Source organism: Neobacillus sp. NPDC058068, from assembly GCF_042885335.1.
Classification (GTDB): Bacteria; Bacillota; Bacilli; order Bacillales; family Cytobacillaceae; genus Neobacillus.
The window spans coordinates 1-57,671 of the sequence record NZ_JBHVSI010000003.1; the positions used below are offsets into that span (position 1 = coordinate 1).

The window sequence follows — 57,671 nt, forward strand, 5'->3', positions numbered from 1 at the left end:
AACGACTAAACGGCCTTAGCCCTATGGAATATAGAGCTAAAGCCGCTTAGATCATTTTTATTATTTCCACTGTCTACTTGACGGGGTGCAGTTCAATTCAGCTGGCTGTGCCTTTTTTTAATCTGTCATAAATTTATATTCCAAAACCGCAGCAAGTCCTGCGCTATGGGTAAAATCCCTCCAAATAAAATAAAGACAGTATAGCTAGTTTTAAAAGCTTCACTAGTTATACCGTCTATACGAAGAAACTATTCTACCGCATGGAAGCTAACATCGTTCATTCCGTCAAATTTGACGGAAATGTAGTCGCCTGCGTTAAAACGGACCGCTTCGGTAAGGGAACCTGCTAGGATAATTTCACCGGCTTTCAGTGATTTTCCTTTCCGGCTGAGCATAGCTGCGAGCATCGAGATAGACAGTGCAGGGTGCCCTAATATAGCACAACTGGTTCCGAAGGCTTTCGCTTCGCCGTTAATGAAAATGGTTGCACCGACTAAATCGGATTGGAAATCCTCAGGTTTACGTAAGCTGTCCCCGAGAACCACTCTTGAAGCGGACGTATTGTCGGCAATTACGTCGGGAAGAGTGAATATGAAGTTTTCATACCGACTGTCGATGATTTCTAAGGCAGGGAAAATGTACTCGGTTGCATCTAAGACGTCTTCAACCGATAAATTTTCTCCTTCTAAGTCTTTCTTTAAAACAAAGGCCAGCTCCGCCTCTACTTTCGGATGAATCAATTGGCTGACAGAGATACTGCCGCCGTTTTGAACTTTCATATAATTAAACACATACCCGAAGATCGGTTCTGTAACGTTCATTTGGGTCATTTTTGCTTCACTTGTCAGACCCATTTTTGGGCCAAAAATGCTATGGCCTGCTTCCAGTTTGATTTTGATGATTTCATCTTGGATTTTATATGCATCCTCTACCGTCAGCTCAGGATTTTCTGCAGTAATTCTAGTTACTTCTCTTTTATCCAGTTCTGCTTGATGAAGAAATTCAGCAAGGGAATGTATTTTTGTTGCTTCCACCGTTTTCACCTCATTAATAGTTTTTCATGATCCGAACACGTCTTAACTAAAGCTCACCGATACCTCTCCTAACCCTGCGAATCGGGCTGTGAATTGGTCTCCAGGGTTGACGGCGACTGCTGCGGATAGGGCACCTGAAAGGATGATTTCCCCAGCCTTTAATGGAATATCATATTCTGCTAGTTTTGTAGCAAGCCATGCAACACAATTAGCAGGATGTCCAAGGACTGCTGCACCGACACCAGTATTCACCAATTTACCGTTTTTATATAAGCCCATCCCTAATTGGGCGAGGTCTACCTCTGAAACTGCAAATTTTTGATCTCCAAGGACATATAAGCCGGAAGAGGCATTATCGGCAACGGTGTCCTCAATGGTAATCTTCCAGTCTTGGACACGACTATCGACAATTTCAAAAGCAGGGACAATATATTCTGTTGCCAGGAGCACATCAAAGGACGTGATATTAGGGCCTGTTAAATCCTTTTTCAGCTTAAAGGCAATTTCTGCCTCGATTTTAGGCTGACAAAGGATATTTGCTGGAATAATAGAATCATTTTTATATTCCATGCCATTTAGAAGGTGACCATAATCAGGCTGGTTTACCCCAAGCAAATCCTGCATGGCCTTTGAGGTAAGACCGATCTTTTTCCCCGTAATGACTTGCCCTTGATTCAGCTTTTCCTGAATGTTGATCAGCTGGATTTGATAAGCTTCATCAATGGTTAAATCAGGATTGTCAGCTGACAAGGGGGATATTCCTTCTCTATTTTGCTCTGCAATGCGGAGAAGAAGAGCAAATTCTTCCGTTTTTTTACTAGATTGAACAGTCACTTGAACTCTCTCCTTTTTATCTTTCGCTTTTTAGTTTGGTGCCGATGGCAAAACGATTTGCCGGAACCTCATTTACAATCACACGAACAGATTCGATGGGTGCATTTAAACTTTCCGAAACCGTTCGGGCCACATTTTTTATACAAGTTTCAATCACTTCATTATCTCGTCCTTGCACGAGTGTAATTTGAACAACTGGCATTTATTTCACCTCAAATCATGAAGAGGAATAGAAAAACATTCCTCTGTTCGATAATATCGAACGTCGTTCTTAAATATTGATACTTCTATTATAAATTAAACACAATAGGTAAAGTCAACCTATTTTTAGTCAATTTTGAAAATTAACTGATTTCTATTCATAAAGGTTCCCTTGCTTATGAAAAGGGAGTTCCTTATAATAAATTTAATATAATTCTAACTATTTTGTTATTAATGCTATCATTTTATGATTTTTTTTGAAGGGGCGAATCTACTATGATTGAGTCCGTGAAAAAGGCATGCCAAATTATCAGTTGTTTTTCTAATGAAGAACCTGTATTAGGGATTGGCATAATCGCTGAAAAATTAGGGCTACATGTTAGTACGGCACACCATATCGTCACGACATTGTGTGATGAAGGTGTATTGATGAAAGATCAAAAGAAAAAATATCGACTTGGCTGGAGAGTCCTTGAATGGAATAATCATGTGATGTTTCAGCAGGATGTGTATGAAAAGGCAATGCCGATAGTAAAAGAATTGATTCTTAGATTTAAAGGAACTGTCCATATTGCGATGTTTGACAAAGGGACGGTTGTTTTTGTATTAAGGGTGTCTTCAGAGGAATCTACACCAATTCAAACCTATATCGGATCTAGGAAGCCGGCTTATGCGACCAGCTCTGGAAAAGTCCTGTTGGCTTATAATTCTGTTTATTTACAGGAGACGATAAACAGGGGCTTGTCACATGAGGGGCCAAATACGATAACAGATATTAACCAATTGAAAAAGGAGCTTTCGGAAATCCGTAAAAAAGGCTATTCGATCAGCAATAGTGAAAATTCGGATGACATGTATGGAGTGGCCGCACCGATCTTCTCCTATTCAGGCGAAATTATCGCAGCCGTTAATTTAGTCGGTCCTCCGTCCTATATGCAGGGCAGCAATCGTGATATGATTATCCGCAGTTTGAAAAGCACCGCACACTCTATTTCAAAAGAGCTGGGGTATATTGAAATTTAGGCAAATAGTCGTGTTAGAGGCAAATACCTTTTTTTTGCCGAATTTAAACCATGGCAGTTGTAAACCCATTCTTTGGGTATAGCTACAGTTATGGTTTTTTTATTTTTCCTCTGTTTCTGAATATATATAATTTTCAAAAAAATAAATCATCATTATGTTAATTAGTTTACAATGAGCTGCTGGATTTGCATTTACAATCATGAACGAAGGGTTGACCTCTATCAACTTTCGAGGAGAGTGATAAAAATTAGAGAGAAGCTTTAGGTAATGTATCTTTTCAATATTGTGCTGTTAAGGCTCATGGAAGGCTAATCAATTCGTACATGTATGTAAAAGGTGTTATAAGAAAGGAGATCGTAAGATGGATTTATCTTCACAATCCGTAAGTCCCATTCCTTCAGGAAGCGAACCTAATTTACCGAAAAAAAGTTTAGAAGGACGTACCATCCCTAAGGTTACATTTCTTGTTGTGGCCATATGTTGGTTTGCAATGTTTTCCGAAGGATATGATTTGGCGATTTATGGTGCTGTTCTTCCTGCCATATTGGATGATCCTGCATGGAAGCTATCGCCCGCTATGGCCGGATCTATTGCGAGCTATGCCCTTTTTGGAATGTTGATAGGGGCCGTTATTTCAGGTACGATTACGGATATTTTTGGCCGCAAAAAAGTGATGGCACTCTGTATCACCATTTTTTCCATTTCCATGATCTTTGCGGCATTAGCACCTACTCCTCAACTGTTTGGAATCATTCGCTTTATTGGAGGTTTAGCATTAGGCGGTGTTATTCCGACAGCATCAGCCTTAACCATTGAGTATTCTCCTATTAAACGGAGGTCCTTGATGTATGCGATCATGTATACAGGCTATGCAATGGGCGGTGTATTTTCGGCTTTCTTTTCCATCCTATTCTTGGCAGATCATTCATGGCGGGTCATGTTTTGGATTGGCGCGCTGCCGATTTTAGCAGTTCCTTTTATTCTCAAATTTTTGCCTGAATCGCTAGAATTTCTTGTCGTGAAAAATAGAGTTGCAGATGCAGAACGGATTGCCAACAAATATAATATTTCCATTGAAAACATAAAGGAAGCTGCGAAGAAAGAAAAAAAGAAAGCAAAAAGTAAGACCAACAATGCGGTTGCAGAGCTCTTTAGCAGACAAAACATTCGACCAACCATCTTTTTTTGGATTACCTTTTTTATGGGCTTATTCACGATTTACGGTTTAACTACATGGCTGCCGCAAATGATGAGAAGTGCGGGCTATCCACTCGGTTCAAGTATTGGATTTCTGTTGATGCTGAATTTTTCAGCGGCTGTTGGGGCTATTTTAGCCGGTGTTGCGGCAGATAAATGGGGATCTAAAAAGGTTATTATTATTTCGTATTTACTAGCGGGTATTTCCATTGCTTTACTAAGTGTCAAATCATCAATGTTGGTTGTTTATGGTCTGGTTGGAGTTGCTGGATTCGGAACAATTGGAACAACCTTAATCTTAAATGCCTATATTTCCAAATATTTCAGTACGAAAATTCGCGGAACTGCTTTTGGGTGGGCCCTTGGATTTGGACGGATTGGGGCCATTTTAGGACCTATTTTAGCCGGCTTGATCATTAGCTGGAATTTTAACCTTACGATGAATTTCTATGTTTTTGCCCTTGCCGGGACTATTGCGGCGATAGCCGTCATATTTATTCCAAAAGGCATACATGGGGAAGTTTAATAAAATATAAATAATCCACAGATGGTAACGAATTAGGGGCAAGTAATGAACTGTCCCTTTTTTTACTTTTTTATTAAGAAACCTAGAAAGGATGGTGGAGATGGAACAACTGATTAAGAGATTAAAAGAAAATGGATTACTTGAAATCCAAACACCTGTAGAAAAGGCTGCGTTTGTTTTACGCCAGTTTGCAGAATGGTTCCCGTTTGAGAATACAGATGTCATGAATGGAATTGAAACAGACATCTCCCCTGAATATTTAATCCAAAAGATGGTCCTGCAGAAACGTGGAGGGCTCTGCTATGAAATTAATCCGCTATTATTACTTGTTTTACAGGAGATTGGATTTGATGCCAAGCTTGGTGCAGGTACAATTGTGAATAACGGAAAATGGGCGCTTGATCAAACCCATGCACTTGTTCTTTTGCAGTTAGATGGAAAAAAATATATTGCTGACAGTGGGTTTGGCAGTCATCTCGCGCTTTCTCCTTTGAAGTTAGACGCAGAAGCAGTTACTTCTCCTGCTGGGACCTTTAGATTACGAACTCATCAAACCGAGAAAGGGAGTATGGTGTTGGAATGCCTAAATGAACAAAACGAATGGTATATACGCTATGCGTTCGATTGGGAACCCGTTCCTTGGAGACTGTTATCGGATATGAAACGAGCTATTCATAAAAACCCTCTCTCTCCTTTTAACAAGGAATTATTAATTGCACGGGTTTTACAGGATGGCACCGAATCCATTAACGAAAAACGGCAGCATCGAAAGTGGACCGACGGCCGAGAAGAAACAATTATGTTTGAAAACGAAGATAAACTGATTGAAACAGTGCGGCGTAACTTTCCCTCGGATTTGATAAAACAGGTCCAAAATCATTTGCTTTTCCACGATTAGGAAGATAGAATATTCTTTAAATTCTAAAGTAATTGGAGGGCGGAATCGAATGTTAACTCTTCAATCCAATCAAAGCAATTGGGATGATTATCTGAAGTATGGTGAAAGACTGTTTTTTAAGAGGAAATCAACGATCTTTAAAGAAGGTACAATAGGAAAAGAAGGATTTTACTTTTTGCAAAAAGGGGTGGTAAAGGTCTACACGACAACCTTTACCGGAAAAGAAAGAACGATTGATATTATGTTCAGCGGCCAAGTGTTTGGTGAGCAGACGGTTGATCGCCAGCCCTATTTTTCTACTGCACGGGCTTTTGAGGATTCTGTAGTCTATTTTCTTCCATACTGGAAATTACATGACTTAATGAAAGAAGATCATGCCTTAAGACTATTAATTTGTGATGCTCTTAGAACCAAATTAGACCTTCTCTTAAATAATCTCCTTATACAGTCATTACCAGCTGAACAATTAATGGCTGTTTATCTGTTAAGAATCAGCATGCAATACAACAATCATATTCCCTTGACACAGCAAGAAATTTCCAAATATACAGGATTAACAAGGATAACCATCTATAAGATTTTTAAAAAGTGGGAGAGTAATCAGCTTATTTTAGTAGGAAATAAGAATATAACGATTAACGATTTACAGCGCATAGAGGAAATTGCAGCAATCCCTGACAAGAAATAGGGCGATAAAAAGAGACTCCCTGTGCAAAAGGAAGTCTGGTGGTTCAACCGAAAAAATGCTCTAATTTTCGGGTTATCTTTTGGATATCGTTAATAAAAATAGTTCGGTCTTTTATTAGGATGATATTTTCCATTTTCCACTGGTTTAATATTTTCCATATGGTTACCCGAGAGGTTCCTAAAAAATTGGAAAGGGTGGTCTGATTTAGAGAAATTTTCGTGTTTTTTGTTTTTTCGTATAATCGATAAAATAAATAGGCTAGTTGAATTTCAACAGAGGCGTTTAAAATTGATTTTATGTTAACCAACAAACGAATTTTAGTGGCTAAGGATCGATTGATTTCATTAACTGCTTCGGGAACCTCTAAACATAAATCCTGGAAGTTCTTTGAAGGGAAATAATATAATGTTGAGTCTTTTATCGCTTCAGCCGTTGTTATATAAGGAGAATGGTGGATACCATGTTCACCTAGTATTTCCCCGGTGAAGACAATGTCAATAATCCGTTCGTCCCCGTTATAACCAACGATACTAATTTTAATTTCTCCGTCTTTTAAGTAATAGAATCCTGTACCTTGATACCCTTGCCGAAATAGCACTGAATTTCCGGGAAGAAAGAGTGGTTGTCCATAATGGACGAGGCAGTCCCAATCTACTAAATTGTTAATCATTTATTTTATCTCCTTCTTTCTAAATTAATAGTACGGTAATTAATGTGCTTATAATCCTATCATATATGTAAGCGTTAACAATTGCTTGCATTTCATCATTTTAAATTTTTATTGGAAATATGTTAATTCATTAACTAAAGGGGAGACATCAAGGTTTTAAAATATAGATATAAAGGTTAATAGCCCGAAAGGAAGTTTATTTTAGAAGGAGGATTTGCTGTGTATACAACTAGTACCGCATTTTTAGAAGCTCTCCAAGAAGCTGGTGTATCCTATATTTTTGCTAATTTAGGAAGCGATCACCCGGCTATCATTGAAAGTTTGGCAAGGGCAATGAAAGATAATAAGAAATTACCAACTGTTATCACCTGCCCTCATGAATTTGTTGCTCTAAGTGCAGCGCACGGGTTTGCTCAAGCAACTGGTGACCCTCAGGCTGTGTTGGTTCATGTAGAGTGTGGGACGCAAAACATGGGTGGAGCCATCCATAATGCTTCCAGGAGCAGGGTTCCTGTTTTAATTTTTGCGGGCGCTTCTCCCTATACACAAGAAAACGAGTTAGTTGGAAGCCGGAATGAATTTATTCATTGGATTCAAGACGTGTCTGACCAACGCGGAATCATGCGTGGATATACCAAGTATGATAATGAAATCCGCACAGGGGCTAATGTAAAACAGTTAGTGTTCCGTGCTCTGCAAATTGCCAGAAGTGAACCAATGGGACCCGTTTATTTGATGGGGCCGCGTGAAGCCATGGAAGCAGAGACTGAGCCGGTTACCCTTAACAAAGAACTTTGGGAGCCGATTGCACCTGGAGCCATTTCGCCGCAACATGTTATTGAATTAACGAAGGATTTGCTGCAAGCAAAAAATCCGGTTATCGTCACATCTTATCTGGGGAGAAATACGAAGGCGGTAGAGGAACTTGTCCGTTTAAGTGAACAATTAGCCATTCCTGTCATCGAGTCAATCCCTCATCAAATGAATTTCCCGGCACATCATCCCATGAATTGCGGTTCTTATTGGAATGATCCAGGCCAGAATGAAGTACTCGCTGAAGCTGATTTAGTTCTTGTTTTAGACAGTGATGTTCCATGGATCCAAACGAAAAATAAGCCGTCTGAAAACGCAACGGTTTATTATCTAGACATTGATCCCCTAAAGGAAGAAATGCCTTTATGGTATATCCCTTCCAAACGATTTTTTAAAGCGGATTCTTATACAGCCCTGCAGCAAATCAATCAATATTTGAAGGAAAAATGTACAACTGACCAGGAGGCGGTATCTAAGCGCTGGAAAAAGTTCTCTGCCGTTCATGATCGACAGATGGAGGCAAAGCGCCGGATTGAGGAAACAGAAACGGATGTGATCACCCCAGAATACCTTACTGCTTGTGTAAGAGAGGTAATGGATGAAAATACCATTGTATTGAATGAGGCGATCTCCAATTATGGCGTCGTTTCTAATCATATCGAAGTCAATACACCAGGCTCTTATTATGGCAGCGGTGCCGGTTCCTTAGGCTGGAATGGCGGTGCTGCAATTGGAATGAAATTAGCCAAGCCTGATAAAACCATTATTAGTTTGACTGGAGATGGCTCCTATTTCTTCAGTATTCCATCTACTGTCCATTGGATGGCCAGACGATATAACACGCCATTCTTGCAGGTGATTTTTAACAACTCAGGATGGAAAGCACCAAAACTTTCAACCCTTGGTGTTCACCCACATGGTGTAGCCAATGAAATGGAACAGTTTTGGGTGAATTTTGATCCGCATGCAGATTTGGCTAAAATCGCAGAAGCTGCTGGTGGTGCTCTTGCGATCAAAGTACAGGAGCGTTCCGACTTGAAAGCTGCCCTAGAAGAAGGAATCAAGCAGGTGAAGGAAGGGCGTTCTGTTGTAGTAGATGTCAGCATTCCACATGTTTATTCAAAAGAGGGAAATGTGAAAATGGAGGTCGAAATATGAGTATAAAAACGAATATTTTAGGTGAGATCGTAAGTGGAATTGTGAACGACCGGATCGAAATTATTGATCTTTCCCAGCTGTTAAATGAAAGCACACCTGTGATCAGTCTCCCTGAACCATTTGCGAACACTGGCGGTTTTAAGTTTTTACCTATTTCAAAATATGATGAAAAGGGACCTAATTTTTACTGGAATGATTTTATCGCCGGGGAACATTGCGGCACCCACTTCGACGCACCAATCCATTGGATTTCAGGCAGAGACCATGACGGAGTAGATACGATGCCAATGAAAAATATGGTAGGTGAAGCATGTGTCATCAATATCACAAAGGAAGTCGATGAAAACCCTGATTATTGTTTGACGGTAGAGGATATTAAGCGCTTTGAAGAAGAACATGGTGAAATAACTAAGCATTCATGGGTATTGGTTTATACCGGATGGTCAAAGTATATGGGCAATCACGAAAAGTATTTTAATGTCGGCGAGGACGGACAGCCGCATACGCCGGGCATTTCCAAAGAAGCCTCCCTATTTCTATCAATAGAGCGGGATATTTTGGGAGTAGGAGTGGAAACAGTCGGAACAGACGCCGGAATCGCAGGCACATTTGAACCGCCATTTCCGAATCACCACTATATGCATAAAGCCAATAAATACGGTCTTGCCCAATTAACCAATTTAGAAAAACTCCCACCACGAGGAGCTGTCTTAATTATAAATCCATTAAAAATAGAAAATGGAAGCGGAAGCCCAATCCGAGCGATCGCCCTAGTTGAAAAAGAATAGAGCTTTTGCTATGGGGTTTTTATAAAAATTAGAAAGAAAATTGGAGGTAGGTTGTATATGGTAACAGCTAAAACGGTTGTAGATCTTAAGCTTGAAGAAAAGTATGGTCTGTTCATTAATGGTGAATTCTTAGAACCAACAAACGGTCACATCGATGCCATTAACGCAGCAAACGGAAAAGTCCTTTCAAGAATTGCCAGGGGAGGCAAAGTAGAGATTGATCTCGCTGTAAAAGCGGCCAACAATGCATTTAAAGAATGGTCTAACACACCAATTGAAGAACGATCCGCCTTGCTTCATAAGGTGGCAGATGTCCTAGAAGCTAACCAAGAACGCCTAAAAATGATCGAATGTATGGACACCGGCCGCCCTATTCACGAATTTGATTTGGACTATAAGCTGGCGATTTATCAATTCCGCTACTTTGCTTCCGCTATTTTAACGTTCGAAGGAATTTCAAGACCTATTCAGAACGGCCATCTCATCGTGAAGAAAGAAGCTCTAGGTGTTTGTGCGCAAATCATCCCATGGAATGTACCGATGATTATGGTTTCCTTTAAATTGGCCCCGGCCCTTGCCGCAGGTAACACAGTCGTATTAAAGCCAGCTGAAGATGCCAGTCTTTCTACGATTGAGTTTGCTAAATTACTGAAAGATGTTCTGCCAAAAGGAGTTTTGAATATTGTAACAGGTTACGGTACTGAAGCAGGACAGGCACTCATCGATCACCCTGATATTCACAAACTTGCTTTCACCGGAAGCGTTGGAGTTGGCCGTTTGGTCGGTAAAACAGCAGGAGAAAGACTACTGCCGGTCACATTAGAGCTTGGAGGAAAAGCTCCGCATATCGTATTCCCAGACGTAGATATTGATCGTGCAGTGGAAAATGCAACATTGGGATACACCTTCTTTAATGGACAAAGCTGTGTCCTTGGAACACGTCTTTTCGTTCATGAAGATATTTATGATGAGTTTGTTGAAAAATTAATTGCCAGAGCAAAAGAAGTGAAAATTGGGGATCCTACTGATCCATCCACCAGATTAAGCTCGCTCATCAATGAGAAACAAGGCAAGCGTGTTCTCGGCTATTTCGATATTGCTAGAGAAGAAGGAGCAAAAATCCTTTACGGCGGAAATCGTGTAACGGTTCCGGGCAATGAGCATGGCTATTTTATAGAGCCGACCATCATTGAAGCTGAGAGTGACATGAGGATTGCTCAGGAGGAAATTTTCGGTCCTGCATGTACTGTAACTCGTTGGAGTGATATTGATGAGGTTATTGAAATGGCTAATAATGTTCAATACGGGCTAGCTGCCGGAATTATGACGGAAAACCTTGAAAATGCCCTAAACACAGCAAATAAGCTGGAGGCAGGAAGCGTTTGGATTAACCAATACTTTAACTTCCAATCTGGTGCTCCATTCGGAGGTTTTAAAGATAGCGGTGTGGGAAGAGAATACAGCAAAGAAGCTTTAGACCACTATACACAATCCAAAACCATTGTCGTTGCCTACCAAATGCCGCCGGCAGGATTTTTTAAATAACTGTGCGATTGATGGTCTTTCGCCAAAGACAAACCATAGCTGTTATGAACTATTCTTTAGGGAATAGTTTATACAGTTGTGGTTTTTTTGTTGTCTTTTAAAAATTGTAAGAGGAAATTATCTTTTAAAAAAATTCAATTAATTTCACAATATGAAAAAATTCGATTTTTATGAAAGCGTTTTTACACTATATTGGTAATAGAAACCTAGTAAATTGTAAGGGTGATAAATTCTCTTGAGCCTTTACTAAGAAAAATAAATTGAAAATTGGGGGAATTGTAAAGATGGCTACGATGACAAAATTAAATGCGTTTAATCTCGTGAAATGGATTGAAGAAAATAAGGATCAACTGAAGCCGCCAGTGAATAATAAGGTGCTTTGGGAAGACTCCGAATTTATTTGTATGATTCTTGGCGGCCCGAACAGACGCCGCGACTTCCATGTCGATCCATCCGATGAATTCTTCTACCAAATTAAAGGCGATTGCTATGTTGAAGTTATTAATGACGGAAAGCGTGAAGTCGTAACTGTAAAGGAAGGAGAAGTATTTATGCTTCCTGCAAACGTGCCGCATTCTCCGCACCGTGTTGCGGACACTTACGGCCTTGTTATTGAACGCAAGCGTGGAAAAGGAGAACTAGAGGATTTCGTTTGGTTCTGTGATAACTGTGATCGTGAAATGCATCGTAAAACAGTTCAATTAACAAATATTGAAACCCAAGTAAAAGGAGCAATTCAAGAATTCAACAGCAGCAAGGATCTTCGTACTTGTGAAAGCTGCGGCCACGTGATGTCAGAAGAAGTAAACGAATGGAATCCTAAAAATAATCAATAAGAAATATTTTTAAAGCGGAGGAGAAAGCATGAGAGTAGATTTTCATACACACATCATTCCAGAAGACATTCCCAACTTCGCAGAAAAATTTGGCGGCGAACGCTGGCCGACGCTCGAGAAAACATGTTCCTGCGGTGCAAATATTATGGTGGCCGGGAAGGTGTTCCGCGAAGTAACGCATCAGGTATGGGATCCTGAACAGCGAATCAAGGATATGGATGAAGAAGGTGTGGATATCCAGGTATTGTCACCTATTCCTGTGACATTCTCCTATTGGGCTGAGCCAGAAGCAGCGGAGGAAATGGCGAGAATTCAAAATGATTTTATCGCCGAAACCGTGAAAAAGTATCCGGACCGCTTTATCGGGCTTGGAACGGTTCCGCTCCAGGATGTAGAGGTTTCAATTCGCGAAATGGACCGCTGCATGCATGAGCTTGGATTAAAAGGCATCGAAATCGGGACGAATATCAACGGTCAAAACCTCGATGATCCTGCTTTTACGAAGTTCTTTGAAATGGCGGAAAAATGGGAAGTGCCGTTGTTTGTTCACCCATGGGAAACATTAGGCAGAGAGCGGATGCCGCGCCATAATTTCATGTACACTGTTGGAATGCCGAGTGAAACAGCTCTTGCTGCCGCTAGTTTAATCTGCGGCGGTGTGATTGAGAAATTCCCTGGACTAAAAGTTTGTTTCGCCCATGGAGGCGGGTCATTCCCATATATATTACCGCGCCTTGATCAAGGCTGGAAGGTATGGCCGCATTTAAGAGTCATAAATAAGCCGCCAAGCTATTATGCGAAGAATTTTTATTTTGATTCATTGAATTATGATCCCTTAAACATTAAATATTTGGTCGATCGTTTCGGTCATGAAAAAATTGTCATGGGATCGGATTATCCGTTTTTACTTAGGGAGATCCCGCCTGGGGAAGTTGTTGATCAAACTGTGGAGCTTACAGAAGAGCAAAAACAGGATATTTTAGGCAGAAATGCCCTTGCCTTTCTAAATATTGAAATAAAGGAAGAGGTTAAATCATGAGTACACCGGAAGAAAAGCTTGAAGAACTTGGGCTGGAGCTGCCGCCATTACGTCCTGCACATGGAGATTATGTCGGCTGTGTCAGAACGGGGAATCTGCTGTTCACCGCTGGTCAGGGTGTGGACCAATATCACGGCAAACTGGGCAGAGATTTAACAGTGGAAGAAGGGTATTTAGCCGCCCAACAATCGATGTTAAACCTTTTAAGTGTTGTGAAAAATGAAATTGGTGAATTAAGCAAGGTGAAGCAATTCGTCAAGGTACTTGGAATGGTCAATAGCACGGAAGAGTTTACCGACCAGCCGAAAGTCATGAACGGTGCATCAGATTTACTCATGAAGCTTTTTGGTGAAAAAGGGAAGCATGGCCGCTCAGCGGTGGGAATGGCGCAATTGCCGAACAATACCGCAATTGAAATTGAGATGATTCTTGAGATCGAGGAATAGGAGGAACAGGTGTGGCGAAAGAATTAGTAGCTGAAAATACCATCATTCAAGACGCGAAGCTTTTTATCAATGGGGAGTATCGGGAAGCACTCTCAGGGGAAACGTTTGACTCCCTTAATCCTGCCACAAATCGAAAGCATGCATCGGTTGCCAATGGCGGAGTAGAGGATGCCAAGCTTGCCATCGATGTGGCCCAGCGCACGTTTGCGAGCGGGGTTTGGAGCAAGATGCCTGTCGAAGAACGATCAAAGATCCTCTGCCGGATGGCTGATTTAATCATGGAAAATGTCGATCGGCTGGCCCTTGTTGAAACGTTAGATGTCGGGAAGCCGATTAAGGAAAGCCGCGGATTTGATATCCCCCGTGCAGCCCAAAACTTCCGCTTTTTCGCAGAGATGGCGAAATACATGGTACACGAACACTATGATATGAGCCATCATATGTCCTATGTCCAGTATGCGCCTGCGGGTGTCACCAGTTTAATCATTCCGTGGAATCTGCCGTTCATGCAAATGACGTGGAAAGCTTCTGCTGCATTAGCGGCAGGGAACACTGTCGTGGTGAAACCGGCATCTTATACGCCATTAAGTGCCGTTTTACTTGGCGAAATTGCCAATGAGGCTGGATTGCCGCCTGGTGTCCTGAATATCATCACCGGCCCGGGAAGTTCGGTTGGGACTGTGATGGCGTCACATCCATCGGTACGGAGAATTTCATTTGTTGGCGAGTCCAACACAGGAAAAACAGTGATGCGCAATGCCGCTGAAAACCTAATCCCTGTTTCATTGGAGCTCGGCGGTAAATCGGCAAATATCGTCTTTGAAGATGCGGACTTGGAAGAAGCGGTTGCTGGTTCGATTGAAGCGATTTTCCGCAACCAGGGTGAAATTTGTTTAGCCGGTTCGCGCATCCTTGTTCAAGAAAAGGTATATGACCAATTTTTAGATAAATATGTTGCTGCTGTGAAGAACATTAAAGTCGGCGATCCGACCGACGAGTCTTCAGATATGGGAGCGCTCGTGTCGAAGGGGCATTTACAAACGGTCGATGAATACGTACAAATCGGGCTGGCGGAGGGAGCAAAGCTTGCCCACGGCGGTAAGCGCGTAGCCGGACTTACAGAAGGAAACTTCTATGAGCCGACTGTTCTTTATGATGTAAATAATAAAATGCGGGTTGCCCAGGAAGAAATCTTCGGACCTGTACCAGTGATCATTCCCTTTAAAACGGAAGAAGAGGCGATTCAAATCGCCAATGATTCCATTTACGGTTTGGCGGGTGTTGTGTGGACAAATGACTTGAGACGGGCGCATCGTGTGACCTCCCAAGTGCATTCCGGCTTATTATGGGTGAACTGCTGGTACGTCCGCGACCTGCGCACGCCATTCGGCGGAGCCAAAGCAAGCGGCATCGGCCGTGAAGGCGGACGCCACAGCTTCGATTTCTACACAGAAGCAAAGACGATTACAATGAAGAAATAACGATTGTTTGGTTACGTACGGGCTCTTTCGATACGCTAATAAATGGCTGAGAATCGACGATAAATGGGTTCCCTTACCTTGACAAATTCTAGTGGTTCATGTAAAATCAGAGCATAATTTAATAGGACCTCACTTTTGTTAGTGAGGTAGAGGCGCGGTATTTATTAGTCTTTAGTGGAGTTTGAGAAGCTATGATTCTAAAGAGAAGGAAATGTCGCCGAAGCTTGTAATATTCTCCGTATTACTTGCTGGGTCTGCAGTGAAGAACTGCAGGACTGTCTCAATAAACGTCCCGGTTTATTGAGTTGAGCTATCTCATTTGGGGAAAGAAGAGGACTGTAGGGTAATTGTATATAACGAGACCTGAGTTAACCTCAGGTCTCTTTTTATTGTGCGAATTACCTGAAAAAAATAAAAATGCCGCTTGCTTACATACAGGAGGCAGATTTTTTTAGAAAAAGAGGAGGAGAAAGTATTGACGAGAAAAAAATTATCTTTTTTAATAGGAATCTCTTTAACTATGATGCTGCTATTATCAGCATGTGGCACGAGCAATTCAGGAGATAAAGGTGGAGCGGAGAAAGAAACGTTTACAGTTGGTCTTGAAGCAGGATATGCACCATTTAACTGGACGCAAGCGGACGATGCTAATGGCGGTGTTAAAATTGATGGCAATGCGGAATACGCTGGCGGATATGATGTAGAAATCGCCAAAAAAATTGCCGATGGCTTAGGGAAAAAGCTAGTGATTGTTAAAACAGAATGGGACGGCCTTGTTCCTGCGTTAACTTCTGGAAAAATTGATGCCATCATCGCCGGGATGTCACCAACTGCTCAGCGCAAAGAGACGATTGACTTCACAGACAACTATTATAAATCGAATTTAGTGATGGTTGTGAAAAAAGGTGGAAAATTCGATGGTGCTTCTTCCATTCAAGATTTCAAAGGAGCAAAGATATCAGCTCAATTAAATACCTTCCACTACTCGGTTATTGACCAGATTAAAGGGGTAAATAAGCAGCCGGCGATGGATAACTTCCCGGCAATGAGGGTGGCCCTTGAATCAGGCGTAATTGACGGCTATGTTTCCGAACGCCCAGAAGGTGTAAGTGCCCAGTCCGCTAACGAAAACTATAAAATGATCGAATTTAATGACGGATTTAAAACATCGGATGATGATACCGCGATCGCTGTCGGCGTTGCTAAAGACAGTAAATTAACGGATAAAATTAATAAAATCTTATCGGGCATTTCAGAAGATGAACAGACCAGCATTATGGATGCTGCGATAAAAAATCAACCAGCAGCCCAATAATGATGAGTGGGAAACCGAGTGCATGGGGATGCATTCGGTTTTATCCTTTCTAAGATTTGATAAAAGGAGAACAAATATGACTTTTGATTGGGTAATAAAAATTGTTTCAAACAATTGGCCAATGTTCCTCCGCGGTGCGGGGATCACATTGTTAATTGCCATTATTGGTACGATTTTAGGTTCCCTTATTGGCCTTATAATAGGGGTTATTCGAACTATTCCGATGCCTGAACGAGGAGTAAAAAGAATTTTCCTTAAACTAATCAATGCGATTCTTTCGATATATATTGAGGTGTTCCGCGGAACACCGATGATTGTGCAAGCTATGGTTATTTTTTATGGTTCCGCTTTAGCGTTCGGTATGGATATGAACCGTATTTACGCAGCGATCTTAATTGTATCGATCAATACTGGGGCCTATATGTCGGAAATCATTCGCGGCGGGATTGTTTCGATTGATAAGGGACAATATGAAGCAGCTCAGGCGATTGGAATGAACCATTTTCAAATCATGAAGAATGTTGTCTTGCCGCAGGCGATTCGCAATATTCTGCCGGCAACAGGTAATGAGTTTGTGATTAATATTAAGGACACATCCGTTCTTAACGTCATTTCAGTATCAGAATTATTTTTCCAGACAAAATCAATCGCTGGAAATAACTTCAGGTATTTTGAGTCCTTTTTCGTCGCGTGCGTGCTGTATTTTATTATGACTTTTACTGTGACAAGAATTCTCCGCTACATCGAAAAGAAATTAGACGGTCCGGACAATTATATAATGTATGCCAACCAAATGCAGGTAGAGACACCTGAAGATATGCTGCGTAAAACAAAAAGTCACCAGTAGAGGAAGGAGGAGAAACTGATGGAAAAGGTAGTTGAGATTCAGCACTTAAGTAAATCTTTTGGAAGCCATGAAGTATTAAAGGATATTAATTTCACCGTAAATAAAGGGGAAGTTGTTTGTATTATTGGCTCATCGGGCTCGGGGAAATCAACGCTTCTTCGCTGTGTTAACCTTTTGGAAAAACCAAGTGGCGGCCAAATCATCTATCAGGGTGAGAACATTTTAGATAATAAGCATGATATTACCGCATATCGGACAAAATTAGGGATGGTTTTCCAGCAATTCAATTTATTTAATAATCATAATGTGTTAAACAACTGTACTGTTGGTCAAATGAAAGTGTTAAAACGTTCCCGTGAAGAGGCCGAAAAAGTGGCGATGAAATATTTGCAAGTTGTGGGTATGGATCAATATGTGAATGCAAAGCCGAAACAATTATCCGGCGGTCAAAAACAACGTGTCGCCATTGCGAGAGCACTTTCAATGGAGCCGGATGTGATGTTATTTGATGAACCAACATCGGCGCTCGATCCAGAAATGGTGGGAGAGGTTCTTAAAGTGATGAAGGAGCTCGCTGGCAGTGGTCTCACGATGTTAATCGTCACCCATGAAATGGGATTTGCAAAAGAAGTATCAAACCGTGTTGTCTTTATGGACAAAGGTGTGATTGCGGAAGAGGGAAGTCCTGAACAAATCTTCAATCAGCCAACACAAGAGCGTACGAAAGAATTTTTAAAACGCACATTAGTTCAAACCATTTAGCAGAAGCGCACGGCTTGTGGTGTTTCTGTTTAGTAAAATTCTATTTTTTTAGGGGAGAAAACGTTCTGAAAGAAATGGAAACCACCCGAGCAAGCCTATCCCCCCTATTTATATATTAAATAACAAATTACCACCCTCTGGTTCATGTGAGGGTGGTTTTTCATTTCTTCAATCTCTTGAATAATACTAAAATCGTCGTAGCTTTCTAGTCTGAGAAATGGGAAATTCATCCTAAAGATAAATAACAATCGATATATTCTCCTAATTTTCTTTATATTTCTTTAATTTCCCTTAACTACCAATTTACAAAAGCGGCGTAGTATTGATTTTGTAAACCAAACTCAATCAAAAAGGAGATGTTATTGTGAAACACAAAAAGATCATGGCTGCATCGCTCGCTACATTGCTTCTTGGTTCAACGTCCGCATATGCAGGTTACACCAAATTGGTCGGTCCTAAAGAAGATGGAACAGCTATTACTCCTCATGGCTGGACGGTTACTCCTCCGGGGTCACAAGTGACACTTGGTGATTTTCCAATGGGTGCTGTGTTAAGCCCTGATCAGCGCTATCTCATTGTTTCCAACGACGGCCAAGGTGAGCAGTCCCTTCAAGTAGTCGATGTTAACACGCAGCAAGTCGTTCAGACCATTCCTTACAAATCTCCTGAAGCCCTTTATTTAGGGGTCGCCTTTAGCCCGGACGGAAAAACGGTCTATGCATCAGCGGGCGGCAATAACAAAATCCGCGTCTATGGTTTTGAAAACGGAACGTTAACCGAGCGTTCGCCGATCATGCTGACAGACCAAAACAAAACAAACTTCTATCCAGCAGGATTATCTGTTTCAAAGGACGGGAAGTTCCTGTTAGTAGCAAATAATTTACATCATTCCGTTTCAAAAGTGGATCTTTCCACCAATCAAATTGTAAAAACTACTTCTGTTGGAAAAAATCCTTACACAGCCGAATTAAGCCATGATGGAAAATCCCTTTATGTCAGCAACTGGGGCGAGAGCAGCGTCAGTGTTGTTGACCCGGAAACGTTAACAATAAAAAGCACCATTCCCGTCGGACTGCATCCGAATGCGATGATCGAAAACGCAGCGGACGGCAAAATCTATGTATCCAATTCCGACAGTGATTCCATTTCCGTCATTGACTCTAAACAACAAAAAGAAATCAAAACGATTTCACTAAGCCCATATAAAAATGCTCCCGCCGGAAGCCAGCCAAATGCACTTGCCTTAAGCTCAGATGGAAAAACTCTCTACGTTACGAACGGAGGTACGAACGATGTAGCCGTTGTTAACCTGAAAAAAGGAGAAGTGGATGGACGAATTCCAACTGGCTGGTATCCAAGCGGTGTCTACTTAAATGACGATAAGCTCATGGTACTGAATGCAAAGGGCCTTGGAGCCGGTTCGAACCGGGAAGGTCAGTATATCGGTAGTATGATAGAAGGAACGATGTCACTAATTGATATTCCTAATGAGAAGCAGTTAAAAAAATATACGAAACAAGTAGAAAAAAATAATGAAATTTATAAGCCTACTGGTTTCAGTGCAAGTGATAAATTCCCAATCCCGCGCTTTGAAGGTCAGGAATCACCAATCAAGCATGTCATTTATGTGATTAAGGAAAACCGCACGTATGACCAAGTATTTGGCGATGTGAAAAGAGGAAATGGCGACCCTAGCTTAACCATCTTTGGCAAAGAAATTACTCCAAATATCCATCAACTTGCTGATCAATTCGTCTTATTGGACAATTTCTATGCGAATGCTGAAATCAGTGCCCAGGGTCATAACTGGTCGACAGCGGCACAGTCCAATGATTATGTAGAGAAAAACTGGCTTGCCAACTATTCCGGGCGTAACCGCGGGTATGACTTTGAAGGGGATAACGAAGCCGCCTATCCAAAAGCAGGATTCCTCTGGACAAATGCTGCTCGATCAGGTGTAACCTTCAGAAACTATGGGGAATTCGTCAACTATGACAAAAAAACAGGAAAATACGTTGCGAACGAGCCTAGTATCGGCAATAATTTTGACCCGGACTTTCCTTCCTATGATCTTAAAATTTCCGATCTCACGCGATATGATGCGTGGGCAAAAGAATTTCAGCAATACGTAAAAAACGGGAATCTGCCACAGCTGCAAATCGTTCGCCTGCCTAACGATCATACGCTTGGAACAAAGGTAGGAGAACTAACGCCGCAAGCGATGGTCGCTCAAAACGATTATGCGCTTGGAAAGCTTGTCGATATGGTCAGCCACTCCCCATATTGGAAAGACACAGCCATTTTTGTCACAGAGGATGATGCCCAGAATGGCTGGGATTCGGTGGATGCCCACCGCACAACATCGCTCGTGATCAGCCCGTATACGCAAACAGGCAAGGTGGACAGTACCCTTTATGATACAACCTCCATGCTGCGGACGATGGAAATGATCTTGGGCATGAAGCCGATGACACAATTCGATGCCTCGGCTGTTCCAATGGTCAATTCGTTTACCCATAAGCCAGCCTTTACCCCTTTTAAGGTGATTGAACCAACCTATCCGCTTGATCGGAAAAATGGGGCAAACGCGCCAATGGCAAAGGAATCTGCAGAACTGGACTTTACAGGGGTTGATCATGCAAACCCTGAAAAATTGAACAAGATTCTGTGGAAAGCGACAAAAGGAGATAAACCGTATCCTGGAGAAAAAAAGACGAATTAAATCATGATGAATCGGGTGACGCAAAGTGAAATTAGTGACCTCGCAAATGCGGGGGCGGTACAACTCTTTGGGTCACCCATTTTTGCAAAATTTTTGTCCAGCTCCAGTTCTTATTCATTTATTACTTAAATAAGGAGGTTTATTTTTCCATGAATCGATTTATTGAAGCAGCAATGAAACGGTCGGTTTTAATTCTAACATGTGTCGCCTTGATTATTACTTGGGGGGCGATGTCTGCTTTTCAGATGCAGCGTGATTATCTGCCGCCAATTAACAACACGGCTCTTATGGTCACGATTCAAGCAGATAACTATCAAGCTGAGCAGGTGAAACAAACGGTTGCGGCAAAAGTGGAGGAAGCGGTTCAATCTGTTGATAAGCTTAGCTACATCGAAATCAACTCCTTCGATGGTGGTCTCATGACAAGCCTTTACTTCCCGAACCATACGGATATGGAAAAGGCAGAAGCCGAAGTTCAGACAGCTGTTGGAAAAATCAACTTGCCAGACCATGTGAATACACCTCTCGTTTCACGGGTCAGCACGAACTCGTTTCCCGTCCTGCGCTTAAGTTTGACAAGTGAAAAAGTGGATGAAAATCAATTGCGTACATTGGTTCAAGATAAAGTGGCAAATGAAATCAAACGTGTTCCTGGAGTAAGCGAAGTGCGTGTAACGGGTGCAGGGAAAGCCGGATACTTGTTGACGCTGAAACCAGAGCCGATCGAAAAATATCGGATAACAGTGAAAGACATCCAAGATGCGCTTTCTTCGATGCATCCGATTTGGCCGCAAGGAACGATTAAAGAAAACGGCGGACCGGAAGGGCAAATATCGATGCCAATCCAGGTTACAGGCTGGGAAATTAATAGTACGGACTTAGAAAATATTAAAATTCCTACACCTGACGGCGAATCAGTCGTTTTACAAGAAATCGCCACTATTAAAAGCAGTTTAGTAGACTTACATACGATTTCACGAACATCCGGAAAACCAAGTGTTCTTTTTGAAGTATTAAAAACGCCTTCAGCAAACGTAACCGATGTGACAGAACGGATCAACGAACGAATCCAAACCGTTCCTGAAATCAAGTCGGATGCCGGTCATCTCACTATCTTACTAGACCAAGGGAAAGAAATAAATGCTGCGTTAAAAGGGTTAATCAAAGAAGGATTATTAGGAATTGTCTTCTCCGTCATCTGTGTATTTGTCTTTTTTAGAAATATCCGTTCAACACTAATCATTGCCCTATCATTGCCCATCTGCCTCCTAGCTGCAACTGCTATTCTGAAAGCGATGGATGTCAGTTTGAATATCTTAACCATTTCTGGTTTAATCGTCGCGATGGGGCGCGTGGTCGATGATTCGATTGTCGTGATTGATAATATGTATAGAAAACAAATGGAAGAATCGAACAACCAGGTAACGGCGCGGCAATTGGCGAGCGGGGTCGTAGAAATGATACCTGCGATTGTTTCCTCCACTGCAACTACGGTGGCCGTGTTTCTGCCTATTTCGCTCATCGGAGGGATGATTAGTTCTGCTTTTTCCGGATTTGCTTGGTCCGTTGTCATTGCCCTTGTCACCTCACTGGCGGTTTCCATTATAGTCGTACCTGCCTTAGCCTATTTATGTTGGAAAAAACAGCTGATTACGAAGTCAGTTGACATGGAGATGAAAGCACAAAAGGTACTTCAGTGGGTATTTTCAAAGAAAAAAGTGATTGTGACCCTTACTTTGGCATTATTTGCAATTACAGCTGCTATAGCTGTTTTCCTGCCAGTGAATTTTTTTCCAAGAGAAAATGCTAATGGTGTGACCATTCAGGTGGAGCTTCCTGAGAAAGCCCAGCTTGCTGATATTGATGCTGAAGTAAAAAATATTGAAACCATTTTAAAAGATAGACCTGAAGTTGAAACCTTTACTTCTACTCTTGGTTCAACGTTTACGCCGATGTTTGACGATGTGTTTGATGAAGGCGGCGGCTGGATTCAAAAGCAAAATATCGCCAATATTGCTGTTGGCATCAAGAAACAAACGGACACAGACGTATTCGTGAAACAATTGCGCAGACAGCTTGGAGCGTTATCAACATCTGCTGTCTTCACCGTTGCCAATCAAAATATTGCTGGCGACGATTCGCGTTTAAAGGTGATTTTAACAGGGGCAGACCAAGGTGAACTAGATTCAGCTGCAATCCTTGTAAGAAGTAAACTGCAGATGATTCCAGGATTAAGTGTAGAAGGAACGGCAAATGATGCCGATGAGTCAATGAAACATTTTCTTGCCCTTAATCAGAAGAAAATTCAAGGCTTAGGTCTGAATGTTGATGAAGTTACGAAGCGTATTAATAGCTATTTACCTCAAAATGTAAGACTGGACGTTGCCAATGGAGAGGTTCCTATTGAGCTCCAAATGGACACTGCTAAAGGTCAACTCGTACCGGCGGGTGACCCTAATCCGGAAAAAACGATTCTTTCAAAAATCGGACACGAAATGTTTACCACCAAGGATGGCTCACAGGTGTCGCTGGCGGAAATTACTACGCTTGAGACGAGCAGCCAAACGGTGATCAGTGAACGGGATGGCCGTCCATTTGCAGCCGTGACCGGTAATATTATCACCAGGGACATTGGCGAGGTAACGAGACAAGTAAACGAAACCATGAATGGGTTGAACCTTCCTTCTGGTGTTGACTATTCGCTTGGCGGAATCTCTCAGCAAGTCACGCAAATGCTGATGGAAATGAGTCTCGCTCTCATCCTGTCACTTGCACTCGTTCTGATGATTGTCAGTGCGGTATTTCGCGGCTGGCATGCACCGGCTGCCGTCTTAATCTGTATTCCGTTGGCATTGATTGGGTCTGTTTGGGGCATGGTGATTCTCGGAATGGAATGGAATCTTGCTGCCTTAATCGGAATGTTGATGCTTGCTGGTATTGCTGTCACCAACGGAATTGTCCTTGTCGATAAAATTGAACGGAATCTTGCTGCCGGGATGGAAGCGAGACAGGCAATCCTCTTGGGAACTGCTACAAGGGTGAGACCGGTGTTCATGACAGCGGGGACGACGATTCTGACCTTACTTCCCTTAGCTGCCTCAAGTAATGGAAACACACTTGTATCGCAAACCCTCGGGGTTGTCGTTGTAGGCGGCATGATTAGTTCGACTCTTATCTGTCTCCTACTCATACCCATTATGTATGAATGGCTAAGTGTAAAGAGGAGTAATCCAAAGATCCGTCAGCCGCAACAAGTTTCAGCGTAAAGATCAGGCAATTTCTCTTGTGTGGAGGGAACAAAGAAAGATCTATAGAAAAACAAACAAGTACCTTTTCAACGAGGTACTTGTTTGTTTTCGATAGAATGTTTTGCATTCGGTTCAGCAATCTTCAATGAGGATGTGGAGTTTCTTATCACAAGTTCAGGTTCGTACACAATTGATTTTGGATGGGCATCTTCTTCGTTTCTGTTTTCAATTGCGGCGATAATCCATTTTGCGGCTGCAATGCCCATATCAATTTTGGGATGTTTAATAGAAGTTAGTTTTACTTCTGAAGCTTCAGCTAAATAGGAATCATCATACCCCACAATGGATATATCCTCGGGAACTCTAATTTTTAAGTCTCTCAATACATTTAGAACTAATAATGCTAATTGATCATTATAACAAATGATTCCTGACGGTTTATTTTTAGAGGCTAATAGGAAGTTTTTAACTTTTTCCTGAAGACCCTCTTTGTCTTCAGTGGAATAGGTAAGAATCATTTCCGGGAAGAAGGGAATATTGTTCTCTCTAAATGAACGAATAAAACCTTGCATTCGGTATACGCCTTGCAAATCATCAGTCTTGAAAATGCCTACGATTTTCTCATGACCTAATTTGATTAAATGATCCGTTGCAATAAATCCTCCTTGTTCATCGTTTACAATAATATAGGGAGGATGCAATTGAGGGTAGTATTGGTTAATCATTAAGTAAGGGATATTCTTTTGTTCCAGCTCTAAGTAATAATTTACATTTGGGTTAAAATTGCTGCTTTTTGTTGGCTCCACAATCAGACCATCGATATTTCTACTTAACATATTTTGTAAACACTGTTTTTCTTTTTCTATATCGTTATTTGTCGCGGCCAGAGTTAAAGAATAACCTTGGTCCGCTAAATATGATTCAAGTCCCCTAATAATAAACGGGAAAATATAGTCTGAAATATATGTGGTAATGACACCAATATTTTTGCTATTAGCAGCTGTTTTCTTGTTTTGCACTTTGCTTTCTATCAAGCGATTTGAACAAAATGTACCTGCACCTTGCTCCCTGTGAAGCCATCCCTCGTGCACTAAATCCCCGACTGCTAAGCGAACTGTATGTCTACTTACATTGAACATTTTTACTAATTCATTCTCAGAATAAATTTTATCCCCTGGTTTTACAACTCCACTTGTAATCCATTCTTTTATTTTTTCCTTCACCATACTGTGCTTGGTTTGTTGTGCCACTATATCACCGCTTTCAACTTGTACGCTAATTTAACAACTCATACGTACGAATAAACCTTTTTTGATTATGCCACAATTACGAAAAAAAGTATAGGAGTTCGTTCGTATTATATTTTTTAGTACCTTAGGCATAGGTTTGGAAATATTTATTGTTTTTTTATTTTGAATATTGCCTAAAAATCTAAGTGTGGTTTATAATAGTTGTACGCATGAATTGTTAAAATGAGGATAATTATCATTATTAAAATAGAGAATATTCATCATTGTACGTACATTTTTTTGAATGGCTTATTTAATATTTTCTCAAAATGAAAACGTATTCAGAGGGGGTTCCTACTATTCTAAGAGTTTTTCGTTGCAACCTCTATATCTGAAAAGGTATTGAGATATAAAAATGAAATAACGAAAGGAAGGGTTAATGGATGAAGAAGATTCTAGCAGTCATTTCACTTTTTGTTATGATTTTCTCACTTGCCGCTTGTTCTAGTAGTACAGGAGGAAAAGGGGACAAGGGATATGTAGGGATTGCGATGCCTACTAAGTCTTCAGAGCGCTGGGTCAATGACGGAAAGTATATGAAAAAGGAATTTGAAAAACGTGGTTACAAGGTTGACCTTCAGTATGCTGAGGATGTTGTAGAAAACCAAGTTTCGCAGCTTGAGAACATGATTACTAAAGGCGTTAACATTTTAGTTGTTGCCTCCATTGATGGTGAGGCGCTAACAAATGTTTTAGAAAAAGCACATAAGCAAAAAATTAATGTAATTGCTTATGACCGTTTAATTAAGAAAACACCAAACGTTGATTATTATGCAACTTTTGATAACTTCAAGGTTGGTGTGCAACAAGGATCTTATATTGAAGAAAAATTAGGTTTAAAAGATGGTAAAGGACCTTTCAATATTGAATTATTTGGCGGTTCTCCAGATGATAATAATGCGTACTTCTTCTTTGATGGGGCAATGTCTATTCTTAACCCGTATATAAAATCTGGAAAATTAGTAGTACGCAGTGGACAAACAAAATTTGAACAAGGTGCAACCTTAAGATGGGATGGTGCTACTGCACAATCTCGTATGGATAACTTGTTAAGTGCTCATTATACAAGTGAAAGAGTTGACGCGGTATTGTCTCCGTATGATGGAATTAGTATTGGTATCTTATCCTCATTAAAAGGTGTTGGATATGGATCGGCTGGTAAACTACTTCCGATTGTAACAGGTCAAGATGCGGAATTAGCATCTGTTAAATCAATTATTGCTGGTGAGCAAACTCAAACTGTCTTTAAAGATACTCGCGAATTAGCTAAAAGAGCGGTTGATATGGCGGAAGCTGTATTAAAAGGCGAGAAGGCTGAAGTTAACGATACAAAAACATATGATAATGGTAATAAAGTTGTTCCATCCTATTTGTTAGAGCCGGTTTCTGTTGATAAAACGAACTATAAATCTGTATTGGTTGACAGCGGATACTATTCAGATGCTGAACTAAACTAATAGTAAAATAGTAAATTAAATGATTTAGTGGTTGCGGAAATTCAATCGCTAAATCATTTATTACATGGTGAGGCGTGGTGAGAAGATGTCAGCAACTATTTTAGAAATGAGGCAAATTACAAAAGAATTTCCTGGTGTTAAGGCGCTTGATGACGTTAATTTCATGGTCAAAGAGGGCGAAATCCACGCATTATGTGGGGAAAATGGTGCGGGAAAATCAACCTTGATGAAAGTATTAAGTGGTGTTTACCCATATGGAGCATATAAGGGTGACATCTTATTCAATGGAAAGGTTTGCGAATTTAAAACGATTAAAGAAAGTGAAAACCTTGGTATTGTCATCATTCACCAAGAGTTAGCACTTATTCCAGAGCTTTCGATTGCGGAGAATATATTTTTAGGAAATGAACAGGCAAATTACGGTGTCATAAATTGGAATGAAACGGTATTGAAAACGCTGTCCCTTTTAAAAAAGGTCGGTTTATCGGAGAATCCTAATGCATTGATTAACACACTTGGGGTTGGTAAACAGCAGTTAGTAGAAATAGCTAAGGCATTTTCAAAAGAGGTAAAGCTTTTAATCCTTGATGAACCAACTGCAGCGCTAAATGAAGCTGATAGTGAAAATCTATTAAATCTGTTATTAGAATTGAAAAAACATGGTATGACCTCAATTATTATTTCTCATAAATTAAATGAGATTGCGAGTGTTGCAGACTCCATTACCATTATCCGGGATGGGAAAACTATTGAAACACTTGATATAAAAAAAGGAAATATTTCAGAAAATCGGATTATTAAAGGAATGGTTGGGCGGGATTTAACGAATCGATATCCAGAAAGAGTTCCGAATATAGGCGAGGTTATTTTTGAAGTAAAGGATTGGGAGGTATACCATGAGTTACAATCTGAAAGAAAAATGATCGATCAGATAAGCTTGAATATTAAAAAGGGAGAAGTTGTCGGGATTGCCGGATTAATGGGTTCTGGTCGAACCGAACTAGCAATGAGTATTTTTGGAAAATCCTATGGTAGGAAGATTAGCGGTCATCTATATAAAAGTGGTAAAGAAATTCATCTTAAGAACATATCTGCGGCAATTGATCATGGGATTGCCTATGTTACTGAGGATCGAAAACAATACGGATTAATTTTAATCGATGATATAAAGAGAAATATTTCATTAGCAAGTTTAAAAAAGATTTCACGGAATACGGTAGTAAATGAAAACCAAGAAGTTATAGAAGTGGAAAAATTCCGCGAAAAAATGAACATTAAAACCCCGAGTATCCTGCAAAAAACAGGAAACTTGAGTGGGGGCAACCAGCAAAAGGTCGTTTTAAGTAAGTGGATATTCTCCGAACCGGATATCTTAATGCTGGATGAGCCGACCAGAGGTATTGATGTTGGGGCGAAGTATGAAATTTATTCCATCATTAATCAACTAGCAAATGATGGGAAGGGAATATTGCTCATCTCTTCTGAACTACCTGAACTTCTAGGAATGTGTGACAGAATTTACGTTATGAGTGAAGGGCGAATAACCGGAGAGGTAAATAAGGCGGAATTTACCCAAGAAAATATTATGAAATTTATGACCAGGGGCAAGGGGGATAAAAAGTGAATACGCCAATTGAAACTCATGAGCAGCCAAAAAAAAATCCATTTAGTAAATTAATCCAAACTAATTTGCGCCAATATGGGATGTTCACTGCGCTGGCTCTGATTGCAATTTTATTCCAAGTATTAACGGAAGGGATCCTTTTACGGCCGTTAAACATTACGAACTTGATTTTGCAAAACAGCTATATTCTAGTTTTGGCAATCGGAATGGTCATAATTATTATTTTAGGCCATATTGACTTATCTGTTGGTTCGATTGCCGCGTTCGTCGGAGCTATTTCGGGTATCCTCATCATTAACCATCAAATGCCAGTGTTTCTTGCTGTCCTGATTTCTTTAGCAATTGGCGGATTGATTGGGGCATGGCAAGGTTTTTGGGTCGCATATGTTAAAATCCCGGCATTTATTGTTACTTTAGCAGGGATGTTGTTATTTAGGGGTCTAACGATGCTTGTCTTAAAAGGACAATCAGTTGCGCCTTACCCAAAATCTTTTCAGGATATTAGTTCAGGCTTTATCCCAGACATTTTTGGAAACGGATCTCTACATTTATTAACGATTGTAATTGGAATTATCTTTTCTGCTATTTTTATTATAAATGAGGTAAGGCATCGGAAGACACAGTTAAACTATCATTTCGAAGTTTCTTCAATTGGATTATTTGTCGGTAAACTCATCTTTATGATAGCTCTAATCAATATCTTTACGTATGTTCTGGCAACATATGAAGGAATTCCAACAATCTTAGTGATCTTGTTTGCCCTAGTTGTGATCTATTCCTTTGTCATGAAAAAGACTGTTATCGGCAGGCATGTTTATGCAATCGGCGGTAATAATAAAGCAGCTAGTCTTTCGGGTATCAAAACCAAAAAAGTTACTTTATTGGCTTTCGTCAATATGGGGGTTCTAGCAGCACTATCTGGTTTAATTTTTGCTGCGCGTCTTAATGCGGCAACACCTAAAGCTGGTAATCTATTCGAACTTGATGCGATTGCAGCTTGCTTCATTGGTGGTGCATCTGCATATGGCGGTATTGGTACTGTTGGCGGGGCAATTGTTGGTGGTCTTGTTATGGGTGTTATGAACAACGGCATGTCTATCCTTGGTCTCGGTATTGACTGGCAGCAGGCAATCAAAGGCTTGGTATTATTGTTGGCCGTTGCATTTGATATATATAACAAAAATAAAGCATCATAGCACGTTGTCTGCATTAGGGGAAGTCCAAAGGTGGCTGCATTGCTTTTTAAAAAAAGGAGGGACATTCGTGAAATACAGGAATTTGGGCAATACGGATGTAAAGGTTAGTGAGGTTGGTTTTGGAACATGGGCGATTGGCGGTGATTGGGGAAAAACGGATGACAAGGAGGCACTTCGGGCATTACACCATGCACTTGATGCCGGTGTGAATTTTTTAGATACAGCGGATGTATACGGGGGCGGACATAGCGAGCAGCTCATCGCAAAGGCAACAAAAGGTATGGAAGATGTTATTCATGTGGCAACCAAATTTTGTCGTGCCGGCAATATTTATGATGAACAAACCTATTCAGAGAAATCTATTAGGGAGTATTGTGAAAACAGCTTAAAAAGATTGGAAAGAGAGAGAATTGATTTATATCAAATTCACTGTCCGCCATTCGAAATTATAAAAGCTGGTCATGTATTTGAAGTACTTGATAAGCTGCAGCAGGAAGGAAAAATACGCTATTACGGAGTGAGCGTTGAAACGGTAGAAGAAGGGCTTGAAGCAATAAAAAATCCGAATGTTAGAGCGCTTCAGGTAATTTTCAATCTTTTTCGCCAAAAGCCGTTGAACGAATTGTTCCCGGCAGCAAAAGAAAAAGGTGTGGGGATTTTAGCTCGGGTACCATTGGCAAGTGGTTTATTAACGGGAAAATTTTCGAAGGATACCCGTTTTGAAAAAGAGGATCATCGCCACTTTAATCGTGATGGCCAGCAATTTAATGTAGGCGAAACCTTTGCGGGCCTTGAATTTAAGAAGGGGATTGAATTAGCCGAGAAACTTAAGTGGATTGGAGCTGGAAGGGGAAGTATGACACGTGCTGCCTTAAAATGGATTCTTGAATTCAATTCCGTCTCATGTGTCATTCCTGGCTTTAAAAATGTTAAACAAGTAGAAGATAATCTGGGTGTCCTCAAGGTGCCTTCTTTTACAGAAGATGAACTCACGAAACTACAGAATTTTTATTTAGAGGAAGTAGAGAATTATATAAGAGGTCCGTATTAAACTTCGTTAGAAAAGGAAGGGTGAGATCTATGGCAAATTATTCAATTGGTGTAGATTATGGAACGCAATCAGGTAGAGCAGTCCTTGTAGAAGTTGGGACCGGCAAAGAAGTGGCGACAGCGGTAAAAGAATATACACATGGGGTCATGGATGAGTTTCTGCCCGATGGAACAACACAGCTAGAAGATGACTGGGCCTTGCAGCATCCGTCCGATTATCTTGAAGTGTTACAGATTACGATTCCAGAAGTTTTGAAGAAAGCGCAAGTTTCACCTAAAGATGTAATTGGTGTAGGGATTGACTTTACCGCTTGTACGGTTCTGCCAATTGATGAGCATGGAACACCATTATGTTTGAAGGAAGAATACATGAACAATCCCCATAGCTATGTAAAGCTTTGGAAGCATCATGCCGCACAGGATGAAGCAAATCGCTTAAATGAAATTGCTGCAAAACGTGGGGAAACATTTTTACAGCGTTATGGCGGGAAAATTTCCTCCGAATGGTTAATTCCAAAAGTATGGCAAATATTAAATGAAGCTCCAGAAATTTATCAAGCTGCCGATCAGATAGTAGAGGCAACGGATTGGGTCATTTCTCAGTTGACGGGAGAAATCAAGCGGAACAGCTGTACAGCTGGTTATAAGGCAATCTGGCATAAAAAAGATGGCTACCCATCCAGTGATTTCTTCAAGGCACTTGATCCACGATTGGAAAATGTGGTTGAAGATAAGTTATCAAATAAAATTGTTCCGATTGGTTCTAAGGCTGGGGAAATTACCGAGAAAGCGGCGAAGTTAACAGGATTAAATCCAGGCACCGCGATAGCCGTTGCGAATGTTGATGCTCATGTATCCATCCCTGCAGTTGGAATTACTGAGCCGGGCAAGATTTTAATGATCATGGGAACTTCGACTTGTCATATTTTACTTGGGGACGAAGAAAAAGTAGTTCCAGGAATGTGCGGCGTGGTTGAAGATGGTGTAATCCCAGGGTACATGGGTTATGAAGCGGGCCAATCATGTGTAGGTGACCATTTTGAATGGTTTACTGAAAATTGTGTTCCGGCAAGGTATTTTGAGGAAGCAAATGAGAGAAATGTAGGAATTCATCAGTTATTAACTGAAAAGGCAAGTAATCTACAAGTTGGTGAAAGCGGTCTCATTGCGCTGGACTGGTGGAATGGTAATCGCTCTACTCTCGTAGATGCTGATCTGACAGGAGTACTTTTAGGTGCCACATTGTTAACAAAGCCAGAAGAGATTTACCGAGCATTAATTGAAGCTACGGCCTATGGAACAAGGATGATTGTGGAAACATTCCGCAACCATGGTGTACCGATTCATGAGGTATATGCGTGTGGTGGAATTGCCGAAAAAAATGCACTGATGATGCAAATTTACTGTGATGTGCTAAATATGGAGATTAAGATATCAGCATCTTCTCAAACACCTGCTCTTGGGTCTGCAATGTTCGGTGCCGTTGCAGCAGGAAAAGAACGTGGTGGTTATGATCATATCGCTGACGCAGCAAAGGATATGGGAAAAGTAAAAGATGATATCTATCAACCTATTAAAAATAATGTAGATGTTTATAATCAGTTATTCTACGAGTACGTCCGTCTCTATGATTATTTTGGCCGCGGTGAAAATAATGTAATGAAAACCTTGAAGCGAATTAAGAAGGAAAGCACTTTAGAAAATAAGGGGGAGACCGTATGTTAGAACAACTAAAACATGAGGTTTTTGAAGCTAACTTGCAACTTCCAAAGCACGGATTGGTTACTTTTACCTGGGGGAATGTGAGCGGGATTGACCGTGAGCAAGGCCTAGTGGTTATAAAACCAAGTGGTGTTCCGTACGAAGAGCTAAAAGCCGAGGACCTTGTGGTAGTGGATTTGGATGGCGTGGTTGTCGAAGGAACATTAAGGCCCTCTTCTGATACTCCAACACATCTTGCCCTATATCGTGCTTTTAGTCACATTGGCGGCATTGTCCATACACACTCACCATGGGCTACAAGCTGGGCACAAGCAGGGTGCTCAATACCTGCTTTAGGTACTACTCATGCTGATTATTATTATGGAGAAATTCCTTGTACACGCGGGTTGACGAAAGATGAAATTAATCGCGCGTATGAGGTAGAAACGGGTAATGTTATCATTGAAACATTTGAAACCGGTGGTATTGACCCAATAGCAATGCCCGCGGTTCTTGTGTCAAATCATGCTCCATTCTGCTGGGGGAAAAATGCAGACCAAGCAGTTCATAATGCAGTAGTTCTAGAGGAAGTAGCCAAAATGGCATTACATTCTCTTCAGCTCAACCCAGCCATTAATCCGATTGATCAATTCCTATTAGATAAGCATTATCTGCGCAAGCATGGTGTTAACGCCTATTACGGACAAAAGTAGAATGATTTTTATTTGAACTTGTACGAACAAATTGAATTTGTGGGACAGTTGAGCCTGTCCCCTTAGGAGGTTTTATCTTGTTAACTACAAAAGCATATGAATTTTGGTTTGTAACGGGAAGCCAGTTACTTTATGGTGAAGATGTTCTGAGGAAAGTAGAAGAAAATTCAAGAGCAATCGTTGATGGATTGGATGATGACTCAACTTTACCCTATAAGTTGGTATTTAAATCAGTCGTAAAGGATTCCAATGCCATCCGCAAATTGATCCTAGAAGCAAACGCAGATGAAAAGTGTGCCGGTATTGTTACATGGATGCACACATTTTCTCCATCAAAGATGTGGATTGGAGGATTATCTGCACTGCAAAAGCCGTTACTTCATTTAGCTACCCAATTTAACCGCGATATTCCATGGGATTCTATCGATATGGATTTTATGAATTTAAATCAATCTGCCCATGGGGACCGTGAGCATGGTTTCATCGGCAGCCGCATGCATGTGAAACGTAAAGTGGTCGTTGGTCATTGGGAGAACAAAGAAGTTAGAGAACGTGTTGGCAGCTGGATGAGAACAGCGGCTGCTTTTTCGGAAAGCAAGAATTTAAAGGTTGCTAGATTTGGTGATAATATGCGCCAGGTTGCCGTAACCGAAGGCGATAAAATAGAAGCGCAAATTAAATTTGGCTGGACAGTCAATGGATATGGCGTTGGTGACCTAGTTCAAAAAATGAACCAAGTCTCCGATAAAGAAGTGGATCAGCTTATTGCTGAATATGAGGAGCTGTATGACCTCGTACCTGAGGGACTTACGGAAGGTCCAGTTAGAGACTCAATCCGTTATCAAGCAAGAATTGAGCTAGGCATGAAATTATTTTTAACAGAAGGAAACTATAGTGCATTCACAACTACATTTGAGGATTTACATGGAATGCGCCAGCTTCCTGGTCTAGCTGTTCAGCGTTTAATGGAACAAGGCTATGGTTTTGCTGGGGAAGGGGACTGGAAAACAGCTGCTCTTGTAAGATTAATGAAAATTATTGCTGGCAATGAAGGGACCTCTTTCATGGAGGACTATACGTATCATTTTGAACCAGGCAACGAAATGGTTCTTGGTGCCCATATGCTAGAGATTTGTCCGACTATTTCAGCTACCCGTCCGACAATCGAGGTTCATCCACTAGGCATTGGCAATAAGGAGGACCCTGCACGAATTGTATTTGATGGAAGAGGCGGCGCTGCATTAAATGCGGCAATTATTGATCTAGGACATCGGTTTCGTCTGCTTATAAATGAAGTGGATGCTATACAGCCAGAAAGAGATATGCCTAAACTTCCTGTTGCAAGAGTATTGTGGAAGACGCAGCCGTCTTTAAGCCAGGCTGTTGAAAACTGGATTATAGCTGGGGGTGCGCACCACACATGCTTCTCCTATAAGGTTACTGCAGAACAACTAAGAGATTTCGCAGAATTAACTGGTATTGAAATGGTATTAATTAATAATGATACTAATTCACATGACTTTGCTAACGAGCTGCGCTGGAATGAAGTAGTGTATCGCTAACGTTTTTTGAAAAAAAGTCAATTCTTAAATACAGGGCTACTAAGAAGCCCTGTATTTAAAATCTTAAGGAAATCGTAGGTAATATTTAATCCCTGTGTTAAATAACCTATATAGAAGACTAAATATTCGAAAGAGTAATAAAATTGATGGTTGTTAATTGTCTTTAGATAAATTATAATATTTACATAAATGGTGATTTTAGCCCAACTTGATTAATCGTTTCACCAAAAGATTAATCGTTTCACCAGAAGGTCAATCGTTATATCAATAAGTAAAGGTGATAAAAATGATAAATATAAGAGATATAGCGGAAAAAGCTAATGTTTCAATTGCTACAGTATCAAATGTTATCAATAATAGAGGGCGTGTTGGAGAGGAAACGAGAAAAAAGATAATAAAACTAATTGAGGATTATAATTACAAACCAAATGAGATCGCCAAAAGTCTAAAATTAAATAAGACGGATGTAATTGGTGTGATAGCCGAGGATATTTCTGTTTTCAATACTCCAGAGATAATAAATGGGATTCATGCGGCAGCGGAGGAAAAAGGGCTATCCATTTTGTTAACGAATATGGGGCTATTTAAAAAAAATGGGAATCTGTTTCCGGAAATAAATAAATGTAATGAGTTTGCTGTCCCGCTGTTTAATCAATTAGTGTCAAGTCAAGTTGAAGGAATTATTTATATCGGAATACATCCGAGGGATTTAACAGATGTATTACCCGATTCAAGGAAACCAATCGTTTATACCTACAGTTATACCAGAAATGAAGATGATTATACCGTTAATTACAATGATGAAGGTGCTTCCTACCGAATAACTAAACATCTGATATCCCACGGACATAGTCTAATTGGATTAATAAGTGGTCCCATTAATTCAGCTTCATCCTATGCACGCTTTCAAGGATATCAAAGGGCATTAAACGAGCATCACTTGATGTTTATTCCGCAATTTATAAAAACAGGGGATTGGAAATATGAATCCGGATATAGTATGACAAAAGATTTGTTAAATCAGAAGGAAGTACCTACCGCAATTATTGCCATGAATGATTTAATGGCTGCCGGGTCAATTCAAGCAATAAAAGATTTAGGTTTTCAGGTGCCAACAGATATTTCAGTTGTGGGATTTGATAACAGGGAATTAAGTGATTATATTTCACCTAGATTAACGACAATGTCCTTACCCCTGGAGGAAATCGGGCGAAAAGCGATGGATATTCTGGACCAGATTAGAAATAGCCGAACTGTCTCGCAAAAAAAATACTTATTAGATTGTCAGCTCATTGAGCGAGAGTCGGTTAAATCTCTTCAATGAGATTTAGGGGAAATGCGGTAAACACTTGGGCGGTGTCCCTATTAGTTGAAAGGGGTATTTCTATTGAAAAATAAATCTTTACCTTACTTATTATTAATTCCGGTTTTTACTATGATCATAGTTGTGGTTTTTATTCCTTTGGTTACGACTATTTTGTATAGCTTTCAATCCTATCGGTTAACTAACCTTGCAGAACAAGCAACATTTATTGGGTTTGACAATTACATCGCTATATTTCATGACAGCAGGTTTTTATCATCATTAGGCACAAGCCTGATTTACATTGCTGGAAGTGTTTTGGGCATGTTAATTCTGGCACTGATAACTGCTCAAATTGCAAATCAAGCTTTTAAAGGAAGATCGATTTTTCGTTCAACGATTCTTTTGCCTTGGGCGGTTGCGCCAGTCGTTGCCGCACAGGCATGGAAATTTATGTTTGAAACGGACTATGGGATCATCAATTACTTGTTAAAATCACTTGGGATTATTGATCAAAATATTCCTTGGCTTGTCTCATCAAAATATGCCATAGGAAGTGTAATATTAACGAATATTTGGAAAACCACTCCTTTGTTAACATTAATTATTATTTCCGGATTGCAGACCGTTTCCCGGGATTTATATGAGAGTGCTGAAATGGATGGAGCCAGCCCAATCAAAAAATACTTCTATATAACACTACCATTAATAAAACCCTTTATTCTGATGGGGCTTATTTTCACAACACTACAAACAATAAATGTTATTGATATTATTTATATCATGACTGGCGGTGGACCAGGAGAAGCTACAGAAATTTTCACATTATACAATTATAAGATATTCTTTAAAAACCTTGACTTTGGTTTAGGTGGCGCTATGGCAGTAATAGGTGTAACTGTAATTGGGGTATTGGTTCTCTTCTATGCCCGAAACATGAATAAACAAGTTAATCACTAATGATTAAAAGTGAATGCATAACTATTCTGGTACATAGGAGGAACGTTAATGAAGAAAAGACTCGGTCCGGTGTTCTGGATTGGTTTAATTGTTATTTTGGTGATCAATGTTTCGCCTTATCTCTGGACACTTATAACATCTTTAAAACAACAGAATGAAATATATAATGTGAAAATTCTTCCAAAGGGACTCTATTTTGATAATTATGTTCAAGTTATTTCTGAAAGCGGTTTCCTGACGAATATTTTGAATAGTATCGTCGTTTCAGGCGCTACTGCCTTGATATGTATTATTATTGGAGTCCCTGCTGCCTACGCATTTGCGCGTTTAAAATTCAGATTTCAAAATACATTGTTTATGCTAGTTTTATTTATTACTATTTTTCCAGGTATTTTTATCATCAGTCCATTATTTAGCTTTTTAAAAGAGATCGGTGCGATTGATACCTACTTTGCACTTATATTACCCTATGTGGCATATTTTACGCCTTTAGTGGTTTGGATTTTAACAGGATTTTTCAGAACAATTCCTAGAGCTATTGAAGAAGTTGCCATTATTGATGGGTGTGGGATTTTTAAAGTTATTACTCTAATTATATTACCACTATCATTACCCGGAATATTGACGGTAGGGATCATAACATTTACTTTGTCATGGAATGAGTTTTTATTCGCTTTAATTTTTACTTCGTCAGATAGTGCCAGGACTGTCCCTGTAGCTATATCACAATTTCAAGGGATTCATTCTTTGAATTGGGGGCAAATGACTGCAGCAGCCATAACTGCAACAATACCAATTGTTTTAATATCTGTAGCATTACAAAAATACATCATTAGCGGTTTAACTGCCGGGGCAATCAAAGAATAATGTTATGCATTGCTTAAAGGAGGTGAAATGAATTGAAATAGTCCCTGATTCAAAAAGTTAGTGGCGCCTCATTCTAGCAATCTACCTCATAGAAACACCTGATAAATATTTTATTGTGGTTTTCAAAAATGCTCCTAGACCTTCATGACAATTTTTAATCAATTTAAAAGTAATAAATAATGACTTGAAAGGAGAAAAGTATTGAAAAAACTTAAGTCGAAAATTCTATCATCCGCAGTTATTGGTGTTGTTTTATGTTCAAGTTTTACGTTACCCGCCTTTGGAGCGTATGTTCCGGGCATCCCTGCTGCAGTGGATCCGGGGACTCCCAATTATAGCGGGGCTGCACAGCCAGTTCCTACAGAACCTGTTGCCTATGATCCCTCCAAAAACATGTTAGGGGAAATTTACAAATCAGATAAGGCGGCAGGCGGAGAATCATACTGGATCGATCGAATTCTTGAAAGGCCGGGGTCAGCTGGCGGAAATGATTTATTTACACGGGGCAGGGCTCTTTATATGTATACCCACACGCCAAGTGCCCTTGGCTTTGGCGGCGGTTATGCATATAGGGAAATGCCGACTGGAAGCGCTCAAAATTTGTATACGGTTACACTGTCTGATTCTACGTTATCCGAAGTGACAACGGAAAGGAAGCAATATCCAAGTTACTGGTCAAGCGCACATCAAGCTGCGGGCATAAGTGTTAAACAGAAAAAATTTATCACGTTTAATAATGTAGCTGTTACCGTTTTGGAAATCACCAATACTGGGGATAAAAGTGTTACGAAAACGCTAAATGTTTCATCTCCAATTGCAAGTACTCCATCCAAGAATGGAACTGAATTAACAGGAAGCCAAAAAGCAAGATATGACTTAACTACGATGTATCCTCGATTAAGTGGGGACGGTATGACGGTTGACGGTACAAAATTAACAAAATCCATTACGTTAGATCCAGGAAAGTCAACAACTGTAAAAGTGCAAATGGGGGTTACCACAAAGGAAATACCGGAGTCAACTACTGATTATGAGAGATTTGCAGCTTACGACGCAAAAACAGCCTTCCAGACTCAACTTGATGAGTACAATAAATGGTGGTCTGAAAATGTGCCGTATATCGATATCCCTGATCAAAATATTAAAAAGATGTCCTATTATCGAACATTTTTAAACCGATTTAACTATTTGGATGCAAACATTCCTGGCAACGACTTTCAGTTCCCGGTCTCCTTGGAAGGTGTCCTGGGATATAACAATGCCATTCAATTAACACAGCCTATGCATATGCAGGATTTAAAATATTTTAGAAATCCGATTTATTCTTATGGGAACTGGGTATCCTCGGGGGAAAGTTCGAAATACTCCGCATTCCAAGATAACCCGGGAGATCCTGCACACTGGAATAATACTTATGAGCAATGGATTGCCGATGAAGCTTGGGAAGCTTATAAAGTTCACGGTGGAGATACAAAGATTCTGAATAACCTTGCCCGTTATGCGGAAGGGGATGTAAAGGGTCAATTGGACAAATTTGATACAAATAAGAATTATCTTGTCCAATATGACTGGGGCTCTTTAACGGGTAATGATGCCGACGCAGTTGCTCTAAACTGGAGAAACAGGGACCAGGAACGGACCGATCAAAGTGCATTCAATTATTCCAGTGCATTAGCTGCAGCAGAAGCCTATAAAATCATCGGAAATGACCAGAAAGCAAAGGAAATGTCAGATCTCGCGGAAAATATTAAAAAGGCAATCCTAACAACATTGTGGGATGACTCTGAAGGGGAGAATGGCAAGGTTTTCAAGCAAAAGGATATTCAGTCCGGGGAGTTAGTGCCTTGGAAAGACCAGCAAAACTTCTCGCCGTTCACACAAGAGGTAGTGCCGAACACAGATAATTATAAGAAGGCTTTACGCTTCTATGCTGATAAGAATCAATTTCCAATCATGCCATTCTTTACGGCTAACCAGGCTGATAAGAAACTAGCTGTGGCAGCTGGGCGCGGCGGCAGTAACAATTTTTCAAATATTAACTCCACACTTCAGGCAAGATTGTTTGCAACGGCAATCAGAAAGTATCCATCTGAGTATATTACTCCGGATATGTACAGAAAGCTGATTGAATGGCTAACATGGACTCAGTATGTGAATGGAGACAATCGCTACCCGGATAATAATGAATTCTGGAATAGCTTTGATGACAAAACGAAAACGCTTAACTACAGGTCGTGGATCCATCATAACATCCTTGGGGCGTACAACTTCTCACTGATTGAGGATATTGCAGGGATGCAGCCGCGTACGGATGAAACGTTGGAACTGTGGCCGATTGATATGGGATATGACTACTTTACAGTAAACAACTTAAGTTACCATGGCAGCGATTTGACGATTGTATGGGATAAACCTGATGGAAAGAAGCATTATGAAAACGCGCCAGAAGGCTATTCTGTGTATCTTGACGGCGAGCTGGCTTTTACTGTTAATGACCTTGTTCATCTTACGTATGATTCCAAATCGGGAACAGTTACCATCCAAGACGACAGCAGTAAAGCTGCCGTTACGTATAATAAAGTCAAACAGATGAAGAAAGTCACTGACGTTTCGCTTTCAGATAATGTAAGAGCAGTAGATATGTTCCAAAAAGCGGGCGTCGACATTTCTAGTAATACCGGGAAAGCAGAAAATCTTGCCAAAGGTAAAAAAGCATCTGCTTCTTATACATCCGTTGGTTCAAAACCTGAAGATGTGACGAAAGTAGAAAATGCGGTTGATGGATTTACCGTCAGCGGTCTTCCGACGACCAGAGGAACCCATTATGCAGCTCCAAATCCGATTTGGGGTACGAAAGGCTCTCCGAATAAGCAGGATTGGTATGAGGTGGACTTTGGCAAAGCAACTGCTTTTGATAATGTAAAACTATATTTCTACAGTGATAAATCTAGAAATAACTATAGAGAACCACAGTATTATACGATTCAGTATTTAGAGGGCACTGAATGGAAAAATGTCCCTTATCAAAAGAAATCGACACTTCAGGCTAACTTTAATGAGGTTAAGTTTAACACCATCACTGCACAGAAGATAAGAGTGCTTATGACTCCTTATCCAGGATTTGCGGTAGGACTTAAAGAAATTCAAGCATTTGAAACAGGAATCAAGGTACCAATTGAACCGAACAAAGCGCCAGAGGTTGAGATTCTTTTGGATGACAGTTACAACCAAGTGATGAAGAAACGGTTGGTAGCGTCTGTATCTGACGATGGTCAACCACTGGATTTCCCTGATTTAACCTGGAGCAAAAAATCAGGACCTGGATCGGTCGTATTTTCAGATCCTAAATCGATAAGCACAGTCGCTAGCTTCACAGAAGAAGGCACATATGTCGTAACGTTAACGGCGAATGATGGCGAATTATCTACATCGGCCGATATAAAAATAGATGTAAAGATGGAAAAAGTGAACCTGGCGTTAAGCGCTAAGCCATCGACATCGTACGTTTCCTCTTGGGAGGATCTGAACGCCATAAATAATGGCATTGACCCAAAAAGTTCCACCGATAAAACGGGTGGCGCTTATGGAAACTGGAACCATAATTCTCCGACTGAGTGGGTCCAATATACTTGGAATAATGAGGTTGTCATCAATGAGTCGGATGTTTATTGGTGGACAGATAACGGCGGAATTCTAATGCCTAAGGCCTATACGCTTCAATACCTAGATGCTGACGGCAAAACCTGGAAAGATATCGAATTGATTTCAGGTCTGGTTGTGGAGCCAAATAAGTATAACAAAACCACATTCAAACCGGTTAAAACGAAAGCGCTGCGAATGACGATTACAAGAGGCGCCCAATGGACGGGTATATTGGAATGGAAAGTTTCGGAGCCTCCGGTTCTACAAATTAATCCTGATAATGTTAAAGTTCGTGTCCAAAAGGGTGAGCAGCCAAACTTACCGAAAACCGCGCAAAAGGTATTTGATGGAATTACCCAGAATGTAAATATCACGTGGGATTCAATCAGTGATGAACAGTTGAATGCAGGTGATGCACAAATACAAGTTTTGGGCACGTTGGCAAATTCGTGGCAGGTAATTCCGGCAACGGTTTATGTTAGAAGTGAGGCTAATGTAACGATCAATACCATTACAGAAGAAAATGTTTCGACTATGGTAGGGGTTAAACCGGTATTGCCTTCAGTGGTTGAGGTACAGTACAACGACGGTTCGATGGACAATATGAATACAAAGGTAACATGGGATTCAATCGACCCATCCAAGTATTCAGATGCAGGTGAATTTACAGTTTATGGTACGGTTCAAGGGACGGATATCAAGGCAGTAGCGAATGTAACTGTAAAACCAACGAAAGATTATTTTTATCAATTGATTGAAAGAGCGAAGGCGATTTCAAATGAGTATTTAATTTACACGAAAAAATCGTACACAGCCTTGCAGGATGCGATTAAGGCTGCAGAACAAGTTGGCTCAATCGAAACAGACACCCAGTTGAACGAAGCTGTTGCACCGCTTAAATCAGCAGTTGACGGCTTGGTAAATATCCCAATCAACTATGATAATCTGGCGGCATTAACCAATACGTTTGTTTTGGAATATGGTGCTCCTGGATCACAAGGGATCAGTAATTCTTTGGTGAAAAAGCTGGAGAATGCAAAAAAAGCAAGCAGCAAAGGCAACATTAATGATGCGAATGAGTTAACTCAATCTTATATTGATGAAGTATCAACTTATATTGGAAAGAAATTATCGAATGAGCAAGGCAAGGTATTGATCTGGTGGGCCCGCAAATTACTTATTGAATAATTCAGCCTTGGTTGAACAACAGTCAAGCCTCTTCCGGGCAGAAGAAATTTTGCCCGGAGGCACTTTCAAGTAAAAAATGTATCTATTGTTCTAATAATATTTTAAATTTATAAGGAGGCCCCATTAAATGAAAAATCCATTGAAAAAGCTTTTGATATTCATGTTCCTGTTTGGGTTGATTTTCGCAATGACAGCGTGCAGCGGCGCGGGTGAAAAGGCAAACAGCGAAAAAGGCGGGGATAAATCTGGTAAAGCTACTATTCGAATGGCCGTTTTTGAAAATGATCCAAATGGTATGATGGAAAAAGCTAGACAAAAATTTAATAAAGAGCATGACAAGATTAATCTTGAATTTACCCAGATGTCCAATGATGCTTCACAAATGCATGACCAAACCGTAACACAGCTTTCTGCAAAATCAAAGAATTTAGATATTGTAAATATGGACGTAGTTTGGACGGCAGAATTTGCGGAGTCAGGCTGGTTAGCACCTCTTGATGATAAGTTTACAGAAGATCTTCAGTCTAAATATATATCAAGACAGGTGGACTCTGTAAAATATAATGATAAAACATGGGCTGTGCCTTGGTTCAATGATTTACACCCATTATGGTATCGTAAGGATTTACTAGAAAAGTATAATCAAAAAGTACCAGAAACATACGAAGAAGCTGTGAAAGTAGCTCAATTGATCTCAAAAAAGGAAGGAATTCAAGGATTCACTATGCATTGGGGACGGTCCGAACAATTAATTGTGAGTTTCACAGAATTCTTACATGCAGCTGGCGGAGACTTCTTTGATAAAGACGGCAAGGTTACAATAAATAGTCCTGAGGCCGTTAAGGCACTGCAATTCATGGTTGATATGATGAATAAGGATAAAGTTGTATCACCTTCTGCTATTGGATATTCAACTCCTGAAGACTCACGAATTCCGTTTACACAAGGGCAGGCACTATTTAATCCAAACTGGGGATATGTCTATTCTCTTAACCAGGCAGATGACTCACCAGTTAAGGATAAAACATGGGTAGCAAGTAACTTCAAATTTGAAGGCGGTAAAAAAGCAAACTCAGTGGGCGGCTGGAACTTTGCCATTTCAAATAGTTCTGAGCATAAAGATGAGGCTTGGGAAGTGATCAAGTGGTTTACTTCAGCTGAAAATCAAAAAGAAATGCTTGTTGGCGGAGGGTATGCCGGAACACAGTTAGCACTTTATGATGATGCAGATGTTATTAAAGCAAATCCTTATTTAGAGGAGTACACAAAGGTATTTGAAGAGGCATCTATTAGACCAACTCATCCACAATATTCTAAGATGTCAGATAAAGCTCAATCCTATATTCACCAAGCGCTATCCGGAGATGTAAGCCCTAAAGAAGCATTAGATAAATTAGCTAAAGAACTTGAAAACATGAAATAAATAAAATGATTTGAACGGTTGGGATCCGATGACCCAACCGTTTCTTTTTTTTAGGCTGTGTTAAAAGTGAATGTTGATTTCCGTTCCAGGCGCGAGCTTTCCGCGGGGCGGGCGGTGAGCCTCCTCGGCGCTAAAGCGCCTGCGGGGTCTCACCTGTCCCGCTGCTCCCGCAGGAGTCTCGCGCCTTCCACTCCAATCAACATTGTGCATAAAATCAACAATGTGCTTTAACACAGCCTTTTTTAAATATAAAAATACAGAGGAAGGTTCCATAAGGTTATTTTTAACCCTGCAGAATCTTCCTCTGGATATTTATTATTTTTCCGATATCCATACTCTCATGGGACCGGGTTCACGGTTATCCCACGCATAATACGGAACTGCCACAAGCTCTGTATGTTTTTCCTCTGGAGGTACAGATTTATATAATGTATCATCCCAGGGTTTGATGTCTAGATGCTGGGCAATACCGGTGACTTTGACAATTCCCCCTAGTAAATTTTCATCATACTCAGCTTTAAGTTCTGGATTAGAAGGTAAACTGATACTATGAAGATTATTTACATTATCAGTTCCCTCAATACAATAAACAATCGGCCCTCTTTGAATAGCAACGTGGTTAACATTCTGTCTAACATCGGGGTGTGAATACATTCTTTCAACAGGCATAGGTAAAATCAACCTAATCTTATCATTATTGTTCCATTTTCGGTTAATCACAGCATAGCCCTTTTCAATATGATCTTCGATATTAAACGTCTCGCCATTAACGGATAATTTTGCATCTTTACACCAGCCGGGAATATGAATTTTTAACTTAAACTCAGTTTCTTGATTCAGTTCTATAGTAAAGTCAATATCACCTTCCCAAGGGTAATTTGATTTCTGGTAGAGAACAAGATTTTGATTCTGAACATTAAAGGTTCCCTTCCCGCCTATAAAAAGATGAACACTAACTGTATTTTCGTTTTGTGAATATATATATTCTCCAAGAGAAGCGAGCAATCTTGAAATATTTGGCGGACAACAAGAAACACCAAACCATTCCTTACGATGGATATCACCTAAACTAGCTAAAGGGTTATGATAGAAATACTTCTTTCCATCTAAAGATATTCCGCTTAGTACACCATTATACAGTGAACGCTCCATTAAATCGGCGTACTTCCCATCACAATCCAGTTGCAGCATCCGATGGTTCCAGAATACCAATCCGATAGCTGCACACGTTTCAGCATAGGAGGTCTCGTTTGGAAGATCATAATCGAAGGTAAATCCTTCATACTTATGCTCAGATCCAATCCCGCCAGTGATATATACTTTTCTACCATTTAAGTTATTCCATAATCTTTCACAGGCTGTTAATAATGAAACGTCTTCTATTTCTAAGGCTAAATCCGCCATTGCACAATATAAATACATGGCTCTTACGGAATGCCCCACCACTTGATCCTGCTCCCTCACAGGTTTATGTGATTGATTGTACTCTTTTAGGTTATCAAATGTCCTAAAAAGGTCATCGAAATACCCTTTTATATGCTTTTGTTCTTCATCAAAGTAATGAGGTTCTCTTCCGCGCTCATCAATAAAGAATTGACTTAGTTTTAAATAGTTGTCATTTTTAGTGACACGATAGAGTTTTATTAACGCCAATTCAATTTCCTGATGGCCGCAGTATCCTTTTAATTTATTGGGTTCTGGGCCAAAAACAGTATCAATATAATCCGCATACTTACAAACTATATTTAGTAGACTCTTCTTTTGGGTTGCAATGTAATGGGCCACACCTGCTTCTATTAAATGACCGGCACAGTATAATTCATGGGAATCACGAAGATCTTTCCATCGGTTTTCAGGGCAAACAATAGTAAAGTAAGAATTTAAATATCCATCTGGTTCCTGAGCTTTGCCAAGTAAAACAATTACATCATCTATTAATTGATCAAGTTCAGGATCATAATGTTTAGAAAGGCTATAGCTACCAGCTTCAATCCATTTAGCAATATCTGAATCCCAAAATGGATGTGGTACGGGACCATCTTTTTTCAATTTTAAAGCCGCGATTCTTCCAGTTTCTATTAACTGTTGATATTGAAAGGGGATTGTATGTAAACGATTTATGTTTATTTTAGGTTTCCAAAACGTATCATTAATTTCAACATTTTGTAATGGTAAAGGCTTATACTGTCCATCTTTTATCATTTGCATTATTATCTAACTCCTTTTTTGGGATTTGAAACATAAACTAATTAGATTTTTAGAAACAAGGGATTAGGTAAAATTCTGAAGAAAAAACTTGAGGTTAAGAAATACATATAAAAATAAAGATTAATGATTAATCGTTTAACCATACATTAACATAATTTTACTATTTAGTCAATTGTAATTAGACTGAATTTTCTTTTTTTCTAGTGCGGCCTCTCTCTATTTATTTAGGACTTTTACTTCGCCTTCTCCACCAATAATGATGGTGTCTGTCATTCCGATGAATAGACCAGTTTCTACTACCCCTAATAAGAGCTTTAATTGATTATGCAGCACTAAGGGATTTGGGATGGACTGGAACTGGCAATCCACAATATAGTTTCCGTTATTTGTAACGAAAACCTTCTCTTCCCTTTTTCTTAAATGCGGAGTAGCGCCAAGCTGTGCAATCCTTTTAGCTGTCACTTCCCAGCCAAAGGGGACCACTTCAATCGGGAGGGGGAACTTCCCTAAGGTTGTGACCATTTTTGATTCATCCGCAATGATAATTAGCTTCTTCGCATTGGCACCGACAAGTTTTTCACGTAAGAGAGCTCCGCCGCCGCCCTTGATCAAGTTGAAATTGGTGTCAATTTCATCGGCTCCGTCAACCGCTATATCCAGACATTGCACTTGGGAGAAATCGGTTAATGGAATATTAAATTCCTTGGCCCAGTCTTCTGTTTGCAAAGAGGTAGGAATTCCTTTAATAGTAAGCCCTTGATCGATGAACTCACCCAATTTTTTCAACAGCCAATAAACGGTTGAACCAGAACCTAAGCCAATTGTCATTCCATCCTGAATAAATTCCGCTGCTTTCTCACCAGCAGCTTTTTTTCTTTCATCTGTCGCGTTTAAGTTTAACATCGGGGTCACCTCGGGTTTTTATTTTACATAATAGCATAGTTGTATTTTTACTTGAAATCTGTCACACCCGCTACATCTTGTTCGACGGGGGATGTTCTAGATGTTCTGAATTAAAATTACTAAATCTTTCATATCCTCCATTTGTTCGAGTTTTCCATTTTAAACAGGTTCTTAAAGGAATTAGCCAATAAAGGAGGAATACTAATTAAGTAAGCATGTTTTTTAATACAAATAAAAGAGGTGTTAACATGAAGTCATGGTCAAAAGAAATCGAAATAGATGCACCGATTGATCAAGTTTGGGGACTGTTAGATGGATCATTAGAGGAAATGCAAAAAATTATGCCGCAAGTAGTAGATCATAAACCAGTAAAAGTGACGGATGAGGGCGTTGGAAGTATCTATCGTCAAAAATATAAAGAAGGGAAACGAATTGAGGAGTACGATGTTGAGACATTAGAATATGAAAATGCTCCTGATAGAAAGAAATTAAAAGTAGGCTTCACGCTTGCAAAGATGTTTGAAATTACCGCTCTGTATGAACTAAGTCAAATAACCGAGCAAAAAACTTTGTTTACATATACTTGTACAAATCAACCATTGAAATCGTTCCTTAAATTATTTTTACTCTTTGCAAGTGATAAAATTGTCGTGCAATTTTGTGAGCGAGTCAAAAATGTGGCAGAGGAGGAAAATAAAAAAGCAAATTTGTTAGTTTAATAGGGGCAGCTGGAGGCGATGAATTGGGGCATACTGTAAGTGCTAGTAGAGCTGCTCATAATTGGAAATCCTGTTTGGCGCCATAGGATAGAAGTATTTTAGAATGATAGAGACATGATTAGGATGTAATTGAAAAAACGCTACTTAAAGTAGAACGGACCAGATACATTTGAGGGGGAGCAAGGATGAAGCCGAAAGTATTTATTGCAAAGCCTATTCCGAAAGAAGTTGAGGATTACATTGCTCAATATTGTGATTACAAGATATGGGAGGAACGGGAGCCAATCCCTATGGAAGTTCTACTAAAGGAAGCTGCTGACGTGGAAGGACTCATGACACCAAAAGGGGTAATAACGAGGGAGTTTTTAGAAAAAGCCCCTCGTTTAAAAATTGTTAGTAATATCGCGGTTGGTTATGATGCCTTTGATACCTATGCCATGAAGGAACATGGTGTATTAGGTACTCATACCCCATATGTACTGGATGAAGCGGTAGCTGACTTGGCTTTTGGTTTGATCCTTTCCGCTTCTAGAAGAATATCAGAATTTAACAATCTAGTTAAGGATGGAAAGTGGGATAAGTCCATTCGTGAAACGGATTTTTACGGTCAAGATGTCCATCATGCGACATTGGGTATTATTGGTATGGGACGAATTGGTGAAAAAATTGCCAGAAGAGCTGCACTTGGATTTGAAATGAATGTTCTCTATAACAGTACAAGGAGAAAGCCCGACTTGGAGGAGAAATACGGCATTCATTATAGCGAGCTCAATCCTTTATTAGAGAGAGCTGATTTTGTATTAGTGATGCTGCCGCTGAATGAATCCACCTATCATTTTTTCGGAGAAGAGCAGTTTAACCGGATGAAATCAAACGCAATTTTTATTAATTGTTCAAGAGGACAGGTAGTAGATGAACAAGCGCTCATTGATGCACTGAAGCAAGGCAAAATTTATGGGGCTGGTTTGGACGTATTTGAAGTAGAACCGGTTGAAAAGGATAATCCATTATTGAAAATGGACAATGTTGTTGTGCTCCCACATATTGGCTCCGCCACAGAACAAACCCGATTTGATATGGCCATGAAAGCGGCGGAGAATTTAGTCGCAGGTGTCACGGGAAGCGTACCTGAAAACGTGGTTCCAGAACTACAGTGTCTTGTAAAATAGGATTCATGGGGACGGTCCTTGTGCTTCCGTTTCATTTCAATTGCAACAATTTAGGGTTCAGTCCTGCTGCATAAGTAGCAGGACTGAACCCTATTCATTTATTGAAAACCACCAAACATTTCGGATGGTGGTTTTTTTTCAAAGCTACATTTAAAGGAGCTTTAATAAGTTTTATTTGGTTAGGTATAGAAGTATTAATGAAGGAGTATTGGTATTTGTTGTGTTTTTAGTGGGGATTAGTCCTTCAAGGGCATGATGAAGGACTAATCGTTGTCAATTACGACATATTTCTGGACACTTACTACATATTTTCCGAAACTTACGAGATTAACTGGGAACTAATTGGAAATTATTTTGAATCTCGGATACTTATGACATATTCTTGAGCAATTACGACATATTTCTAGCCGATTGCGACGTACCATGGAAATTTTTCGTGGATTTAGAGCTAAAAAGTCGATGTAGAAGCCGTCTACATAGGTGTTTTCATAGATTTAGAGCTAAAAAGTCGATGTAGAAGCCGTCTACGTAGGTGTTTTCATAGATTTAGAGCTAAAAAGTCGATGTAGAAGCTCTCTACGTAGGTGTTTTCGAGGACTTAGAGCTAAAAAGTCGATGTAGAACCACTCTACTTAAAGGTTTCCGTGTATTTTGGGGCAAAAAGTTGAAGTAGAACCGCTCTACTTAAAGGTTTCCGTGAATTTCGAGCCAAAAAGTTGAAGTAGAACCCCTCTCCGTCATAATATCCCGCCAATTGTGCCTAAAAATCATAAAATTAAAGAATTTAAAGAAAAATATAGGAAAAGGGCTTGCCAAGAATGAAAAATGGCGAGATGAAAAATTTTCACGGACTAGATCGTGCCAGCGGGTACGGTCTAAAAAGCATGTCCACACGAGTAAAGTTAACTGCAATTCAATGTTTATGTTCGATTAATCTCATTATTAGATTGATTTTATACAAAATGCATATTGTTCAGATTGAATGTTGCGCATATCATGAAGATTAAGAACATTCGAATAACTAAGTCTCCAAAAATCATCACACGTATTGTTCTGAAGAATTCGCAAGAAGGGGTGAAAGAATGGGAGTAGGCAAACAGCCAATAAAACAAGGACTGTATGATCCAGTGTTTGAACATGATGCATGTGGGATTGGATTCATTGTCAGTGTGAAAGGAAAACGATCACCTCGTATGATCAAGCAAGGGTTATCGATGCTTTGTCGGTTAGCACATCGGGCCGGTTATGGGAGTGATGCTGACACTGGGGATGGAGCGGGCATCATGATCCAGATTCCTCATATATTTTTCCAACGAGAATGTTCATGCTTGAACAAACTTAAAGAAGGAGCCTACGGTGCTGGGATGATTTTTTTGCCAAATGATCGTGAACTACGAGTCCGCTGTGAAAAAGTATTTCAGCAAATCATCGCCGAAGAAGGTCAGACATTCCTTGGCTGGCGGACCGTTCCAACAAATGATTCGACGATTGGGCAAACGGCAAAAGCGAGTCAGCCGGTGATCCGGCAGATTTTTATTGGCAGGTCAACAGACGCTGCCGATGAACGGGAATTTGAGCGGAAGCTGTTTCGGGTTCGGAAACGAACGGAAAAGCTCATTCGCGAACAACAGCTAGCTGGTAACGAAACCTTTTATGTGGCCAGTTTATCTTCTAGAACGATTGTGTATAAAGGAATGGTAACCCCAAAACAATTAGGCGAGTATTATCTTGATTTACAGGATAAAACGGTTGAATCTGCTTTCGCGCTCGTCCATTCGCGCTATAGTACCAATACCTTTCCAAACTGGGAACGAGCACATCCCCATCGGTATGTCATCCATAACGGGGAGATCAATACGCTAAAAGGCAATGTGAATTGGATGACGGCGCGTGAAACGGCGATGAAACATGCAGACCTGGGAGCAGATGCAGCAGAACTTTTGCCAATCATCGATGCAAATGGCAGTGATTCCGCTGCGTTCGATCAAGTGCTTGAATATTTGTTCTTGACCGGGAGGCCATTGGTGCATGCAGCCATGATGATGGTGCCGGTGCCATGGGAACACGACGTAACCATGGATGACCGCATAAAAGCGTTTTATGAATTTCACAGTCACGTCATCGAGCCATGGGATGGCCCGGCAGCAATCGCCTTCACGGACGGAAAACAAATAGGCGCGATGCTCGATCGTAACGGTCTCCGGCCGGCACGCTATACTGTCACGGATGATGATATCGTTATTTTTTCATCTGAAGCGGGCGTCCTCGATCTGGAGCCTGAAAGGATTGTGGAAAAAGGCCGATTAAGTCCCGGGCAGATCCTTCTCATCGATTTAGAGGAAGGGCGGATGATCAAGGATGAAGAGGTAAAGCTGCAGATGGCAAGCGTTCATCCATATCGGAAATGGCTGACGGAACAATGCCTCTCAATCGATGAGCTTCCAGAGAGTGTAAGCCATGAAACAAGTGCGAATAGTCCGGTATTGCAACGTCAGCGGGCCCATGGCTATACGATAGAAGAAGTGAAGAAACAAATCATTCCAATGGCCACCGAGGGGAAGGATCCTATCGGTTCAATGGGAAGCGATACCCCGCTAGCGGTGCTCTCACATCGGCCGCAGTTACTATCCGATTATTTCAAGCAGTTATTTGCTCAAGTCACAAATCCTCCCATTGATGCCATCAGGGAACCATTTGTCACTTCAACCTCGACATTACTTGGACCAGAGGGGGATTTGCTTCATCCTAGTGCCGACAGCTGCCGGCGAATCAGATTGAATACGCCGATTCTAACAGGCGATGAACTGGCCAAGATTCGCCATCATCACTTTCAGTCCCAGATATTTCCGATTCTTTTTCCAGTTTCGAAGGGAAAAACAAATCTGGAGAACGCCCTGCATGACTTGTTTCAACATGTCGATACTGCCATCGCTGAAGGTGTGTCTTTGATTATTTTATCCGATCAGCAGATGAACAAGGAGATGGCGGCGATTCCGGCATTACTTGCGGTTAGCGGTCTCCATCATCATCTCGTCCGCAGCGGTACGCGAACGAAGGTCAGCTTGATTGTCGAAACGGGGGAAGCGCGGGACGTTCACCACATTTGCACCCTCCTTGGCTACGGAGCGGATGCGATTCATCCTTATCTTGCTTTTGCAACGTTAGAAGAGCTGGTCATGGACGGTCAAATCAAAGGGATCACATTAGCGGAAGCAAGCCGATCCTATGTTCAAGCCGTTACAAGCGGTGTTGTGAAGGTTCTTTCAAAAATGGGAATCTCCACCGTTCAAAGCTACCGGGGCGCTCAAATTTTTGAAGCCATTGGCATCCATTCTTCTGTGATTAATCGGTATTTTACAGGAACGACGTCACAATTGGAGGGCATCCTTCTTGAAACCATCGCGGAAGAAACATTGATGCGTCACCAGCAAGCGTTTCATATGCCTGATGAACCCCTTGAGGCAGGAAGCGACTTTCAATGGCGGAAGGGGGGCGAGGTCCATGCGTTTCAACCGCAGACAATTCATTTGTTAAAGCAAGCCTGTCGGACGAACGATTATCACATGTACAAGAAATATGCTGCACAGGCAAATGAAGACCAGCTTATTTTTATACGAAACCTCTTGGCATTTAAGGAAACGACGCCCATCCCGATTGCGGAGGTCGAGTCCGTCGAATCCATTTGCCGCCGTTTTAAAACAGGTGCGATGTCATACGGTTCCTTGAGTCAAGAAGCACATGAAACCTTAGCCATTGCTATGAACCGAATCGGTGGAAAAAGCAATAGCGGAGAAGGCGGGGAACATCCCGGCCGCTATATCCCTGATAAAAATGGTGATGTGCGCCGAAGTGCGATTAAGCAGGTCGCTTCAGGCCGTTTCGGTGTTACAAGTCATTATTTAGTGAATGCAGATGAAATTCAAATCAAAATGGCTCAAGGCGCAAAACCGGGTGAGGGCGGTCAAATACCGGGCAGTAAAGTGTATCCCTGGATTGCTGAAGTGCGCGGCTCTACACCAGGTGTTGGGTTAATTTCACCGCCGCCGCACCACGACATTTATTCAATCGAGGATTTAGCGCAGCTCATTTATGATTTGAAACATGCAAACCCGCAGGCACGAATCAGCGTAAAACTTGTGGCCAAATCGGGGGTTGGCACCATCGCAGCTGGGGTGGCGAAAGGATTGGCGGATGTCATTCTGATTAGCGGAGCAGATGGAGGAACGGGTGCGGCACCAAGAACGAGCATCAAGCATGCAGGATTGCCTTGGGAGCTGGGATTGGCGGAAGCGCATCAAACGTTAGTGCTGAATGGCTTGCGTGATCGAGTGGTGCTCGAGGCAGATGGAAAATTGATGACGGGCCGTGATGTCGTCATCGCAACGCTGCTTGGTGCAGAAGAATACGGGTTTGCGACGGCGCCCCTTGTTGTTTTAGGCTGTGTCCTCATCCGCGCCTGTCATCTGAACACTTGTCCTGTCGGAATTGCCACACAAGATCCGGAACTTCGCCGCAAGTTTCTTGGGCAGCCGGAGCATGTGGAAAACTTTATGCGGTTCATTGCTCAAGATGTCCGTGAAATTATGGCGGAACTAGGGTTCAGGACCATCAATGAAATGGTCGGCCGAACGGATGTATTAACGCAAAATAAGCAAATGGCACATCACTGGAAAGCCAAAGACTTAGAGTTAGGACCGCTGCTTTATCAGCCTGAAAATGGTAAAAAAGGCTCGATGTTTCAGCTTCGCTCTCAGGACCACCAGTTAGAAAAAACACTCGATTATACAACGCTTCTAGAGGTGTGTCAGCCTGCACTTCGTCAGAAACAGAAAGTAAAAGCCAGTTTCCCGATTCAAAATATTCACCGGACTGTCTGCACGATTTTGGGCAGTGAGGTAACGAAGCGTTATGGCAAGCAAGGCCTTCCAGACGATACCATTCAATTGCAGTTTACCGGGACCTCGGGTCAAAGCTTCGGCTCTTTTCTTCCAAAAGGGATCACGCTGATTTTGAATGGCGATGCCAACGATTATGTTGGGAAGGGGTTATCTGGCGGTAAAATCATAGTATCTCAATCTGACAAGTCTGTTTATTCTTCGGGTAAAACTGTTCTCATCGGGAATGTAGCTTTTTATGGAGGCACTTCAGGTGAAGCATATATTAGCGGGCAGGCCGGTGAACGATTTTGTGTAAGGAATAGCGGCATTGATGCGGTTGTAGAGGGGATTGGCGACCACGGATGCGAGTATATGACTGGCGGCCGTGTCGTCATTCTCGGTGAAGTCGGCAAAAATTTTGCCGCCGGAATGTCCGGTGGTACAGCTTACATTTTTACAGAGGATCAACAATCATTTGAAAAACAGTGTAATCAGGAATACCTCGAACTGGAGCTTCTGGATGATGACCACGAAAGAAACGAAGTGAAACAACTTGTTTCGAATCATTTCCAGCATACAAGGAGCACACGGGCAGGGGAGATTCTTCGCAACTGGGATGAACGAATGTCTAACTGGGTGAAGGTTATACCGAAAGAATACAAACGAATCTTACAGGAGAACAGAAACGATTCAGTCATGAAGTAACATGTTTTTAGAAAAGGGAGGATTCGCTGATGACCCATTTTTATACTAAGGAACAAATTTTCCAGATCACGAGAGAGCAAAATGTGCGCTTTATTCGCTTACAATTCACGGATTTATTTGGGACGATCAAAAATGTTGAAATTCCGATTCGTCAATTGCCAAAGGCGTTAGAGAATAAAATGATGTTTGATGGTTCTTCAATTGAGGGCTTTGTCCGCATTGAAGAATCGGATATGTATTTGTATCCCGATCTTGACACGTTCGTTATTTTTCCATGGACAGGAGAAAAAGGAAAAGTAGCCCGCTTCATTTGTGATATTTATCATCCGGACGGCACACCGTTTGAAGGGGACCCCCGCAGTAATCTTAAGCGGCTTTTAAAAGAAATGAACGATCTGGGCTTTACCGATTTTAACGTGGGACCAGAACCAGAATTTTTCCTATTTAAATTAAACGAGAAGGAGGAGCCGACTCTGGAATTAAATGACCATGGCGGATACTTTGACCTAGCCCCCACAGATCTTGGGGAAAACTGCCGCCGTGATATCGTCTTGGAGCTGGAGGAAATGGGCTTTGATGTGGAGGCTTCCCATCATGAGGTCGCGCCGGGACAGCATGAAATTGATTTTAAATATCAAAATGCCGTGAAGTCGTGTGATGACATTCAAACATTTAAGCTGATCGTAAAAACGATTGCCAGAAAGCACGGGCTGCATGCCACGTTTATGCCAAAGCCTTTGTTTGGAATCAATGGATCGGGCATGCATTGCAACCTATCTTTATTCAAAAATGGAGAAAATACTTTTTTTGATAAAAATGGTCACTTGGAATTAAGTGAAACAGCAAGACAATTTATCGCGGGGATTTTGGCGCATGCCCCTCATTTCACGGCCATCACCAATCCGACCGTGAATTCTTACAAACGGTTGGTTCCAGGCTATGAGGCCCCGTGTTATGTGGCATGGTCTGCACGGAACAGAAGTCCGTTGATTCGAATCCCCGCTTCCCGCGGTTTAAGCACGCGAGTGGAGGTCCGCAGTGTTGACCCATCTGCGAATCCTTATTTATCAATGGCTGTCCTGCTTGCTGCGGGGCTAGATGGGATTAAGAACAAGTTAATCCCGCCTGCTCCTGTCGATCGAAATATTTATACGATGTCAAAAGAAGAGCGGAGCGAAAATGGAATCCGCGATTTACCGGCGACTTTAACAGATGCGCTTGACCATTTAAGAAAGGATGAAGTGATAATCCAGGCTTTAGGAACGCATTTATTTGAACATTTTTTAGAAGCAAAAGAAATTGAATGGGATCTATTCCGCACGGCTGTTCACCCGTGGGAACGCGAGCAGTATCTCAGCCAATATTAAGGAACGGTCGATTGGATGTGAAAATGGAAATCATTTGAGATAGGGAGTGAGGAAGGATGTGTGGCATTACAGGATGGGTGGATTGGAGCAAAGACCTGACGAAACATGTAGAAATCGTGAAAAAAATGGCGGAAACATTAAGTAAGCGCGGCCCGGACGCCTCCAATGTCTGGAGTGCTCCGCCCGTTATACTTGGTCATACCCGGTTAATCGTGGTGGATCCTGCAGGGGGAGCACAGCCCATGACCAAAACGAGGAGTGGGCGGACATGTACGATGGTGTATAACGGAGAACTGTATAATACGGAAGAACTTCGAACGGAATTGCTGAAAAGCGGGCACCGCTTCGAGTCACATTCCGATACAGAGGTATTATTGACGGCCTATATGGAGTGGGGCGAAGCATGTGTTGACTATTTAAATGGTATTTTTGCTTTTGCCATTTGGGATCATCACGGGCAAAAGCTATTTATGGCGCGAGATCGTCTTGGGGTTAAACCGCTGTTTTACAAAGAAGGGAATGGCTCGCTGCTTTTCGGTTCTGAATTGAAGGCGATTCTTGCTCATCCAGCCGTAAAGCCGGAGTTGGATCAGGAAGGGCTGCAGGAAATCTTCGGTCTCGGTCCCTCCCGAACTCCGGGCCATGGAGTGTTTCGCGGAATCAACGAACTTCGACCTGCACATGTCCTCAGCTACGATCGTAACGGCGTAAGAATAAAAAGATATTGGAATGTGAAAAGTGGCCAGCACCCTCATTCATTAGCGGAAACCGTTGAACAGGTACGATTTCTTGTAAAAGATGCGGTTGAACGGCAATTGGTTGCGGATGTCCCGGTTTGTACGTTTTTATCTGGCGGGATTGATTCTAGTGCGATTAGTGCGTTTGCCAACGATTTTTTTAACAAAGAAGGACGCAGTGTGCTTCATACGTATTCCATCGATTATGATCGGAACCGCGAATTTTTCCAATCGAGTTCGTTTCAGCCAGATCAGGACGCACCTTGGATTCAAAAAATGCAACAGTATTTAGGGTCTGTTCATCATTCAGAGGTTATTGACAACGCCCTGCTCACTCATCGTTTAGAGGATGCGGTTCAAGCGAGAGATTTACCGGGAATGGCGGATGTAGACTCCTCGCTGTTATGGTTTTGTGAGCGAATCAAGCAGCATTATACGGTCGCTTTGTCGGGGGAATGTGCCGATGAAATTTTTGGCGGGTATCCGTGGTTTCACCGGAATGCCCTGATTCAGGGGGGCGGGTTTCCGTGGGTGAAATCCCTGGAGGAGCGGGAGCAGCTCCTTCATCCCCATTGGAAAACAAAACTGAATCTGACGGAATATGTGAACGAACGCTATCAAGAAACCATTCGGGAGGTCCCGAAACTAGAGGGGGAACCCCCATTAGAAGCACGGCGGCGCGAAATGTTTTATCTGAATATGGTCTGGTTTATGGCCGCGTTGTTAGAGCGGAAGGATCGAATGAGCATGGGGGCAAGCTTGGAGGTCCGTGTTCCTTTTGCAGATCATCGCCTCGTCGAATATGCCTGGAATATCCCGTGGGACATGAAAATGTTAAATGGGCGGGAGAAGGGGATTTTGCGCAAGGCGCTTGAAGGTGTTCTTCCTGCTGATGTTCTTTACCGGAAAAAGAGCCCCTACCCGAAGACACATCACCCGG

Annotated in this window: 40 protein-coding genes and 1 riboswitch (1 of these 41 running past the window's edge); of the genes, 33 read left to right on the forward strand and 7 right to left on the reverse strand. The window is 41.1% G+C overall.

Annotated features, from left to right (window positions below):
• Window positions 1-248 precede the first annotated feature (248 nt).
• Genes ACFVSW_RS04455 through ACFVSW_RS04465 form a run of 3 tightly spaced genes read right to left on the reverse strand, consistent with a single transcriptional unit; the run spans window position 249 to window position 2,070 of the window.
• Entirely contained in the window at window positions 249-1,034 is a 786-nt protein-coding gene (locus ACFVSW_RS04455) for a 2-keto-4-pentenoate hydratase (RefSeq protein ID WP_387312721.1), read from the reverse strand.
• Between the two features lie 42 nt (window positions 1,035-1,076).
• On the reverse strand, window positions 1,077-1,868 hold the full coding sequence (locus ACFVSW_RS04460) for a 2-keto-4-pentenoate hydratase (RefSeq protein WP_387312724.1): 792 nt from the start codon (window positions 1,866-1,868) through the stop codon (window positions 1,077-1,079).
• 16 nt (window positions 1,869-1,884) lie between these two features.
• Entirely contained in the window at window positions 1,885-2,070 is a 186-nt protein-coding gene (locus ACFVSW_RS04465) for a tautomerase family protein (RefSeq protein WP_387312727.1), read from the reverse strand.
• Window positions 2,071-2,345: 275 nt separating this feature from the next.
• On the opposite strand from ACFVSW_RS04465, the gene ACFVSW_RS04470 reads away from it, so the two are divergent.
• The 4 genes from ACFVSW_RS04470 to ACFVSW_RS04485 all read left to right on the forward strand — a co-directional run bounded on the left by ACFVSW_RS04470 (window position 2,346) and on the right by ACFVSW_RS04485 (window position 6,401).
• Window positions 2,346-3,092, forward strand: a complete 747-nt coding sequence (locus ACFVSW_RS04470; protein ID WP_387312730.1) for an IclR family transcriptional regulator — start codon at window positions 2,346-2,348, stop codon at window positions 3,090-3,092.
• A 361-nt stretch (window positions 3,093-3,453) separates the two neighbouring features.
• The gene (locus ACFVSW_RS04475; RefSeq protein WP_387312732.1) at window positions 3,454-4,815 is read left to right on the forward strand and encodes an MFS transporter; all 1,362 of its coding nucleotides are present in this window, start codon (window positions 3,454-3,456) and stop codon (window positions 4,813-4,815) included.
• A gap of 100 nt (window positions 4,816-4,915) precedes the next feature.
• Entirely contained in the window at window positions 4,916-5,713 is a 798-nt protein-coding gene (locus ACFVSW_RS04480) for an arylamine N-acetyltransferase family protein (RefSeq protein ID WP_387312735.1), read from the forward strand.
• Window positions 5,714-5,762: 49 nt separating this feature from the next.
• A complete protein-coding gene (locus ACFVSW_RS04485) occupies window positions 5,763-6,401 on the forward strand; it encodes a Crp/Fnr family transcriptional regulator (protein WP_387312738.1) in 639 nt (212 codons plus the stop codon).
• A 43-nt stretch (window positions 6,402-6,444) separates the two neighbouring features.
• Here ACFVSW_RS04485 and ACFVSW_RS04490 read toward each other — a convergent pair whose 3' ends face one another.
• Window positions 6,445-7,071, reverse strand: a complete 627-nt coding sequence (locus ACFVSW_RS04490) for a Crp/Fnr family transcriptional regulator (protein WP_387312740.1) — start codon at window positions 7,069-7,071, stop codon at window positions 6,445-6,447.
• 219 nt (window positions 7,072-7,290) lie between these two features.
• Here ACFVSW_RS04490 and ACFVSW_RS04495 point away from each other — a divergent pair, with 219 nt between their 5' ends.
• From ACFVSW_RS04495 to ACFVSW_RS04550, 12 genes are all read left to right on the forward strand, one after another.
• Window positions 7,291-9,042 (forward strand): thiamine pyrophosphate-requiring protein, encoded by a 1,752-nt coding sequence (locus ACFVSW_RS04495; RefSeq protein WP_387312743.1) that lies wholly within the window; start codon window positions 7,291-7,293, stop codon window positions 9,040-9,042.
• On the forward strand, window positions 9,039-9,830 hold the full coding sequence (locus tag ACFVSW_RS04500; protein ID WP_387312745.1) for a cyclase family protein: 792 nt from the start codon (window positions 9,039-9,041) through the stop codon (window positions 9,828-9,830). Before ACFVSW_RS04495 ends, ACFVSW_RS04500 begins: the two co-directional genes overlap by 4 nt.
• A gap of 57 nt (window positions 9,831-9,887) precedes the next feature.
• The gene (locus ACFVSW_RS04505) at window positions 9,888-11,375 is read left to right on the forward strand and encodes an aldehyde dehydrogenase family protein (RefSeq protein WP_387312748.1); all 1,488 of its coding nucleotides are present in this window, start codon (window positions 9,888-9,890) and stop codon (window positions 11,373-11,375) included.
• A 284-nt stretch (window positions 11,376-11,659) separates the two neighbouring features.
• A complete protein-coding gene (locus tag ACFVSW_RS04510) occupies window positions 11,660-12,211 on the forward strand; it encodes a 3-hydroxyanthranilate 3,4-dioxygenase (RefSeq protein WP_387312750.1) in 552 nt (183 codons plus the stop codon).
• 28 nt (window positions 12,212-12,239) lie between these two features.
• Window positions 12,240-13,250, forward strand: coding sequence for an amidohydrolase family protein (locus ACFVSW_RS04515; RefSeq protein WP_387312752.1), 1,011 nt, complete (start codon window positions 12,240-12,242; stop codon window positions 13,248-13,250).
• A complete protein-coding gene (locus tag ACFVSW_RS04520; protein WP_387312755.1) occupies window positions 13,247-13,696 on the forward strand; it encodes a RidA family protein in 450 nt (149 codons plus the stop codon). Before ACFVSW_RS04515 ends, ACFVSW_RS04520 begins: the two co-directional genes overlap by 4 nt.
• 11 nt (window positions 13,697-13,707) lie before the next feature.
• Window positions 13,708-15,177 carry an aldehyde dehydrogenase gene (locus ACFVSW_RS04525; RefSeq protein ID WP_387312757.1) on the forward strand — a complete coding sequence of 490 codons (1,470 nt, stop codon included), beginning with the start codon at window positions 13,708-13,710 and terminating at the stop codon, window positions 15,175-15,177.
• A gap of 139 nt (window positions 15,178-15,316) precedes the next feature.
• A riboswitch (Lysine riboswitch) is annotated at window positions 15,317-15,498 on the forward strand.
• A gap of 199 nt (window positions 15,499-15,697) precedes the next feature.
• Window positions 15,698-16,492, forward strand: a complete 795-nt coding sequence (locus ACFVSW_RS04530) for a transporter substrate-binding domain-containing protein (protein WP_387313416.1) — start codon at window positions 15,698-15,700, stop codon at window positions 16,490-16,492.
• Window positions 16,493-16,568: 76 nt separating this feature from the next.
• Entirely contained in the window at window positions 16,569-17,339 is a 771-nt protein-coding gene (locus ACFVSW_RS04535) for an amino acid ABC transporter permease (RefSeq protein WP_387312760.1), read from the forward strand.
• Window positions 17,340-17,357: 18 nt separating this feature from the next.
• Entirely contained in the window at window positions 17,358-18,101 is a 744-nt protein-coding gene (locus tag ACFVSW_RS04540; RefSeq protein ID WP_387312762.1) for an amino acid ABC transporter ATP-binding protein, read from the forward strand.
• A 364-nt stretch (window positions 18,102-18,465) separates the two neighbouring features.
• Window positions 18,466-20,823, forward strand: a complete 2,358-nt coding sequence (locus tag ACFVSW_RS04545; RefSeq protein ID WP_387312765.1) for a glutaminyl-peptide cyclotransferase — start codon at window positions 18,466-18,468, stop codon at window positions 20,821-20,823.
• Between the two features lie 149 nt (window positions 20,824-20,972).
• Window positions 20,973-24,089, forward strand: coding sequence for an efflux RND transporter permease subunit (locus tag ACFVSW_RS04550; protein WP_387312769.1), 3,117 nt, complete (start codon window positions 20,973-20,975; stop codon window positions 24,087-24,089).
• Between the two features lie 68 nt (window positions 24,090-24,157).
• Here the strand turns inward: ACFVSW_RS04550 and ACFVSW_RS04555 are convergent, their stop codons facing one another.
• Window positions 24,158-25,321, reverse strand: coding sequence for a GntR family transcriptional regulator (locus ACFVSW_RS04555; RefSeq protein WP_387312772.1), 1,164 nt, complete (start codon window positions 25,319-25,321; stop codon window positions 24,158-24,160).
• Window positions 25,322-25,743: 422 nt separating this feature from the next.
• Between ACFVSW_RS04555 and chvE the strand changes: the two genes are divergently transcribed.
• From chvE to ACFVSW_RS04615, 12 genes are all read left to right on the forward strand, one after another.
• On the forward strand, window positions 25,744-26,817 hold the full coding sequence (chvE, locus tag ACFVSW_RS04560; protein ID WP_387312775.1) for a multiple monosaccharide ABC transporter substrate-binding protein: 1,074 nt from the start codon (window positions 25,744-25,746) through the stop codon (window positions 26,815-26,817).
• 85 nt (window positions 26,818-26,902) lie between these two features.
• A complete protein-coding gene (mmsA, locus tag ACFVSW_RS04565; protein WP_387312778.1) occupies window positions 26,903-28,441 on the forward strand; it encodes a multiple monosaccharide ABC transporter ATP-binding protein in 1,539 nt (512 codons plus the stop codon).
• An 80-nt stretch (window positions 28,442-28,521) separates the two neighbouring features.
• On the forward strand, window positions 28,522-29,637 hold the full coding sequence (gene mmsB, locus ACFVSW_RS04570) for a multiple monosaccharide ABC transporter permease (RefSeq protein ID WP_387313419.1): 1,116 nt from the start codon (window positions 28,522-28,524) through the stop codon (window positions 29,635-29,637).
• Window positions 29,638-29,704: 67 nt separating this feature from the next.
• On the forward strand, window positions 29,705-30,688 hold the full coding sequence (locus ACFVSW_RS04575) for an aldo/keto reductase (RefSeq protein ID WP_387312780.1): 984 nt from the start codon (window positions 29,705-29,707) through the stop codon (window positions 30,686-30,688).
• Window positions 30,689-30,717: 29 nt separating this feature from the next.
• Complete coding sequence (araB, locus tag ACFVSW_RS04580) at window positions 30,718-32,412, forward strand: ribulokinase (protein ID WP_387312782.1); 1,695 nt, start codon at window positions 30,718-30,720, stop codon at window positions 32,410-32,412.
• Window positions 32,406-33,101: an L-ribulose-5-phosphate 4-epimerase gene (gene araD / locus ACFVSW_RS04585; RefSeq protein WP_387312784.1), complete on the forward strand. Its 696-nt coding sequence runs from the start codon at window positions 32,406-32,408 to the stop codon at window positions 33,099-33,101. Before araB ends, araD begins: the two co-directional genes overlap by 7 nt.
• A 77-nt stretch (window positions 33,102-33,178) precedes the next feature.
• A complete protein-coding gene (gene araA, locus ACFVSW_RS04590) occupies window positions 33,179-34,663 on the forward strand; it encodes an L-arabinose isomerase (RefSeq protein ID WP_387312787.1) in 1,485 nt (494 codons plus the stop codon).
• A gap of 286 nt (window positions 34,664-34,949) precedes the next feature.
• Entirely contained in the window at window positions 34,950-35,987 is a 1,038-nt protein-coding gene (locus tag ACFVSW_RS04595; protein ID WP_387312790.1) for a LacI family DNA-binding transcriptional regulator, read from the forward strand.
• Window positions 35,988-36,050: 63 nt separating this feature from the next.
• Window positions 36,051-36,926 (forward strand): carbohydrate ABC transporter permease, encoded by an 876-nt coding sequence (locus tag ACFVSW_RS04600; RefSeq protein ID WP_387312793.1) that lies wholly within the window; start codon window positions 36,051-36,053, stop codon window positions 36,924-36,926.
• Between the two features lie 48 nt (window positions 36,927-36,974).
• Entirely contained in the window at window positions 36,975-37,793 is an 819-nt protein-coding gene (locus tag ACFVSW_RS04605; RefSeq protein WP_387312796.1) for a carbohydrate ABC transporter permease, read from the forward strand.
• 201 nt (window positions 37,794-37,994) lie between these two features.
• Window positions 37,995-42,623, forward strand: a complete 4,629-nt coding sequence (locus ACFVSW_RS04610; RefSeq protein WP_387312798.1) for an Ig-like domain-containing protein — start codon at window positions 37,995-37,997, stop codon at window positions 42,621-42,623.
• A 127-nt stretch (window positions 42,624-42,750) separates the two neighbouring features.
• The gene (locus ACFVSW_RS04615) at window positions 42,751-44,046 is read left to right on the forward strand and encodes an ABC transporter substrate-binding protein (protein ID WP_387312800.1); all 1,296 of its coding nucleotides are present in this window, start codon (window positions 42,751-42,753) and stop codon (window positions 44,044-44,046) included.
• A gap of 315 nt (window positions 44,047-44,361) precedes the next feature.
• Here the strand turns inward: ACFVSW_RS04615 and ACFVSW_RS04620 are convergent, their stop codons facing one another.
• Window positions 44,362-46,254: a glycoside hydrolase family 127 protein gene (locus ACFVSW_RS04620; protein WP_387312802.1), complete on the reverse strand. Its 1,893-nt coding sequence runs from the start codon at window positions 46,252-46,254 to the stop codon at window positions 44,362-44,364.
• A 216-nt stretch (window positions 46,255-46,470) separates the two neighbouring features.
• Window positions 46,471-47,157, reverse strand: a complete 687-nt coding sequence (gene rpiA / locus ACFVSW_RS04625) for a ribose-5-phosphate isomerase RpiA (RefSeq protein WP_387312804.1) — start codon at window positions 47,155-47,157, stop codon at window positions 46,471-46,473.
• A gap of 248 nt (window positions 47,158-47,405) precedes the next feature.
• Between rpiA and ACFVSW_RS04630 the strand changes: the two genes are divergently transcribed.
• The 5 genes from ACFVSW_RS04630 to asnB form a co-directional block, all read left to right on the forward strand.
• Window positions 47,406-47,876 carry an SRPBCC family protein gene (locus ACFVSW_RS04630; protein WP_387312806.1) on the forward strand — a complete coding sequence of 157 codons (471 nt, stop codon included), beginning with the start codon at window positions 47,406-47,408 and terminating at the stop codon, window positions 47,874-47,876.
• Between the two features lie 185 nt (window positions 47,877-48,061).
• Window positions 48,062-49,045 (forward strand): 2-hydroxyacid dehydrogenase, encoded by a 984-nt coding sequence (locus tag ACFVSW_RS04635; protein WP_387312809.1) that lies wholly within the window; start codon window positions 48,062-48,064, stop codon window positions 49,043-49,045.
• A 1,082-nt stretch (window positions 49,046-50,127) separates the two neighbouring features.
• Complete coding sequence (gltB, locus tag ACFVSW_RS04640) at window positions 50,128-54,627, forward strand: glutamate synthase large subunit (RefSeq protein ID WP_387312811.1); 4,500 nt, start codon at window positions 50,128-50,130, stop codon at window positions 54,625-54,627.
• A 29-nt stretch (window positions 54,628-54,656) separates the two neighbouring features.
• Complete coding sequence (gene glnA, locus ACFVSW_RS04645; protein ID WP_387312814.1) at window positions 54,657-55,994, forward strand: type I glutamate--ammonia ligase; 1,338 nt, start codon at window positions 54,657-54,659, stop codon at window positions 55,992-55,994.
• Window positions 55,995-56,050: 56 nt separating this feature from the next.
• Window positions 56,051-57,671, forward strand: the 5' portion of a protein-coding gene (gene asnB, locus ACFVSW_RS04650) for an asparagine synthase (glutamine-hydrolyzing) (protein WP_387312817.1). 224 nt of this gene lie beyond the right edge of the window; the window shows 1,621 of its 1,845 coding nt (coding positions 1-1,621); the start codon lies at window positions 56,051-56,053; its stop codon lies off the right edge, out of view.

What these genes read in the sequence shown, in the direction of transcription:
- glnA (WP_387312814.1), top strand. Translation starts at nt 54,657, where the DNA reads ATGACCCATTTTTATACTAAGGAACAAATTTTCCAGATCACGAGAGAG.
- ACFVSW_RS04605 (WP_387312796.1), top strand. Translation starts at nt 36,975, where the DNA reads ATGAAGAAAAGACTCGGTCCGGTGTTCTGGATTGGTTTAATTGTTATT.
- ACFVSW_RS04615 (WP_387312800.1), top strand. Translation starts at nt 42,751, where the DNA reads ATGAAAAATCCATTGAAAAAGCTTTTGATATTCATGTTCCTGTTTGGG.
- ACFVSW_RS04500 (WP_387312745.1), top strand. Translation starts at nt 9,039, where the DNA reads ATGAGTATAAAAACGAATATTTTAGGTGAGATCGTAAGTGGAATTGTG.
- ACFVSW_RS04535 (WP_387312760.1), top strand. Translation starts at nt 16,569, where the DNA reads ATGACTTTTGATTGGGTAATAAAAATTGTTTCAAACAATTGGCCAATG.
- ACFVSW_RS04470 (WP_387312730.1), top strand. Translation starts at nt 2,346, where the DNA reads ATGATTGAGTCCGTGAAAAAGGCATGCCAAATTATCAGTTGTTTTTCT.
- ACFVSW_RS04510 (WP_387312750.1), top strand. Translation starts at nt 11,660, where the DNA reads ATGGCTACGATGACAAAATTAAATGCGTTTAATCTCGTGAAATGGATT.
- ACFVSW_RS04630 (WP_387312806.1), top strand. Translation starts at nt 47,406, where the DNA reads ATGAAGTCATGGTCAAAAGAAATCGAAATAGATGCACCGATTGATCAA.
- ACFVSW_RS04485 (WP_387312738.1), top strand. Translation starts at nt 5,763, where the DNA reads ATGTTAACTCTTCAATCCAATCAAAGCAATTGGGATGATTATCTGAAG.
- ACFVSW_RS04550 (WP_387312769.1), top strand. Translation starts at nt 20,973, where the DNA reads ATGAATCGATTTATTGAAGCAGCAATGAAACGGTCGGTTTTAATTCTA.
- araB (WP_387312782.1), top strand. Translation starts at nt 30,718, where the DNA reads ATGGCAAATTATTCAATTGGTGTAGATTATGGAACGCAATCAGGTAGA.
- ACFVSW_RS04505 (WP_387312748.1), top strand. Translation starts at nt 9,888, where the DNA reads ATGGTAACAGCTAAAACGGTTGTAGATCTTAAGCTTGAAGAAAAGTAT.
- araD (WP_387312784.1), top strand. Translation starts at nt 32,406, where the DNA reads ATGTTAGAACAACTAAAACATGAGGTTTTTGAAGCTAACTTGCAACTT.
- mmsB (WP_387313419.1), top strand. Translation starts at nt 28,522, where the DNA reads ATGTTCACTGCGCTGGCTCTGATTGCAATTTTATTCCAAGTATTAACG.
- ACFVSW_RS04635 (WP_387312809.1), top strand. Translation starts at nt 48,062, where the DNA reads ATGAAGCCGAAAGTATTTATTGCAAAGCCTATTCCGAAAGAAGTTGAG.
- ACFVSW_RS04595 (WP_387312790.1), top strand. Translation starts at nt 34,950, where the DNA reads ATGATAAATATAAGAGATATAGCGGAAAAAGCTAATGTTTCAATTGCT.
- chvE (WP_387312775.1), top strand. Translation starts at nt 25,744, where the DNA reads ATGAAGAAGATTCTAGCAGTCATTTCACTTTTTGTTATGATTTTCTCA.
- ACFVSW_RS04475 (WP_387312732.1), top strand. Translation starts at nt 3,454, where the DNA reads ATGGATTTATCTTCACAATCCGTAAGTCCCATTCCTTCAGGAAGCGAA.
- gltB (WP_387312811.1), top strand. Translation starts at nt 50,128, where the DNA reads ATGGGAGTAGGCAAACAGCCAATAAAACAAGGACTGTATGATCCAGTG.
- rpiA (WP_387312804.1), bottom strand. Translation starts at nt 47,157, where the DNA reads ATGTTAAACTTAAACGCGACAGATGAAAGAAAAAAAGCTGCTGGTGAG.
- ACFVSW_RS04540 (WP_387312762.1), top strand. Translation starts at nt 17,358, where the DNA reads ATGGAAAAGGTAGTTGAGATTCAGCACTTAAGTAAATCTTTTGGAAGC.
- ACFVSW_RS04490 (WP_387312740.1), bottom strand. Translation starts at nt 7,071, where the DNA reads ATGATTAACAATTTAGTAGATTGGGACTGCCTCGTCCATTATGGACAA.
- mmsA (WP_387312778.1), top strand. Translation starts at nt 26,903, where the DNA reads ATGTCAGCAACTATTTTAGAAATGAGGCAAATTACAAAAGAATTTCCT.
- ACFVSW_RS04620 (WP_387312802.1), bottom strand. Translation starts at nt 46,254, where the DNA reads ATGCAAATGATAAAAGATGGACAGTATAAGCCTTTACCATTACAAAAT.
- ACFVSW_RS04465 (WP_387312727.1), bottom strand. Translation starts at nt 2,070, where the DNA reads ATGCCAGTTGTTCAAATTACACTCGTGCAAGGACGAGATAATGAAGTG.
- ACFVSW_RS04530 (WP_387313416.1), top strand. Translation starts at nt 15,698, where the DNA reads ATGATGCTGCTATTATCAGCATGTGGCACGAGCAATTCAGGAGATAAA.
- ACFVSW_RS04480 (WP_387312735.1), top strand. Translation starts at nt 4,916, where the DNA reads ATGGAACAACTGATTAAGAGATTAAAAGAAAATGGATTACTTGAAATC.
- ACFVSW_RS04515 (WP_387312752.1), top strand. Translation starts at nt 12,240, where the DNA reads ATGAGAGTAGATTTTCATACACACATCATTCCAGAAGACATTCCCAAC.
- ACFVSW_RS04520 (WP_387312755.1), top strand. Translation starts at nt 13,247, where the DNA reads ATGAGTACACCGGAAGAAAAGCTTGAAGAACTTGGGCTGGAGCTGCCG.